Origin of the sequence: Natronospira bacteriovora, assembly GCF_030848495.1 — a bacterium.
GTDB classification, from domain to species: Bacteria; Pseudomonadota; Gammaproteobacteria; order Natronospirales; family Natronospiraceae; genus Natronospira; species Natronospira bacteriovora.
This window is the reverse complement of sequence record NZ_JAVDDT010000008.1, coordinates 1-57,671: the sequence shown is the minus strand read 5'-3', so window position 1 is coordinate 57,671 and position 57,671 is coordinate 1. Positions and strand designations below refer to the sequence as shown.

The following is a 57,671-nucleotide window of genomic DNA, read 5'->3' as shown; positions in this document are numbered from 1 at the left end:
CGAAGTACTGTGAGCGAACGGAGAGTTTGACGATGAAGCGTATCAAGAAAGGCGACGATGTGATCGTCATTGCGGGCAAGGACAAGGGCCGTCAGGGCACCGTTCTGCGCGTCGTTGATGACGAACGCCTCGTGGTCGAAGGCGTGAATGTCGCGAAAAAGCACCAGAAGGCGGATCCGAACCGCGGTCAGGGTGGTGGCATCATTGACAAGGAAATGCCGATTCATATTTCCAACGTCATGGTGTTCAACCCGGTGACCAAGAAGGGTGACCGGATCGGCATCAAGACCCTGGAAGACGGGCGCAAGGTGCGGATTTTCAAGTCCACCAACGAAGTGGTCGATGTCTGAGCAGGTGAACCCGATGGCGAGATTGAAACAGCTTTACAACGAGAAGCTCCGGGAACAGATCCAGAAGGATCTGGGCCTCGAGAACCCAATGCAGGTTCCCCGGGTCACCAAGATCACCATCAACATGGGTCTGGGTGAAGCCGTTGGCGACCGCAAGGTGCTGGAGCACGCCGTTGACGACCTGGCCAAGATTACCGGTCAGAAGGCGATTATCACCAAGTCCCGAAAGTCGGTCGCCGGGTTCAAGATCCGTGATGGCTGGCCGATCGGCGCCAAGGTGACGCTGCGTCGCGAGCGCATGTACGAATTCCTGGACCGTCTCATCAATGTGGCGATTCCGCGTATTCGTGACTTCCGTGGTCTGAATGCCAAGGCCTTTGATGGTCGCGGCAACTACAGCCTCGGCGTGCGCGAACAGATTATTTTCCCGGAAGTCGAGTACGACAAGGTCGACGCCGTGCGTGGTATGGACATCACCATTACCACCACTGCCGAGAACGACGAACAGGGCCGCGCCCTGCTGTCTGCCTTCAACTTCCCGTTCAAGAACTGAGTAGGGGCTGAGAGATGGCCAAGAAGTCCATGATCGAACGCGAACGCCGCCGCGCCAAGCTGGTGGAGCAGTACGCCGCCAAACGCGCCGAACTGAAGCGGATCATTCGTGATCAGAATGCCAGCGAGGAAGAGCGGGAAGCCGCTGTTGAGAAGCTGGCCAAACTGCCGCGTAACAGCAGCCCGGTGCGAATTCGCAATCGCTGCCGTGTCACCGGCCGCCCCAATGGCTACTACCGCAAGTTCGGTCTTGGTCGCAACAAGCTCCGTGAAGCCGCCATGCGCGGTGATATTCCGGGCCTGGTCAAGTCCAGCTGGTAAGCGCTTGGAACGAGGAAGAACGCAATGAGTATGACTGATCCTATCGCTGACATGCTGACCCGGATCCGGAACGCCCAGCGTGCCGGCAAGGCCACCGTCAGCATGCCGTCGTCCAAGCAGAAGAGCGCGGTTGCTCAGGTGCTCAAGGATGAAGGCTATATCGCTGGCTTTGCCGTCAGTGAAGAGGCCGGCAACAAGAAGACCATGGAAGTGACCCTCAAGTATTACGAGGGAGAGCCGGTGATTTCCCGCATTGAGCGGGTATCCCGCCCCGGTCTTCGAGTTTTCCGTGGTCGCGACGAACTGCCCCGAGTGGACGGCGGTCTGGGCGTGGCCATTGTTTCCACCTCCAAGGGGGTGGTAAGCGACCGTGTCGCCCGCGAGGCCGGCAACGGTGGTGAAGTAATCTGTTTCGTCTCGTAACTGACGCAGGGTTTTAGCGATGTCCAGGATTGCAAATGCACCGGTCACCCTGCCCGCTGGCGTGGAGTTCAAGCTGGATGGCGGAAATCTCGCCATCAAGGGCCCCAAGGGTGAACTGAAGACTCCGCTCCATCCGGATGTGACTGTGGAGCAAGAGGACAAGAGCCTGAAAGTGGCTGTCCGCACGGCGGGCGACCGCAAGCAGGTGGCGATGGCGGGTACGACCCGTGCGCTTTTGAACAACATGGTGGTGGGTGTGTCCCAGGGTTTCGAGCGCAAGCTCGAACTGATCGGGGTGGGCTACCGCGCTCAGAGCAAGGGCAAGTCCCTGAACCTGACGCTGGGTCTGTCCCATCCGGTGGACTACCCGGTGCCGGAAGGCATCACCATTGAAACGCCCAGCAACACCGAAGTGGTGATCAAGGGCGTTGACAAGCAGAAGGTGGGCCAGGTTGCGGCTGAAATCCGCGCCTTCCGTCCGCCGGAGCCCTATAAGGGCAAGGGTATCCGATATTCGGATGAACGCGTGGTCCGTAAAGAGGCCAAGAAGAAATAACGGTAGGTGAGCAATGGATAAGAAGACGGCTCGCATGCGTCGTGCGCGGAAAGCCCGCGCCAGGATCCGGCACATCGGTGCTCATCGCCTGAGCATCCATCGGACCCCGCGGCACATATATGCACAGGTTATTGCACCTGAGGGCGATCGTGTGGTGGCTGCGGCTTCCACGGTGGAACCGGATCTGCGCAAGTCGCTGAAAGGCACCGGCAATATCTCGGCGGCGGAAGCCGTGGGCAAGGCCATTGCCGAAAAGGCAAAGGCTGCCGGTATCAGTGAAGTGGCTTTTGATCGTTCCGGTTTCCGCTATCACGGTCGCGTGAAGGCGCTGGCCGATGCAGCGCGCGAAAGCGGTTTGGAATTCTGAACAGGTATCTATCATGGCAACAACCGCACAGAATCAGACGGACGACCTCCAGGAAAAGCTGGTTGCGATCAACCGTGTGGCCAAGGTGGTCAAGGGTGGCCGCAAGTTCGGCTTCACCGCCCTGGCTGTGGTGGGCGACGGCAACGGCAAGGTGGGCTTTGGTTACGGCAAGGCTCGCGAAGTGCCCCTGGCCATCCAGAAGGCCATGGAAAAGGCCCGCAAGGACATGAAGTCCGTCCACCTGAAGGACGGCACCCTGCAGTACCCGCTGCGCGCCAATCACGGCGCCACCCGGGTGCTCATGCAGCCGGCATCTGATGGTACCGGCGTCATTGCCGGTGGTGCCATGCGTGCGGTCTGTGAGGTTGCCGGTGTGAAGAACGTGCTGGCCAAGAGCTATGGTTCGCGCAACCCCATCAACGTGGTGCGTGCAACCATGAATGCGCTGACGCAGGCCCGCTCCCCTGAGGAAGTGGCGGCCAAGCGCGGCAAGTCCGTAGAAGAGATCACGGGTTGAGACCGATGGCTGACAACGACAAGAATCAGATCAAGGTGACGCTGGTCCGCAGCGTTCATGGGCGGCTGAAGAACCATCAGGCCTGTGTGCGTGGGCTGGGTCTTCGTCGTATGCACCACACTGTCACCGTGCAGGATACGCCCGAGAATCGCGGCATGATCAATCGCGTGGCGTATCTGCTGCAGGTAGAGGAAGCCTGATTATGCGACTCAATGAACTCAAGCCGGCGGAGGGCAGCCGCCCCGAGGGCAAACGCCTCGGCCGTGGCGCCGGTTCCGGGCTCGGCAAGACTTCCGGTAAAGGCCACAAGGGCCAGCTGGCTCGTTCCGGCGGCACCGTGCAGGTTGGTTTCGAAGGCGGTCAGATGCCGCTGCAGCGTCGCCTGCCGAAGGTGGGCTTCCGCTCCCGCAAGGCGGCTTTTGCCGATGAAGTTCGGCTGGATCAGCTGGCCAACGTGGATGCCGACGTGATCGATCTGGACGTGCTCAAGAAGGCCGGGCTGGTACACAGTCGCGCCGAGCGCGTGAAAGTGATCGCCAGCGGTGACCTGGGCGGTAAATCCCTCACCCTCAAGGGTGTGGTGCCGACCAAGGGCGCCCGCAAGGCGATCGAAGAAGCTGGCGGAAAGGTCGAGGAGTAATCCATGGCGGCTGGTGGCGGCGCAGTCCCGAGCAATCTGGGCAGTCTCGGCAAGGCAACCGAGATCAAGCAGCGGCTGCTGTTTGTCCTCGGTGCCATGGTCGTGTTCCGGATTGGCGCGCATATTCCGGTGCCGGGCATCGACCCGGTGGAAATGGCGCGCGTATTCGAGGCCCAGCGCGGCACCATTCTGGAAATGTTCAACATGTTCTCCGGCGGGGCGCTGGAACGCTTCAGTCTCTTTGCCCTCGGGATCATGCCCTACATTTCCGCGGCCATTATCATGCAGCTGATGACGGCCGTGATTCCTAAGCTCTCCGAGCTGAAGAAGGAAGGCGAAGCCGGTCGGCGCAAGATCACCCAGTACACCCGCTACGGTACGGTCGTGCTGGCGACATTCCAGTCCATCGGGGCGTCCATTGCCCTGGCAAATCAGGGGGTGTCGATCATCCCGCCGGCCCAGTTCACTTTCGTTTGTGCGGTGACCCTGGTAACCGGCACGATGTTCCTGATGTGGCTGGGTGAGCAGATCACCGAGCGTGGCATCGGTAACGGTATTTCGCTGATCATTTTCGGCGGGATCGTTGCCGGCCTGCCTTCCGCCCTGGGCGGCACGCTTGAGCTGGTGCGCACGGGTGAGTTGGCGACCATGTTTGCCATCATCCTGTTCTTCCTGGCCCTGGGTGTGACGGCGTTCGTGGTCTTTATCGAGCGCGGCCAGCGCCGGATTACGGTGAACTACGCCAAGCGGCAGCAAGGCCGGCGCATGTACGGTGGTCAGACCAGCCACCTGCCGCTGAAGCTGAACATGGCGGGTGTGATTCCGCCGATCTTCGCGTCCTCGATCATCCTGTTCCCGTCGACGCTGATCGGCTGGACCCAGGACCAGGGACCGCTGTGGATCCAGACCCTGGTGCAGTCGCTGCAGCCCGGGCAGCCGGTATACACGCTGTTCTATGCCGGCATGATCATGTTCTTCTGCTTTTTCTACACGGCGCTGGTGTTCAACAGCCGTGACACGGCGGACAACCTGAAGCGCTCCGGTGCCTTCATTCCGGGTATCCGTCCTGGCCGTCAGACGGCCGATTATGTGGATTCCGTGCTTTCACGGCTGACCCTGTGGGGCGCGATCTACATCACGGCAGTCTGTCTGATGCCGGAGTTTCTGATCATGAACTGGAACGTGCCGTTTTATTTCGGCGGTACGTCCCTGCTGATTATCGTGATCGTCTCCATGGACTTCATGTCCCAGTTGCAGGCCCACATGATGTCCCATCAGTACGACGGTCTGCTGAAGAAAGCGAATCTGAAGGGCTACGGCCGCGCTGGCCGTCCCCGCTAATAGTCAATAACGGTTTGAGCCGCCTCCGGGCGACGCAGGAGACTGAACCATGAAAGTTCGAGCTTCGGTCAAGAAGATTTGCCGGAACTGCAAGATCATCCGCCGGAACGGTACCGTTCGGGTGATCTGCACCACCGACCCCCGTCATAAACAGCGGCAGGGCTGATCGGTCTGGTTTCATTGATCGCTGAGGCGATCTGAGGTATATTGTCGCGTTTCGCGCGCGAATGCTGAATCTGGAGTTTAGCTGCATGGCCCGTATAGCAGGAATCAACATTCCGCCGCAGAAGCATGTGGTGATCGCCCTGACCTCGATCTTCGGGATTGGTCGGACGCGGTCTCAGCAGATCTGTGAGGCGGCGAACATTCGCCCAGACACCAAGGTCCGTGACCTGACGGAAGGCGAAGTGGAGACCATTCGTGGTCTGGTCGGCAAATTCGTGGTCGAAGGTGATCTTCGCCGTGAAACTGCCATGAACATCAAGCGTCTGATGGACCTGGGTTGTAACCGGGGCATTCGCCATCGCCGGGGCCTGCCCGTGCGTGGTCAGCAGACGCAGACGAATGCACGCACCCGCAAGGGCAAGCGTCGTCCGATTACGCGTTAAGCGCACCGCAATAGACAAGGGTAGATCGAGATGGCCAAAGCTGGCACCCGTACTCGCAAGAAGGTCAAGAAGACAGTCGTTGACGGTATCGCCCATATTCAGGCGTCCTTCAACAACACCATCGTGATGATCACGGATCGTCAGGGTAACGCCCTGTCCTGGGCCACCGCTGGTGGTTCCGGTTTCCGTGGTTCGCGCAAGAGCACCCCCTTTGCTGCCCAGGTGGCGGCAGAGCGCGCCGGGCAGGCTGCCCAGGATTACGGTGTGAAGAACCTGGAAGTTCGGGTCAAGGGCCCGGGTCCCGGCCGCGAGTCCGCCGTGCGTTCCCTGAACAATGCCGGTTTTCGCATCACCAATATCACGGACGTGACGCCCATCCCGCACAACGGATGTCGTCCGCCCAAGAAGCGCCGCGTTTAAAGGCCTTGCTGAGCCACCGCCGATCAGGCCGGTCGGCGGAAGCAGACAGCCTCGGAGAGTAAGAGCAAATGGCAAGATACATCGGACCAACCTGTAAACTGGCCCGTCGTGAAGGAACCGATCTGTTCCTCAAGAGCGGTGTGCGTCCCCTGGAGTCCAAGTGCAAGATCGACTCCGTTCCGGGTCAGCACGGCAACCGTCGCGGCCGCCTGTCGGATTTCGGCCTGCAGCTGCGCGAGAAGCAGAAGCTGCGCCGCATGTACGGCGTACTGGAACGCCAGTTCCGCCGCTATTACAAAGAGGCCGCGCGCCGCAAGGGTTCCACGGGTGAAAACCTGCTGACCCTGCTGGAATGCCGCCTTGATAACGTCGTTTACCGCATGGGCTTTGCGTCCACTCGCGCTGAAGCCCGTCAGCTGGTGTCCCACAAGGGCATCATGGTGAATGGTGAGCTGGTTAACGTGCCTTCCTACCAGGTCAAGGCTGATGACGAGGTTTCCGTCCGTGAAAAGGCCAGAAAGCAGCTGCGGATCCAGTCCGCTCTGGACCTGGCCAAGGAATCCGGTTTCCCGTCCTGGATCGAAGTTGATGAGAAGAAGATGGCCGGCGTGTTCAAGTCGGCTCCGGATCGGACAGACATCCATCCGGACATCAACGAGAACCTGGTGGTCGAGCTTTACTCCAAGTAATTGCGGGGTCTGAACTGATGTCATCTGTCGGTGAGTTTCTCAAGCCGCGTCATATTGACGTTAAAGAAATCAGTGCGACCCGTGCGCGTGTGACGCTGGAGCCGCTCGAGCGCGGTTTCGGCCACACCCTGGGTAACGCCCTGCGTCGTGTACTGCTGTCTTCCATGCCTGGCGCTTCCATCGTCGAGGCCGAGATTGACGGCGTCGTGCACGAGTACAGCACCGTTGAGGGTGTGCAGGAAGACGTGCTGGAAATCCTGCTGAACCTCAAGCAGGTCGCCATGCGCATGCACTCCCGGGAAGAAGCCGTTCTGACGGTCAGTCAGAAGGGCAAGGGTGTGGTCACTGCCGGTGATCTCCAGACCGATCATGAGCTGGAAATCATGAACCCGGATTTGGTGCTGGCCCATGTGAACGAAAGCGGCGAGCTGAACATGAAGATCAAGGCCCGCCGTGGCCGAGGCTACGAGCCGGCTTCCCAGCGCGCCGAAGCCGACGACGAAAGTCGTCCGGTGGGTCGCCTGCTGGTGGATGCCACCTACAGCCCGGTTCGTCGCGTCAGCTACAGCGTGGAAGCCGCCCGTGTGGATCAGCGCACCGACCTGGACAAGCTGATCATTGATCTCGAGACCAATGGCGGCATTGACCCGGAAGAGGCCATCCGTCGCGCGGCCACCATCCTCAACGACCAGTTGTCCGTGTTCGTGGACCTGGAAGATAGCGAGGATGCCGGCAAGGAAGACGACAGCCAGATCGATCCGATCCTGCTGCGTCCGGTGGATGAGCTGGAACTGACGGTTCGCTCGGCCAACTGCCTGAAGGCCGAAAGCATCCATTACATCGGTGACCTGGTTCAGCGCACCGAAGTGGAACTGCTGAAGACGCCGAACCTGGGCAAGAAATCGCTCACCGAGATCAAGGACGTGCTGGCTCAGCACGGACTGTCGCTCGGCATGAAGCTCGAGGGTTGGCCGCCGGCCAGCCTGCAGGAAAAAAAGCAGGCATCGGCCTGATCGGCCGGTTCCGATAACCTAGTCAGGATAGAGTCATGCGTCATCGCAAGGCAGGAAGAAAGCTCAATCGTAACAGCAGCCACCGCAAGGCCATGTTCCGTAACATGGCGGCCTCGCTGCTGCGTCACGAACAGATCAAGACCACCGTGCCCAAGGCGAAGGAACTTCGCAAGGTCGTGGAGCCGCTCATCACGCTGGCCAAGAATGACAGCGTGGCCGGCCGCCGCCGTGCCTTCGACAAGCTGCGCGATCGCGAGCTGGTCACCAAGCTCTTCAATGAGCTGGGCCCGGAATACAAGGAGCGCCCGGGTGGCTACACCCGCATCCTGAAGTGCGGTTTCCGTGACGGCGACAACGCCCCCATGGCCATCGTGCAGCTGGTGGGCCGCGCCGAACCGCAGGAAGAAGAAGCCGCCGCCGAATAATCGGTCGCTTCAGGCAAGACCAGAAAGCCGGGCCCAGTGCCCGGCTTTTTTGTGCCTGAATGAAAGTTGGGACCACGAAATGGACACGAAATGCACACGAGATGAAAGGCAAAAAGATAATTGGCCACAGATGGACACGGATGAACGCAGATACTTGGGCCGTGCTTGAGGAGCCGCCGTGCTGATTCGGAGGGGCCGTGCCAAAAGATGGCGCGGCAATTCGACTGGCGCCGTGGGAGCGGATTTATCCGCGATGACAATCTCGAGGTTGGCAGGTTGCCCTCTAACTCTTTGTGGGAGCGGCTTTCAGCCGCGATTGCGATTACTCGGTTGGCACGCCGGGTGTTTCCTGAGAAATCGGTGCCGAGGCTTGGCCGGGGTGATTGGACACAGAGAACACGGAGCGGGATGTTTGTGAAGGCTCCGATGGATTCCGCGTGTCACTGAGGGCGGGTTGGCCTTAGATGACTTGATCGCGGCTGAAAGCCGCTCCCACAGGGGGCCGTCAGTACCCGATATAGCAAGCCTTATTTCGTGTCCATTTCGTGGTCCCAATCTCCTTCAAGACCCGGTCTCCCGCAGCCCCCGTTTAGCCGGGTCGTAAGCCAGGTTGGGTGCCAGCCAGCGTTCGGCTTCTTCCAGCGTCCAGCCCTTGCGTCGGGCGTAGTCTTCCACCTGGTCACGGCCGATCTGTCCGAGGCCGAAGTAGCGGGCGTCGGGGTGGGCGAAGTAGAAGCCGGACACGGCGGCGCCCGGGCTCATGGCGAAGTTCTCGGTAAGCTGAATGCCGGTGCGGCGCTCCACTTCGAGCCAGTCCCACAGGCTGGCCTTCTCGCTGTGTTCCGGGCAGGCCGGGTAGCCGGGGGCCGGGCGGATGCCCTGGTAGGCTTCCCGGATCAGTTCGCCGTTGTCGAGGGCTTCGTCACTGGCGTAGCCCCACAGCTCCCGCCGCACCTTTTCATGCAGGTACTCGGCGAAGGCCTCGGCCAGGCGATCGCCCAGGGCCTCGACCATGATGGCGTTGTAGTCGTCGCCGGCGGCCTTGAAGGCCTCGCTGCGCTGGCTGACTTCCGCGCCGGCGGTCACGGCAAAGCCGCCGATCCAGTCGCCCGCTTCGCCATCGGCAATGAAGTCGGCCAGACAGAGATAGGGTTTGCCGCTGGGTCGTTCGCTTTGCTGGCGCAGGAAATGCAGATGGCAGAGCGTCTGTTGGCGGTCTTCCACTGACAACACACGCACCGAGTCACCTTCCCGGCGTGCCGGGTAGAGGCCGGCCACACCGCGTGGCTGCAGCCAGTCCTCGGCCTGCATGCGATTCAGCATGGCCTGGGCCTCGTCGAATAGCTTGCTCGCCGCCTCGCCCATGGCCGCGTCCTTCAGAATGCGCGGGTAGCTGGCTTTCAGCTGCCAGGCATGAAAGAAGGGCGTCCAGTCGATATAGGGGCGAAGGGTCGCAATATCCGCGGTGACGGTTTCCACCCCCGGCTGATTCGGTGTCATCGGTGACCAGTCCTGTTCCGGCTGAAAGCGTCGCTTTCGGGCGTCGGCCAGGGAAACGATGCGTCGGCGCTTTTCCCGTTGGGCGCGCTTGTGGCGCAGGCGCTCCTGCTCGGCGGCCACTTCATCGGCAAAGGCTGTGCGTTGTTCGCGATTGACCAGACGGGCCACCACGCCCACCGCACGGGACGCGTCCTTTACATGCACCACCGGCGCACCGTACTCCGGCGCTACGCGCAGGGCCGTGTGGGTGGGGGAGGTGGTGGCCCCCCCGATCAGCAGGGGCAGACGAAACTGCTGACGTTCCATCTCGGCGGCCACCCGCGTCATCTCATCCAGGGAAGGGGTGATCAGGCCGGACAGGCCGATGATGTCCACCTGATGGGCGCGCGCCTCTTCCAGGATGCGCTCCGCCGGCACCATCACGCCCAGATCCACCACCTCGTAGTTGTTGCACTGGAGAATCACCGAGACGATGTTCTTGCCGATGTCATGCACATCGCCCTTGACGGTGGCCATCAGCACCTTGCCCTTGGCGCCCTGACGGTCATCCTTCTCCGCCTCGATATGGGGGATCAGCCAGGCCACGGCCTTCTTCATCACCCGTGCGGACTTCACCACCTGGGGCAGGAACATGCGGCCGGAGCCAAACAGCTCACCCACCACATTCATGCCGTCCATCAGGGGCCCCTCGATCACGTCCAGGGGGTGGTCGGCCGCCAGGCGGGCTTCTTCCACGTCGGTCTCGATATGCTCGACGATGCCGTGTACCAGAGCGTGTTCCAGGCGCTTCTCCACCACCTCATCCCGCCAGGCCTGATTGACCACCTGGCGCTCGCCCTGGTCCCGGTAATCATCGGCAATGGTCAGCAGGCGCTCGGTGGCATCCGGGCGGCGATTGAGAATGACGTCTTCCACCCGTTCCCGCAGATCGTCGGGAATGTCTGCATAGACCGTCAGCTGCCCCGCATTGACGATGGCCATGTCCAGGCCGGCGGCGATGGCGTGATAGAGAAACACCGAGTGCATGGCCTCGCGCACCGGGTTGTTGCCGCGAAAGGAGAAGGAGACATTGGACAGGCCGCCGCTGGTGAACACCCCAGGCAGTTCCTGCTTGATGCGCCGCACCGCCTCGATGAAGGCCACCCCGTAGGCATTGTGCTCCTCGATGCCCGTGGCCACGGCAAAGATGTTGGGATCAATGATGATGTCATTGGGGGCAAAGCCCGCCTCCTCGGTCAGCAGGCGAACCGCGCGTTTGGCAATCGCCACCTTGTGGTCCACGGTCTCCGCCTGGCCGTTCTCGTCGAAGGCCATGACCACCACGGCGGCACCATAGCGGCGCACCAGCCGCGCCTGCTCCAGGAAGGCCGCTTCCCCTTCCTTGAGGCTGATGGAGTTGACCACGGCGCGTCCCTGCACGCACTGAAGGCCGGCCTCGATGACCTCCCATTTGGAGGAATCGATCATCACCGGCACCCGGGCGATGTCCGGTTCGGTGGCAATCAGGTCCAGGAAGCGGCGCATGCAGTCAGCGCCATCCAGCAGGCCGTCATCCATGTTCACATCGATGATCTGGGCGCCACCTTCCACTTGCTGACGGGCCACTTCCAAAGCCGCCTCATAGTCCTCCGCTTCGATCAGCTTGCGGAAGCGGGCCGAGCCGGTGACGTTGGTGCGCTCGCCGATGTTCACGAAGCCGGTCTCCGGGCCCACGTTCAAGGGTTCCAGGCCGGACAGTCTCAGGCGCGGTGCGGGCTCTCTGCTCATGAGGCGAGTCGCTCCTGTACGGCGGACAATGGGCGTGGGCGCCGGCCGTCAACGGCCCGGGCGATGGCGGCGATATGTTCCGGGGTGGTGCCACAGCAGCCACCGATGATGTTGAGCAGGCCAGCTTCCGCCCATTCCTGAATCAGGCCCGCCATCTCCTCCGGCCCCTGATCGTATTCGCCCAGATCATTGGGCAGGCCGGCATTGGGATGGGCACTGATGGCCACATTGGCCACCCGGCCCAGTTCCGCCACATAGGGTCGCAGCTGCTCGGCCCCCAGGGCGCAGTTCAGGCCCACGCTGAAGGGGCGGGCATGCATCACTGAATGCCAGAAGGCCTCCACCGTCTGGCCGGAGAGGGTGCGCCCGCTGGCATCGGTGATGGTGGCCGAGATCATCAATGGCCAGCGCTGGCCACGGGCCTCGAACAGTTCATCCAGGGCGAACAGGGCCGCCTTGGCATTGAGGGTGTCGAAGATGGTTTCCACCATCAGCAGATCCGAGCCACCGTCCAGCAGGGCTTCACCGGCTTCCCGGTAGACCGCCACCAGATCCGCAAAGCGTACGTTGCGCTTGCCCGGATCATTCACGTCCGGCGACATGGAGGTGGTCTGGTTGGTGGGTCCCAGCACACCAATCACCCAGCGTGGTCGGCCACTTTCCTCGGCCACCGCATCCGCCGCTTCACGGGCCAGGCGGGCGCCGGCCAGATTGATGGCGCGGGTCTCTTCCTCCAGCCCGTAGTCGGCCTGGGAAATGCGGTTGGCGTTGAAGGTATTGGTCTCGATCAGATCCGCACCGGCTTCCAGGTAATCCCGGTGCAGCCGGCGGATGCGGTCCGGCTGGCTGAGATTGAGCAGGTCATTGTTGCCGGCCAGGTCCTGGGGATGATCGGCAAAGGCCTCACCCCGGAACTGGGCCTCATTCAGGGACAGGTTCTGAATCATGGTGCCCATGCCCCCGTCCAGAACCAGGATGCGTTCCGCCAGTGCCTGATGCAGTGCCTCATTCATGTTCAGACGGACTCCTGCAGGGCGGCCGGCCGGGCCGGTGCCTGGCGTACGCGCTCTTGCCGGTCGGGGCAGACGCCCAGCATGCGGCAGATGGCCTTGACCAGTTCGGCCCGGTTCAGGGTGTAGAAATGAAATTCATCGATGCCTTCGCCCTGCAGGGCCAGGCACTGTTCCGAGGCCACCGTCGCGGCCACCAGCTGCCGGGTGGCCGGGTCATCATCCAGGCCCTCGAACAGGCGCTCCAGCCAGAGGGGGATGCGCGCCCCGCAGGCGGCACTGAAACGGGCCACGGTGTCGAAGTTGCTGACCGGGAGAATGCCCGGCACCAGCGGCGTGGTGATGCCCGCATCACTCACCCGGTCGCGAAAGCGCAGGAAATCGGCCACGTCAAAGAAGTATTGGGTGATCAGGCGATTGGCCCCGGCGTCCACCTTGCGCCGCAGATTGTCCAGATCGGCCTCGGGGGAGACGGCTTCCGGATGCACCTCGGGATAGGCCGCCACGCTGATGTCGAAATCGGCAATGGCCTTCAAGCCGGCCACCAGCTCGGCGGCATTGGCATAGCCTTCCGGGTGGGGCTGAAAGCCCTGGCCAACCCCTTCCGGCGGATCACCGCGCAGGGCCACCAGGTGGCGCACCCCGGCGGCCCAGTAATCCCGTGCCACGGCATCCACCTCATCGCGGCTGGCGCCCACGCAGGTCAGATGGGCGGCCGGGGTGACGTTGGTTTCATGCAGGATGCGACGCACGGTGTTGTGGGTGCGTTCCCGGGTGGAGCCACCGGCCCCGTAGGTCACGGACATGAAACGCGGGCCCAGGGGTGCCAGAGTGGTCACGGCCTCCCACAGGCGTTTTTCCATGGCTTCAGTGCGGGGAGGGAAGAATTCAAAGGACACCTTCAGACGGGCATCGTCGTCTTTCTTCCAGCGGCTACAGGGGACTTCTTGCATGCTCGGCGCTCCTGTCCTGATGACGGCGCCGTTCTGATCACTTGCGGTACTGCAGCGGGGGTTCTGAAAAGGCGGGAACCTCTTTAGCTGCATTTATTGAGCGCCCGCAAGCTGGTATCAAATCGGCGCTTTCTGATCTTCAGGTTGGGCCAGTCGCGGTGGATTGTCAAGCCGTCACACCCAGGCCTCTCACGATTGGAACGTCACTTTTCCCCCCGATTGTCGGCGGTGGCTCCGGCCTCCTCGGACTTTGAAGGCTGGCGGGCCGCCACTTCCTTGCGACAGCGGCGCAGGGCCGTCGCCATTTCCGCCCCGCTCGCGAAGCGCTCGTCCGGCTTCTTGGCCAGGGCGCGCTTGATGAAACGGTCGAGGCAGGGCGGCAGGTCACTGCGGCCGCGCCGCACATTGGGGGTCTTGTCGTTGGCGATCTTGTACAGCAGGGTTGCCAGTGGCTCACCTTCAAAGGGCAGCTCGCCGCGCAGCATCTGGTACAGGGTTACGCCCAGGCTGAACAGATCCGAGCGGCCGTCCACTTTCCGTCCCAATACCTGCTCGGGTGACATGTAGGAGGGCGTGCCGAGGATGGTACCGGTCTTGGTCCGGCGGGAATCGGTCAGGCAGGCGACACCGAAATCGGTCAGCACCACGCGCCGGGATTCCGGCAGGTAGATCATGTTGGCCGGCTTGATGTCGCGGTGAACCACATTGCGGCCGTGGGCATAGTCCAGGGCCTCGGCCACCTGGATGACGATGTCGCAGGCGGTGATGGGTGGCAGCAGGCGACCCGGGTCGGTGTAGTGCTGCAGGCCCTTGCCATCCAGATAGTCCATGGCGATATAGGCCAGGTCCGCTTCCTCGCCCACGTCGTAGATGGTGACGATGCCGGGGTGCTGCAGCCGCCCGGCGGTTTCCGCTTCGCGGAAGAAGCGCTCGGTCACCTGTTCAAGATCCGAGCCTTCGAATTCCTGTGACAGGGCCATGGTCTTGATGGCCACGGTCCGGCCGATGCGCGGATCATGGCCGAGATAGACCACACCCATGGCCCCCCGGCCCAGCTCACGCTCGATTTCGTAGCGGCCGAGCATGGGTTTCTGCATGTCCTCGTCCGGCATCACCAGTGTGCCGCCGCCCGCACTGCGGTTGCCCAGGGCCGTTCGCGTCTCCAGCTCGGCCAGTTTACGGATGCGATCACGGCTGTCCCGGAAACCCGGCGACAGGGACTCGATGTGCCGGTGCACGCCCTGGGCGCGGGCGAACTCCCGCCGGCGCTCCAGATCCAGGCCCAGTTCATACAGGCTTTCCAGCACTGGCCCGGTGGCCGGGCAGCGCTTCAGGCGCTCGAAGGCGGCGTCCGTCTGGCCCTGTCGGCGCAGGGATTCGGCCAACTGGCGATTGGCTTCGCTCAGGGCGCCGTACAGGCCCTCCTGGCGGATATCCAGCACCCGCTTGATCAGCAGACCGGCCTGGCCCCCGACCAGAGCCACCAGCGGCATGGCCAGCTCCAGGTGCATCAGGCGGATGGTCGGCAGCAGAAACTGCAGGCCGAACAGCCCCACGGCCAACAACAGGCCCAGATAGAGGCCGCTGGTGACATTCAGTCGTGGCAGCACCAGGGTCAACCACAGCAGCACGGCGACCAGCGCCGCCCACGGCAGTGCCGGGCCCCAGGCAGGCTGGGCATAGACATGCCCGGCGTGGATGGCGCTGGCATGGCTTGCCGTCAACGCCGCCAGGTGGTGCCGCTCGTCATGGGTCGGGGCGATGATGATCAACTGCCCGGCGAGATCCGCTGTGGCGACTTCACCCGCTTGCAGGCGCTGGAAGTCCAGTCGCGGGAAAGCCTCATCCTGCCCGCGGTAGGGGAAGGGGCGATAGTGGAAGCGATTGTCCACGGCCAGAGACCGGCCCGCCACACGCAGACCATCAGCATCCAGTTGGATGGCGTCCGCGGTCTGGCCTTCAAGCAGGGCCGCCAGCTGCAGTGACAGGGCCGGCAGTCCCGCCGCGGCTTCACCGACCCGCGCCAGGGCCAGGCTGCTGCCATGGCCGGGTTCCGGCAGCAGGCCGGCGGCCTGCACCCCGTGAAGCGTCGGCAGGCTGGCCAGATAACGACGCGGTGGCTGGCCCCTCAGCAGGCCACTCTGGCGCCCGAGGCTCACCATCAGGCTTTCTTCATGGCGCGGCAGCGGCAGGGTGCTGGCAAGCAGATAGTCGGGCAGTGGCGCCTGGCGGCGCGGCGAGAAGGGGTGCTGGCCGACACGGTCCCCGGCCAGACCGAGCAGCAGCGGCGTCCGCAGCGCCTCGTCGTCGCCCAGGGCCGGCAGCGGCCAGCCCGGTGGCAACAGCAGCGCCAGCGCGGTCGGGCGGGCCTGATCCGCCGCCAGCAGGGCTTCGCCCAGGGCCGTGGCGAGAGCCGCGTCATCCGCCACGCCAGGCAGCCGCCCCGGGTCAACTTCCACCAGGCTGATGTCCGCGCTCAGCGGTCGATCTGAAGACAGTTGCATGCCCCAGCTGCTGATGCGGTCGTTCAGGGGCTGCCAGCCTCCGGTGAGGCCGGCCATGGCCACCAAAAGGCCGATCAGCAGTCCAACGAGTCCGTCCCGACGGCGTGCGCGATCCAGCACAGTCTGTCCCCGCAGTGTATGGCGTGTCTGTGCCGTGGCCGGATTATGTCCGGTCGCGGCGGGCGAATGCCTCCAAGAATAGAGGAGCCGGGCGGCCAATGACAGCCCGGCGGTATTCGCCTCTGCTATCTTGGGGGACTCAGCCCCCTGTTGACGGAGTGTGTCCATGTTCCGCACTGCATTTGCCGCCCTGATGACGAGTCTGCTCGTGGCGGTCGCCACCACCGCCCTGGCCTGGGATCGGGTGGAGACCGACGAGAAGCTCAGCCGCTCCGATGTGCTCGCCACCGGCGCCATGGCTGCCACCAGCCAGCCCCTGGCCACCCAGATGGCCCTGGAAGTCATGCGCAACGGCGGCAACGCCATTGATGCCGCCATCGCCGCCAATGCCATGCTGGGCCTGACCGAGCCCACTGGCAACGGCATCGGCGGCGATCTCTTCGCCATTGTCTGGGATGCCGAAAGCGAGCAACTGTACGGCCTCAATGCCAGCGGCCGGGCTCCCATGAGCATGACCCGCGAATGGTTCAGCGAGAACGATTACGACCGCATTCCCCAGCGTGGCCCCCTGCCGGTCTCGGTACCCGGCGCCGTGGACGGCTGGTTCGAGCTGCATGAGCGCTTCGGCCGCGTCAGCATGGAGGACATCCTGGCGCCGGCCATCCACTACGCCGAGAACGGCTTTCCCGTCACCGAGGTGATTGCCTATTTCTGGGCGCGCAATGCCGAGGTGCTTGAAGAGTACGAAAACTTCCCCGAGACCTTCATGCCCGAGGGCCGCGCCCCGAAAAAGGGCGAGATCTTTCGCAACCCGGACCTGGGCCACACCTACCGCCTGCTGGCGGAGAAAGGGCGGGATGTCTTCTACCGCGGCGAGATCGCCGAGACCATTGGCGACTACATGGAACGTCAGGGCGGTTTCCTCACCGCCGATGACATGGCCGCCCACGAATCCACCTGGATCGATCCGGTCGCCAGCAACTATCGCGGCTTCGATGTCTGGCAGCTGCCACCCAACACCCAGGGCATCGCCGCCCTGCAGATTCTCAATATCCTCGAGCACTGGGACCTGTCGGAGATGAGCCTGGATGATCCGGAATACATTCACCTCTTCGTGGAGGCCAAGAAACTGGCCTTCGAGGATCGGGCCCGCTTCTATGCCGACCCGGAGTTTGCCGACGTTCCCGTTTCGCAACTTGTTTCAAAGGAATACGCGGAGGAACGCCGCAAGCGGATCGACCGCCGACGCGCCGCCCGGGAGTTCCCGGCCGGCGACCCGCGCCTGGACAACGCCGACACCATCTACCTGACCACGGCGGATGAGGACGGCAACATGGTGTCCCTGATTCAGAGCAACTACCGGGGCATGGGGTCGGGCATGACGCCGGATGGCCTCGGCTTCGTTCTTCAGAACCGCGCCGAGATGTTCAACCTGGACCCGGATCACCCCAACAGCCTTGAGCCGGGCAAGCGCCCCTTCCACACCATCATTCCGGCCTTTGTCACCCGTAATGGCGAACCCTTCATGAGCTTTGGCGTCATGGGCGGTGCCATGCAGCCCCAGGCCCATGCCCAGATCATCATCAACATGGTGGATTTCGGCATGAGCCTGCAGGGCGCCGGTGACGCCCCGCGCATCTCCCACATCGGCAGCTCCCAGCCCGAAGGCGACGTCATGCGCGACGGCGGCACCGTCCACCTGGAGAGCGGCTTCTCCGAATCCACGCTGCGCGCCCTGAGACGAAAGGGCCACAAAGTGGAAATCGGCGGCGCCGGCTTCGGCGGCTACCAGGCCATCATGCGCGACCCGGAAACCGGCGTCTGGTACGGCGCCTCGGAGCCGAGAAAGGATGGTTATGCCGCGGGGTATTAGCCCCCAGCTACCCCGGCCATCGTTGTCGTTGTCGTTGTCGTAATCGTTGTCGGGTTTTTCCTTTATCTCGATAAAATCCGACAACGACAACGACAACGACAACGACAACGACAACGACAACGACAACGACAACGACAACGACTACGATTGTGAACAATCCTTTATGGCACAATGCCAGCAGACCTTCTGGTGACAATAAGAAAGGAAACCGGCAATGAGCGCTCGCTATCCCCGTGATTCCTGGGCCACCCGGTCCGAAGTCTTTTCCTGCAACGGCATGGCCGCCACCTCCCAGCCACTCGCCACCGAGGCCGCGGTATCGGTCCTTCGCGAGGGTGGTTCGGCGGTGGATGCCGCGATTGCCGCCAATGCCGTGCTGTGTGTGGTGGAGCCCACCGGCGCCGGGCTGGGCGGTGATCTCTTCGCCATGGTCTGGGATCCCGCAGAGAAGAAGCTCAAGGGCATGAATGCCAGCGGCGGAGCGCCGGGGGCGGCCGGCCGCAGCTGGTTCGAGGGCAAGGGTTACAAGGCCATCCCTGACAAGGGGGCCCTGTCGGTGAGTGTGCCCGGCGCCGTGGGCGGCTGGTACGAGCTGCACCGTCAGTACGGGCGTCTGCCCATGTCCCGCCTGCTCGAGCCCGCGGTGGCCTACGCCCGCGACGGCTTCCCGGTCAGCGAGATCATCGCCACGGAATGGGCCGCCAATGCCCAGCGCCTGGCCGATGAGCCGGGTTTCGCCACCACCTTCCTGCCCGCCGGCCGCGCTCCGCGAAAGGGTGAGCGCTTCCGCAACCCCGGCCTGGCCCGCCTGCTGGCCGGCATGGCCCAGGATGGCGAGCAGGTCTTCTATCAGGGGCCGGCCGCCCGCAGCATGTCGGAGACCGTGCAGCAAGCCGGCGGCCTGCTTTCGGAGCAGGATCTGGCCGCCTACAAGCCGGAATGGGTCGAGCCCCTGTCGGTGGATTTCCACGGCAAGACCGTGTGGCAGCTGCCGCCCAATGGCCAGGGCATTGCCGCCCTGCAGATGCTGCGCCTGCTGGAGCCCTGGGATCTCAAGAAGGCCGGCTTCGGCAGCCCCGAGCACGTGCATCTGCTGGTGGAGGCCAAGAAACTGGCCTTCGCCGATCGCGCCCGCTATTACGCCGACCCGTCCTTCGCCAAGGTACCGGCCGAAGAGCTCATCTCCAAGGCTTACAATGACGAGCGCCGGCGCCTGCTGGACGCGAACAAGGCCGTTCGTGACATTCCCGCCGGCGAGCCGAAACTGGATGGGGGTGACACCGTCTACCTCACCACGGCGGATTCCGAGGGCATGATGGTCTCGCTCATCCAGAGCAATTACATGGGCATGGGTTCGGGCGTGGTCCCCGTCGGCCTGGGCTTCAGCCTGCAGAACCGGGGCTGCCTGTTCAGCCTGGAAGCCGGCCACCCCAATGTCATTGCCCCCGGCAAGCGCCCCTTCCACACCATCATGCCCGGCTTTGTCACCCGCGACGGCGAACCCTGGCTGAGCTTTGGCGTCATGGGCGGTGCCATGCAGCCCCAGGGCCAGGTCCAGGTGCTGATCAATCTGCTGGCCTTCGGCATGAACCTGCAGGCGGCCGGTGATGCCCCCCGCATTCGCCACGACGGCAGCCCCGGCCCCACCGGTAAGTCCGCCGACGAGAACGGCGGCGTGGTTCACCTGGAGCCAGGCTTCCCGGAGGGAACCGCCGAGGCCCTCAATGACCGCGGCCACACCGTGCAGATCGGCCACGGCCATTACGGCGGCTTCCAGGCCATCGCCTGGAACCCGGTGGACCGCATCTGGCGCGGCGCCTCCGAATACCGCAAGGACGGCCAGGCCAGCGGTTATTGAGCGAATGGGCTCGGACGAAAGATTCGCTGTCTTCTTGGACTTCGATTGGCCGTTGGACCTTTCGGCTTGGCGCTGAGGGAGCATTCCGGTTTGGGTGTTGCATGCGCTGCTCAGGGACGCCGTGAGTCCATCCTTGGAGGCTCTGGCCGCGACATCCTTGTCGCTCACAGCCCTGATCAGCGCATGCAATACCCAAACCTACCTTGTGGGGGTGGCGCCTGTTTCCTGCCATCGGATGGATAGGTTCAGTCAATGGTGGGCAGGTGTTAGAAGGTAATGGGCCGGGACGCCCCCCAAGCGCCGAGCCGAAGGGTCCGGCGCTAAGCGAAGTCGAAACACCCTCCGGCCCAACCTCGGCAGCGATTCCTCAGGAAGCAGACCGCGCCTACAGGGGCACAAGACCGGCCCCTGGTATTCAGCTGGCCTCGAGCCAGCCAAGGGCGTTAAAATGGCCTGTTCATCCGCGCAAACAGGTCCTGTTGCCCCATGGCGTCCATTCGAGTGCAGGGTGCCCGCACCCACAATCTCCAGAACATTGATGTCGAGCTGCCGCGCGATCAGCTGATCGTGATCACCGGCCTGTCCGGTTCCGGCAAGTCCTCGCTCGCCTTCGATACCATCTATGCCGAGGGTCAGCGACGCTATGTGGAATCCCTGTCCACCTACGCGCGCCAGTTCCTGTCCATGATGGAAAAGCCGGACATTGACGACATCGAGGGTCTGTCGCCGGCCATTTCCATCGAGCAGAAGTCCACCTCCCACAACCCCCGTTCCACCGTGGGCACGGTGACCGAGATCTACGATTACCTGCGCCTGCTCTACGCCCGCGCCGGCCAGCCCCGCTGTCCCGATCACGACATCACCCTGGATGCCCAGACCATCAGTCAGATGGTGGATCAGGTGCTGGCCCTGCCCGAGGGGACCAAGTGCATGCTGCTGGCGCCGGTGGTGGACAATCGCAAGGGCGAGCACGTGCAGCTCATCCAGGAGCTGCGCGCCCAGGGCTTCATCCGTGCCCGTATCAACGGCGAAGTCTGGGAGCTGGACGACCCGCCCAAGCTGGACCTGCGCAAGAAGCACACCATCGAAGTGGTGGTGGATCGCTTCAAGGTGCGCGATGACCTGGCCCTGCGCCTGTCGGAATCCTTCGAGACGGCCCTGCGCCTGGCCGAGGGCAGCGCCCGGGTGGCCTTCATGGACGAGCCCGAGCGGGAAGCGCTGGTGTTCTCCGAGAAGTTCGCCTGCCCGGAATGCGGATACAGCCTCTCCGAGCTGGAGCCGCGCCTGTTCTCCTTCAACAACCCCAATGGGGCCTGCCCCAGCTGTGACGGCCTGGGCGTGAACCAGTTCTTTGACCCGGAGCGCGTGGTGCGCGACCCGGAGCTCAGCCTGGCCGGTGGTGCCGTGCGCGGCTGGGATCGCCGCAACCCCTACTACTGGCGCCTGATCAAGACCCTGGCCGCCCATTACGGCTTCGACCCGGACACACCCTTCAACGAGCTGCCCGAGGCCACCCGGGACGCGCTGCTCTGGGGCAGTGGCGAGGAAGAGATCGGATTCGAGTACCCCAGCGCCTCCGGTGGCACCGTCACCCGGCATCATCCCTTCGAGGGCGTGCTGCCGAACATGCAGCGGCGATACCGTGAGACCGAGTCGAGCATGGTGCGTGAGGAACTGGCGCGCTATGTCAGCAGCCGTTCCTGCCCCGACTGCAACGGCAGCCGCCTGAATCGCTCGGCCCGCCATGTCTTCGTGGCCGAACGCACCCTGCCGGAGATCTCTCGCCTGTCGGTGGCCGAAGCCAATGCCTTCTTCCGCGGCATGAATCTGCCCGGCAAGCGCGGCAAGATCGCCGAGAAGATCCTCAAGGAGATCATCGAACGCCTTGGCTTCCTGGTGGATGTGGGCCTGGAGTACCTCACCCTGGAACGCAGCGCCGAAACCCTGTCCGGCGGCGAGGCCCAGCGCATTCGCCTGGCCAGCCAGATCGGTTCCGGCCTGGTGGGGGTGATGTACATCCTGGATGAACCCTCCATCGGCCTGCATCAGCGGGATAACCGCCGCCTGCTCAACACCCTGTTCCGCCTGCGCGACCTGGGCAATACCGTGATCGTGGTGGAGCATGATGAAGACGCCATCCGCAGCGCCGATCATGTCCTGGACATGGGCCCCGGCGCGGGTGTGCACGGCGGCCAGGTCGTGGCCCAGGGCAAGCCGGCGGACGTGGAAGGCAACAGCGCCTCCCTCACCGGCCAGTATCTCTCCGGCCGCCGCCGCATCGATGTACCGGAAAAGCGCAAGCCGGTGGAAAAGGGCCGGGAACTGGTGGTGCGCGGCGCCCGCGGCAATAATCTGCGCAACGTGGACGTGACACTGCCCCTGGGCGTGATGACCTGCGTCACCGGCGTGTCCGGCTCCGGCAAGTCCACCCTGATCAACGAGACCCTCTACAAGTACCTGGCGCGGGAGATCAATCGCGCCACCACCACACCGGCCCCCTGTGAGGCGGTGGATGGCCTGGAACACATCGACAAGGTCATCGATATCGACCAGAGCCCCATCGGCCGTACGCCGCGTTCCAACCCGGCCACCTACACGGGCCTGTTCACACCCATTCGCGAGCTGTTTGCCGGTACCCAGGAATCCCGTTCACGCGGTTACAAGCCCGGCCGTTTCAGCTTCAACGTCAAGGGTGGCCGCTGCGAGGCCTGCCAGGGCGACGGTGTGATCAAGGTGGAGATGCACTTCCTGCCGGATGTCTACGTACCCTGCGATGTCTGTCATGGTGCCCGCTACAACCGCGAGACCCTGGATATCCGTTACAAGGGCCTGACCATCTCCGAAGTGCTGGATCTCACCATCGAGGATGCCCTGGACTTCTTCGATGCCGTGCCGGTCCTCAAACGCAAGCTGCAGACCCTCATGGACGTGGGCCTGAGCTATGTGCGTCTGGGCCAGAACGCCACCACCCTCTCCGGCGGCGAGGCCCAGCGCGTGAAGCTCGCCCGGGAACTGTCCAAGCGCGACACCGGCAAGACCCTCTACATTCTCGACGAGCCCACCACCGGCCTGCATTTCCACGACATCAACCAGCTGCTGGGTGTGCTGCGCCGTCTGCGCGAGAACGGCAACACCGTGCTGGTGATCGAGCACAACCTGGACGTGATCAAGACCGCCGACTGGATCATCGACATGGGCCCCGAAGGCGGCAGTGGCGGCGGTAGCGTCGTCTGCACCGGTACCCCGGAAGACGTGGCCCGACACCCCACCTCCCACACCGGCCGCTTCCTCGCCGACATCCTGGAACAGACCCAACGCCAGGCGGCTGATGCCAAGGGGTGAAAGGCGAAAACATTTAGCCGCGAAATGCACGCTAAATGGACGCTGGATTGGGGCCGTGCGTGAAGTGGTGCCGTGCTGATTCGGAGGGGCCCTGCCTGCGGATGGCAGGGAAGCTGGATCACGAAATGAACACGAAATGGACACAAGATAAAAGACAAAAGAATATTGGCCACAGATGAACACGGATGGACGCAGATGTGGGCCGTGCCATGGGTGATGACGTGCGGCTTCGGAAGGGCCGTGCCGGATGTTGGCAGTGGGTTGGCTATAGGCAGCGTGGGAGCGGATTTATCCGCGATGACAATTTATCGGTTGGCACGCCACTAAACCGACGCCCCCTGTAGGCGCGGATTCATCCGCGCAATGGCTTGAATTCGCCGTTTGATTCTCTAAAGGGATCGTTGCAATCCGTGATGCACCTCAATGAATGGCGGGACGTCGGATTCCGGCCATTGCGCGGATAAATCCGCGCCTACAGCGAGGCCATAGAGGGTGGCATGCAAGATCAGGGATTGTCATCGCGGATAAATCCGCTCCCACGCTGCCTATAGCCAACCCACCGCCATCCCCAAGCACGGCCCCTCCGAAGCAGCACGGCACCACTTCACGCACGGCCCAACATCTAGCGTCCATTTCGCGTCCATCTCGCGGCTAATCTTTTCGCCTCATTCAAGATACTGCACCGAGAACCACTCCCGGTTATCCGTCCATACCTGCTTGACCGTCCATCCCGCCTTGCCGGCCAGTTCTTCGAAGGCACGGAAGGTGAACTTGTAGCTGCATTCGCTGAGGATGTATTCGCCCTTGTCGAAGTGAAAAGTGTCTCCGCCGATGGTGACATCCTGTTCGATCTCGCTCACCAGGTGCATTTCGATGCGGCTCTCCTCGTCGTTCCACTCGGCCCGGTGACTGAAGTTGCTCACATCGAAGTTCCCGCCCAGTTCCCGGTTGATGCGGTGCAGCAGATTGAGGTTGAACAGGGCAGTGATCCCGTCCCGATCGTTGTAGGCCTTCTCCAGGGTCACCCGATCCTTGCGCAGATCCACGCCAATGATCAGGCCACCCTCGCGTCCCACTTTCTTTTTCATGATCTTTAACAGGTCGACTGCATCTGCCGGATCAAAATTGCCGATGGTGGAGCCGGGGAAGTAGACCACACGTCGTTTCTCCGCTGTTTCCGGCTCGGGAATATCGAATTCGCTGGTGAAGTCAGCGCAGACGGGCAAGATGGGGAGAGCGGGAAAGTCCTGCCGCAGGCCCTGGACAGCATCCAGCAAATGCTCCCTGGAGATTTCCACTGGCACATAGGCGGCCGGTTCCCTGAGGGCGGCCAGCAGCCGTCGGGTTTTCAGGCTGGAGCCACTGCCCGGTTCGATGACCATGGCCTGCGGCCCGGTGACCGCCGCGATATCGTCCATGTGTTCATTGAGGATCTGCAGCTCGGTGCGCGTGGGGTAGTACTCGGTCAGCTCACAGATGCGATCGAACAGCATGGAGCCTTCCGCGTCGTAGAAGTACATGGAAGAGATCCACTTCTGCTTCGCCGACAGGCCGTCCTTTACGTCGGCCATGAAGTCCTTCTTCGTCGGCTGCTGATCCTGCAGCTCCTGTTCGTCGCTGACTGACATCCTTATTGATCCTTGTTGTTATAAATCCTTCGCCAGCCGAATACCCGTGAACTGCCATCGGCTGGGCGGATAGAAGAAGTTTCGATAGGTGACGCGGATATGATCGGCGGGGGTGACGCAGGAGCCACCGCGCAGCACCATCTGGTTGCACATGAACTTGCCGTTGTATTCCCCCACGGCCCCCGCGGCTGCCCTGAAGCCGGGGTAGGGGGCATAGGGACTGGCGGTCCACTCCCACACATCGCCAAACAGCTGATAGAAGCGGCGCTGTTGCTGCCCGGTGCCACCGGGATGATAGAAACCGCTATCGACGAAGTGTCCCTCCGTGGGCTGTTCCCGGGCGGTGACTTCCCATTCCGCTTCCGTGGGCAGGCGGTGCCCGGCCCAGCGGGCAAAGGCATCGGCCTCGTAGAAGCTCACGTGACTGACGGGAGCATAGGGGTCGAGGGCACGCTGGCCGGCGAGCGTGAATTCGCTTTCCAGCTCCTCGTCCCAGTAGAAGGGGCGATCCCAGCCCGCCTGCTGGACGGTGGCCCAGCCATCCGACAGCCACAGGGCCGGATCCCGGTAGCCGCCATCGCGAATGAAATCCCGGTACTCGGCATTTGTGATCAGGCGGTTGGCAATGGCATGGGGCTGGAGCAGGGTTCGGTGGCGCGGGCCTTCATTGTCGAAGGCGAAGCCGCCGCCATCGAAGCCGAGCTCATGAATGCCTTCTGAACCCGCAATGAATTCGATGGGCCCCGGCATGGCGGCGCGACCGGGCGTGCGTTCATGGTAGGCCGGTCGCAAGGGATTGGCCGACAGCACATGCTTGATGTCGGTGAGGATCAGTTCCTGATGCTGCTGTTCGTGATGGGTGCCCAGCAGGATCAGCGGGCCCAGCTTCTCGTCCTCGCCCCCCTGTTCGATCAGTGCCTCCATGGCCGTGTCCACATGCCGGCGCCAGGCCATGATCTCCTCGACGCCGGGCCGGCTGATCAGCCCCCGATCCGGGCGCTGATACATCTGTCCGAGGGTGAAATAGTAGGAGTTGAACAGGTAGTCGAAGCCGGGGTGAAAGACGCGGTAGCCGGGCAGCTGTTCCTGCAGCAGGAAGCGTTCGAAGAACCAGGTGGTATGGGCCAGATGCCATTTGGTGGGGCTCACGTCCGGCATGGTCTGGACGGTCATGTCCTCCGCGCTGAGAGGAGCCGCCAGGGCCTCGCTCTGCTTCCGAACCGCGCGGTAGCGCGCCATCAGGGCCGCGGAAGACGTGACAGCGGCCTGCCCGGTTTCGCGGGTGATACCCATCTCAACCTCCAGGCGCCAGGCGCTAATGGTCGGGCAACCAGATTAGAACGTCAGTGGCTAAAGATCAAAGAGCGGCCGGCGGCCTCAGCAGGGGCATTGTCCAGGCTTGTCCGTGGTGAAGCCGGCCGTTTTCGTCCACCTGCAGCACGGCAGTTTCCTTCAGTACGCCCATCCGCAGGCCCTTGAGGTGTCCGTCGCCGGCGTGACGCAGAATCGCCCGCAGGCCCGGGTCGGCGGGTGACCAGTCCAGCGAGCGCCACTGGCCGTTGGCGTCCAGGCGGATCCGGACACTGGTGGTCTGAGCGGCCGAATGCAGTTGCACATCCGCCAGCCAGCCGTCCTCACCCGTCAGGCGCGGGCGCACGCCCAGCAGTTCCATGCCCTCGATGCCATCCGTCATACGTGCACCTGCCTGTTCCCGCAAGCGCACCATGACGGCGGCCTCCCGGTGGTCGGCCGGGGAGGGTCGGTGGCGGCTGTCACCCAGCAGCCCGCGCACCCGGTCCATCACGGACCGACCATGCACCGAGGCCGCTTCGGCGTCCTGGCCCAGCAAAGGCAGGCTGGCCGCCAGCCCGCTGGCGACGATCTCCAGCCGTTGATCGATGCGCGAGATCTGCCAATGGCCTCCCTCCGGGTGGGAAATCCGAACGGGCCCTGACGGCAAGGCCTGAAGTACCGTGGGCAGGGCTTCACCGGGGGCTGCGGGAATCGGCCTGTCCCTGGCCAGGAGGCTGACCACGGTCTGGCGCAGCTCCCAGGCCCGAAAATGTTCACTGTTGCTGGCCAGCAGCAACCATTCATCGTCGCCGGGCCACCAGGCCAGTTCCGTGGAAAAGGGGCCAAAGCCACCATCGTGGCCGATGCGCCGCCCGCGTTCGTCGCGGCTGACCGCAAGACCCAGGCCATAGGCCTCTTCCGGGCTGAGCCGGAGCTGAGGTTCTCGCCAGCGCCGGGCGAGGCCCTCATCCATGGGTGCCGCCCCGCGCAGCAGGGGGACGATCCCGGCCATGTCGCGCATGTTCCCCATGAGCGCCCCGGCCCCCATCAGGTTCCAGCCCGGTATGCCCCGGGGCCAGGCCCGTTCCGAGAAACGGCCCCAGCGCAGGCCACCGTCATAGCCCACCGCTTCATCCGGTGCGAGCCCGCCAACCGAAGCGCCCCGCAGGTCGGCCGGGATCAAGAGTTCTTCGCGCATCAGCGTCTCGAAGGCCGTTTCCGCCGCGACCGAGAGCAGGGCGGCGGCCAGATTGAAACCCAGGTTGGAATAGACAAAGCCCTGGCCGGGTTCATGCAGCGGGCGGCTGCGCAGGGCGCGGTCAATGAGCGTGTCCCGGTCGATTGGCTCGAACTCCGGCGGGCCGTCGAAGCCCGGATGGGCAAGCTGGGCGGCCAAACCTGATTGATGGCTGAGCAGATGTCTGATCTGAATGTCGTGCTTATTGCCGGGCACATCGTCCAGCAAGCGCTGCAGGGGCGCATCCAGGCGAATGATGCCGTCGGCTTCCAGGCGCAGGGCCAGCGCGGCAGTCAGTGGCTTGCTGACGGACAGCCAGGGGAAGGCGGTGTCCGCGGTGAAGGCAAGGTCTGCGGACCGATCCGCCTGTCCAAAACCGCGCAGCAGACCTGCCTCCGTTCCGGTACCGGCGGCCACGGCACCCGAGAAGCCCCAGGCCTCCAGACGCTCGAAGGCTTCGACCAGGGGGTTGGCGTCGGCCGGCAGACTGAGCAGCAGGGCGAGCAGCAGGCCGAGTGTGGGGGGCTGGCGTTTCATGGCTACTAGAATAGCCGCCGTGAGCGGGAAAAACCCCGTGTTTTCGCCGCCATTTCCGCCCCATCCCTTGACGCAAGCCGCCCGGACCGGTTTAATACGCGTCTTCCCGTCAATGCGGTTCCGCATCCTCCGGCGGGAACAGTCAGACCATCCGGCGGCCAGGTAGCTCAGTCGGTAGAGCAGGGGATTGAAAATCCCCGTGTCGGCGGTTCGATTCCGTCCCTGGCCACCATTTTCTCCCCATCCGGTTATCGTTGCTTCCACTGGCCATTGTTGCTGCGTCAGAGGAATCGAACCCATTTTCTATTGTGTCGGCGGTTCAGCCGTTCGCGGCGTGGATCGTGTTGCGACCGTGAGAGCCGTCCTGCCGGAACCCGTCCCTGGCGCCCAGGCCAGGCCGCACTTCCCTGTGCGGCCGCGAACTGAGCTGCGAAATGCCACCGGCATTTCGGTCTCAGTTCGCCCATCCCTGGCCACCATTTTTCCTCGTTTGTTGATCGTTGCCGCCAGGCTCCTTTCGGTGCCAGCTTTATTGGAATCGAACCCCTCATTATTGTGTCGGCGGTTCAGCCGTTGACGGCATGGGTCGTGTTGCGACCGTGAGATGGACCATGCGGGGTACCCGTCCCTGGCGCGCCGGCCAACCCGCCGAATCACCGCTCTGGAAAGGGTCTTGGTGGCCCTGACCAGAACCGTGGGAAACAGGGATGTTTCCCTCGAGCCTACAGGGATGTATTCACGGCGTGTTCTGGGCAGGGCCACCAAGACCCGATTTGGCCACCACGCCCGAATTTCCTCCCCGCTTTTCCGCGAAGAACCTTACTTGTTGTGTCGGCGGTCCTACCCATCGCGGCCTGGATGGTGTCGCGACCCTTTCCTTATCTCGGTAGCGTAAGCTGGGGCCATTCCGGGACGTCCATGTTGGGGATGGTGATGAAGCGTCTGACGAAACTGTTCTTTCTTGGCCTGGCCACGCTCTTGCCAGCGGTATTCCTTCTCTATCTGATGCTGGGGCTCCTGTTCTGGGCCGAGCATCTGCTGGGGCAGTGGCTGGCTGTGTGGTTGCCGGCGGGGTGGTATCTACCGGGCATGGGTCTTATTGCGGGGGTGCTGCTGGTTCTGTTGACGGGGGTGCTGGCGCGCAGCTGGATCGGGCCGCCGGTGGGGCGCTGCTTATCGCGGCGTATTGGCCGCATTCCCCTGATCGGGCGCCTGTATCTCACCGTGCGGGATGTGGCCCGTCGTTTTTCCGGGGAGCGGCCCACCGGCTTTTCCGCCGTGGTGTTCGTGCCGGAGTCCGACGATCCGGCGGCGGGCGGTCGTCTCGGCCTGGTGGCCGAGCGTCAGCCGGTGGCCTGCGGGGTGGCCGGGCGGGCACTGGTGGCGGTGTATTTCCCGGCCCCCTTCCAGCCGGGCGGCGAGCTGCTGTTCTATCCGTCGGATCGCCTGGTGGACTGCGACATGAGCGTCGACGAGGCCATGAGCCTGATTCTCAGTGGTGGTCTGGCGGCGGCGCCCGAAGTGCCCGCTGCCGGTCAGGGCGATAATGGATAAAAAGATGACTGTTGCCGAACCGTTTCCACGGATTCTCATCTAATCTTCTGAAAACGATCCGGTAGCCACAGCATGGGGTTGCGGGCCGGGTCGGCCACGGTCGCCCTGACGGCGGTTGGGGTTTCTGTCCTTGCGCTCGATCTTGCGTCGCCTGGCGGTTCGCCAGCTCCGAAACCTGGGCCTCTTCCTGGTTCTGTTCTTCCTTCTCGCCCTGTTGTTCCTCGATGGCTCGCTCCATCTGCATGCTGCTTCGGGCCTTGAGCCGCCCCTCATGCTGGGCATGCTGGCCGTGATGACCGGCGGCCTGGCCGCGCTCGCCTTGCTGTATCGTCGCTGGCGGCCCTCGCCACCGCTGCGGCTGGATGAGCTGCAGGCCATGATCGATCTCTTGCCGGCGCAAGTCTGTGTGCTGGATGGCGAGGGGTGTATCGTTCTCGTGAACCGCGAGTGGCAGCATTTTGCGGAGGCGGCCGGCGTGCCGTTGGCGTCAGTGGGGGTGGGGGTGGATTACCTGGCGGTCTGCGAGCTGGGCCGGCGTCAGGGGGCCGACGGTGCCGAGCCGGTGGCGCAAGGCATTCGCGCCGTGATGGCCGGATCCCCGGCACCTCCGACACTGATCAATGCCTGCCACTGGGGAGCGCGTCGGCGTTGGTTTCAGGTGGGGATATCGGGCCTGCCCGGGTGGCCGGGTGCGCTGGTGGTGCACACGGAGGTCACCGACGCTCTGCTGGGTGTGGAGGCGCAGCGTCTGAGCGAGGCTGCCTTTGCCAATGCCGGTGAGGGCATGGCCGTGTGTGACAGCGAGTTGCGGGTGCTTCGGGTCAATGAGGCGCTGGCCCGGTTGCTGGGTCGGGAGGATCTGCCCGGCAACCCCTTGCCGCTTGGCGATCTTGACGGAGAAGAGCCCATCCTGGATGACCAGGGCCGCTGGCGCAGCGATTGCGCCTTGACCGGAGCCGGGGGCGTGCCGGTTCGGGCCCATGTCAGCCTGGCCCGGGTGCGCAATGCGGACGAGGTGGACAGTCTCGTGGTGGCCACGGTGACGGATCTCTCCCGGTTCGAGGCCTATCAGGCGCGCATTGATTACCTTGCCTACCACGACGAGATCACGGGTCTCCCCAATCGGCGCCACCTCGAAGAAGTCCTGACCGAGGCCATGAACCCGCTGATGAAGGATCGACGGGGGGCGCTGGTTCTGATCGGCATGGATCGCCTGCAACCCATCAATGAATCGCTGGGGCACGCCATCGGTGACCAGGTACTGCGCATGGCCGCGGAGCGCTTGCGGGCCTTCGCCGAAGCCCGCTGGTCGCTGGCACGGCTGGCCGGAGACGAATTCGCCCTGTGGCTGGAGGGGCGCGGCGCCGGTCAGGTACGCCTGCCGGTGCAGTCCCTGTTGCGGCTGTTGTCGGAACCGCTGGAAATTGCCGGTCATCAGCTCTACATGACAGCCAGTGCCGGGGTGGCCTGCTTTCCCGATGACGGCGACGAACCGGAAACCATCCTGCGCGCGGCGGACATTGCCCTGGCCGTGGCCAAGCAGAAGGGCCGCAACCGCATCCAGTTCACCCAGGCGGACATGAACGAACGGGTGGAGGAGGAACTGTTCCTCAGCCAGGAACTGGTCAATGCACTGGCGATGAATCAGTTGCGTGTGGCCTATCAACCGATCATCTGCCTGGGAACACTCGGAGTTGCTGGCGTGGAGGCACTGTTGCGCTGGCAGCATCCGGACCTGGGGGAGGTGGCACCGGATCGCTTCATTCCCCTGGCCGAGGACACGGGCCTGATCATTCCCATCGGCGAGTGGGTGTTGCGCGAGGCCTGTCGCCAACTGCTGGCCTGGGAGGAGGCCGGGCAGTGTTGTCCGAGGGTGTCGGTGAACCTGTCCGTGGCGCAGTTCCGCGACAGCAACCTGGTCAGTCGCATCGTGGGTATCCTGGCGGAAACCGGTATCCCGCCCGGGCGACTGTGTCTGGAAGTGACCGAGAGCACTCTGGCCTCGGATCCGGAGCTGGCGCAGGAAGTGCTGGGTTCGCTCCGGCGAGTCGGCATTTCCATCGCCGTGGATGATTTCGGCACTGGATACAGTTCACTGGCCTATCTTCGGCAATTCCCGCTGGATGTGCTCAAGGTGGATCGACGTTTCGTTGCCCGCATTGAGGAGGACGGAGATGATGCCGCCATAACCCGGGCAGTGATCACCCTGGCTCGGGAGCTGGGCCTCAAGGTTGTGGCCGAGGGTGTCGAAAAGAACGGTCAGCTCAGGCTGCTTCGGCAATGGGCCTGCAGTGAAGCGCAGGGCTTCTTGCTTGCCCGGCCCCTGTGGGGCAAGGATATCGACCTGTCGCGGTTATTGAGCGGCTTGCGAAAACGGCTGGAAAATCACGCCTGAACTGCTTTAATTTGATGCATAACATTACAGTTCACCCGTCTGTCGCTCCTTTAACGCCTTCGATCCTCCTTCTGCCCCGGCGGGGCATCCATGTTCCTTTAAGCTGTGCGGCGACGATCAGTGAACAGGGAGCCTGCACCCGGGCGCCATGCCTTGCGGTGTCACCAAAGACGGTGGGCAGGGATGTGATCACATGAGAAGGTGTCCCCGAATCGGGGCAAAAGGCTTTCTTCCTTCGCTGCCGCTTCCGGTGGCGACCCTCCCCTTCGGGCTGCTGTTCCCATCGTCACCTGAGCGATCCTGTCGCCACTGGTTGTCCGTGTGCTTCGCCCTTCTTTTCCTCCTCCTCCCCGCTGCCGTTGCGGCCGACGAGGATCAGCGCCCGTTGCGGCTCAGTGGTGTCATCTACCTGGGTGATCTGCCGACCCTGATTGCGCATGAGAAGGGCTTTTTTCGTGCCCAGGGTCTCGAACTCGATGTGGAATTCGGTGTTTCCGGGAAGGACAATCTGGCTCGCCTGCGGGCGGGGGAACTGGACTTCGCGTTGATGGCGCTGACCCCGCTGGTGCTTGATGTGCTCAATCAGTCCCCCACGGATGACGCCAACGCACCATTGATTCTGGCCAATGTCTCTCATTCCCTGGGGCTCAATTACGTGGTTGCCCGCCCGGACAGTGGCATCGAATCACCGGCCGATCTCCCCGGGCGGCCCTTTGGCGTGATGCCGGGCACCAATGCCGAGTTTCTGCTGTCCCGGTTTGCCCGATACCACGGAATCCGGATTGACGAGAAAGACATTCGGCCCATGCCCACGCCCGAAGTGCATGATGCGCTGCTTGAGGGGTCGCTGGAGGCCGGCGTGTTGTGGGAACCCTGGGCCTCCCAGCTGGAAAGCAGGCTGGGTGAGGCCCTGGTGCGTTTCCCCGTCCGCCAGGTCTATACCGCCCGCTGGGTGCTGGTGGCGCGAAGGGGCGTGATGGACGCCGATCCGGAAGCGGCGGAAGGTCTGTTGCGGGCCTATCTGAATACCGTGAATTTCATCGAGCGCAACCAGGACGAGGCCATTGCCATCTATGCGCGGCATGCCGAGTTAAGCCCGGATCTGGTGCGTCGGCAGTGGGACGGGCTCATCTATGGCCTGACCCTCAACTGGGCGCTGGTGACCGGCATCCGGCAGCAGGCGGAATGGGCACGAGCCAATGGCCTGGCTTCTGTCGATTCCCGCCTTGATGTCTTTTCCCTGATTGAACGTCGCCCCTTGCAGCGCATGGCGCCCACGCTGGTACTGCTTCCCGGAAATCCGCCGGTTGCGGGGAGGGCGGAGTAATGCGCCTGCGCTACCTCTCACAGAGCATCACGATCCTGTGCCTGGCCGGCCTGATTCTGATTGCGGGTTTTGGCTATGTGGTAATCAATGATCTCCGCCAGGCGCGGGTGGATACCGATCGCCTCCTGTCTCTGCAGCAGCGCGTTGACATGCTGTCGATGGTGAGTGAAAGCATGTTGCTGTTCGAGCCGGACGCGGCATTGCTTGACGCGCTCAAGTCAGAAGGTCAGGCATTACAGGCCGCGTTCAGGGAGCTGGAACAGAATCACCCGGGCGCAATGCGAATGGGGCGTTACATCGATCTGACGCTGGAACTGGTGGAGGTGGAACAGGCCCGGGCCCTTGCGGGGCAATCGGGGCCGGGGGAGGGAATGCTCGGCCTGGATCAGCGAAGCCGCGACATCCTGAGTCAGCTGGCCGGGCACAACATGGCGCTGCACAGTGCCCTGGCCGGCATGATCCGGGAGCGCCAGGCCGTGGCGGCGGAGCAGGGTAATGTCGCGGTCTCCGCCCTGGCCGTTTCCGCGTCCTTCTTCGCGCTGCTCTGTGTGATGGCCTTCATGACACTGCACCGTCGCCTGGGGCAGCCGGTCAATCACCTCACGGATGTCATTCGGCGCCTGGAAGGTGGCGAGCGCACCGCAAGAGCCAGGCTGCCCGGCCGTGACGAAATGGCGAAGCTTGCCGATGCCTTCAATCATCTTCTGGATCGGCAGCAGGCCACCGAGCAGGAGTTGCGGGATTACGAGGAGAGCCTGGAGCAAAGTCACCGCTGGCTTGCCGAATCGCAGCAGATTGCCCATGTGGGCAGCTTGCGCCTGCATATTCCTACCGAACACCTGGCCTGGTCGGAAGAAAGTTTCCGAATCTTTGGTCTTGATCCGTCCACCTGGTCGGGTGCGCCGCAGGATTTCATCCGCCTGATCCATGGTGATGATTATGCGGATTTTGTTCGAAAACGGTCGAAAGCACTGGCCGGTGAGGGCGACCTGGATGTGGAGTACCGCATCACCCGGCCCGATGGCGCACAGCGCCATATTCGTCAGCGGGCTATCGTGCGACGGGATGCCAATGGCGAGCCCGAGTACCTGGTGGGCACCTTGCAGGACATCACTGATCAACGAGTCACGGCGCATGCCCTGGCCGAACAGCAGCGGCTGCTCGAGATGGCCGGTCGCCTCGCCCGCTTCGGCAGCTGGTCGGTGGACGTGGCGGAGGCGCGGGTCTACTGGTCGGAGGTGGTCTGCGAAATCTTCGAAGTGCCCCATGGCACCCGCTTTTCCGTGGATGAAGGCATTGCTTACTACGCCCCCGAGTACCAGGACATCATCGCCCGGCGCTACGAGAACTGTGTCTTTGGTGGCGAACCCTTTGACGAAGAGCTTGAGGTGATCACCGCCAAGGGGCGCCGCATCTGGGTGCGGGCAACCGGTGAGGCGGTGTATGACCGTTCCGGGGTGGTGGTGACGGTCCAGGGGGCTTTGCAGGACATTTCCGATTTCAAGCGAGCCCAGAAGCGGGCGGCCCAGCTGGGGCATCGTTTCCAGTCCGTGCTTGAAAACCTGAACGAGGCCTTCTTCACGCTGGATGAGAACTGGCGTTTTTCCTATCTCAATACCGAGGCGATCCGCTTGCTGCAGAAACCGGCGTCCAGTCTGCTTGGATGCCGGATCTGGGATGTCTATCCGGATCTGGAAAAGGGCCCGGTGGGTGACATCTATCGTTACTGCATGGCTCATCAGGTTCCGCGTCGCGTCAATGACTTCTTCTATGAGCCGCTGGACGCCTGGTTCGATATCCGGGCGTATGCCTTCGAAGGCGGCTTGTCCGTCTTCTTCGAGGATGTGAGTGAGCGACATCGCCTGATCAGCCGCCTCCAGGCACAGGAACAGGATCTGCGTGCATCCCGGGATGAGCTGGCGGAAGGCCTGGCGCTGCGCAAGGTGCTCATTAACTCCCTGCCGGCCCATATCGCTCTGCTTGACGGCAAGGGCTTCATCCGTGATGTAAACGACTACTGGCGTCGATTCGCCGAAGACAATGGTCTTGATGCACAACGCCACGGCCTGGGGATCAATTACCTGGAAGCCTGTGAACGGGCGGAAGGCGAGGGCGCGGACGATGCGCGCCGAATTGCCGCCGCCCTGCGGGAAGTGCTGGACGGCGCCAGACCTTCCTTCTTCATGGAGTACCCCTGCCATTCCCCCTCGGAGGAGCGCTGGTTCCGGGTCATGGTCAACCGTCTGGCGTCGGAGGCCGATGGCGTCACGGGCACGGGGGCAGTGGTCATGCACCTGGATATCACGGAGCGCAAGCAGGCCGAACGGGAACTGAACCGCCTGGCCTTCGAGGACCCCCTGGCGCCGGTACTCTCCCGCACCGGCTTTACACGCGCCCTGGACGAAACCATGGTGGCCCGGGGCTGGGACGAGCAGGGCATGGTGGTGATGCTCGACATTCTCAGCCTGCGGCATGTGAATGATGCGCACGGCTATGCGGTGGGGGATGAGCTGATTCGCCTGCTGGGTGAAAGGCTGATGCGACTGACGGGCGAAACCGGTTTTGCGGGGCGGGCCGGGGGTGATGAGTTCATGGTCTATCTCGCCTCCCGCAAGGGTGAGTCCAAGCAGCAGCGTCGGCGTGCCCTGGAGCGCATCGTCCAGGAGCCGTTCGCCGTTCACGGATTCACCATCGAGGTGCAGGCGCGCTACGGCTACACCCAGTTCCGCAAGGTATCGCGTTCGGCTGAAGCACTGCTGAGGGAGGCCGAGCTGGCCCTGTTTCAGGGCGCCGGTCGCGAGCATGGACAGCACTGGTCGGCCTACACCGAAGCACTCGATCGGGAAACCCGCAGCCGGGTGGGCATGGCGAAGGATCTCCGCCGCGCCCTGGAGCGGGATGAGTTCACCCTCAATTTCCAGCCCAAGGTGGACATGAGAACCGGCCAGGTGGTGGCCGCCGAGGCCCTGCTCCGCTGGCAGCATCCGGAACAGGGGCCGGTCTCGCCGGCCGAGTTCATCCCCGTGGCCGAGCAGAGCCAGCTGATTCGGCCCATCGGCGAGTGGGTGCTCGCGGAAGCCTGCCGAACCGCGGCCCAATGGCAGGCATCGGGCCTGGAGGATGTCCGTATCGCGGTCAACGTGTCCCTGCAACAGTTCAGTGATCAGCGCTTTTCCAGGAAGGTGAGCACCTTTCTGCGAACCCACGGCATCCGGCCGGATGCCCTGTCACTCGAGATTACCGAGTCCGTGTTCGAAAGCGAGGGGCATTTGCTGGGCGAGCAGATGGCCGAGCTGACCGATATGGGTATCCGCCTGTCCCTGGATGATTTCGGCACCGGTTATTCCTCCTTGCTCTACATCCAGAAATACCCCTTTGACGAGATCAAGATTGATCGCGGATTCGTCAGCCATATGCTCAGGGAGCACTACAGCCATGAAATCGTGCGTACGGTGATCGGCGTGGCCGGACTCATTGGTGCCGACGTGGTGGCGGAAGGGGTGGAAACGGCCGAAGAGCGCGACGCCCTGCTGGCCATGGGCTGTCACATCGCCCAGGGTTACTTCTACAGCCGGCCTCTCCCGGCCCGGGATTTCCAGTCCCTGCTCGAATCCGCGAGTGCCCCCTTCGCCACGCTCTGATGGTCCATTGCTGCCCGGGGGTGCAGATTTCTGCCGGGCAGATTAGACTAGGGTCTGAATGCTCACCTGTCGTCAGGGATCAGGGATGATCGGCTCACAGGGCGATTCTCAGGATTCGACAGGAAAGGGGTCTGTGCATGGAATCCATTCTCGTCATCGAGGACAACCCGGATACCCGGGAATGGCTCTACAGTCTTGCCGAGGAAGCCTTTCCCGGCGCGGCGGTGGATCAGGAGGCGACGCTGCAGGGCGGGCGGGGTCGCCTGCCCTCGGGTTACAACCTGGCCCTGGTGGATCTGAGTCTGCCGGATGGCAGCGGCGTTGACCTGCTGATAGACATCCAGAGCGATTACCCGGATACCTTCGCGGTGGTGACCACCATCTACGATGACGACCGCCATCTCTTCGATTCCATTCGTGCCGGCGCCAAGGGCTATCTGCTCAAGGATCAGCCCCGGGAGCGGCTGGTGGCCCAGCTCAAGGGTATCGCCCGCGGCGACCCGCCCCTGTCCCCCGGGGTGTCACGCCGCATCCTGCGTTATCTGGCGGGCGGCGCCCGACGTACCGAACCGGATGCCCCCCGCCTGACGGACCGGGAAATGGAAGTGCTGAGCCTGCTCTCTCGTGGCTTCAACCGCCACGAGATCGGCAAGGCGCTGGACATTACCGCCAACACGGCGGCCGGCTACGTGAAATCCATCTACCGCAAGCTGCACGTCTCGGGGCGTGCCGAGGCCATTCGCGAGGCCATCGGCTACGGTCTGGTCAGTGCCGGTGGCAACGACGACGGATAAGCCGCCCATGGCCTCATCAGCCAGGGCGGCCGAGCCAGCGCGCCAGCTGCCCATCGCACCACTTCACCTGCTTTCCCTGGTACTGCTGATTGGCCTGGCCGGGGTTGTGCTCACCACCGTGCTGGCCATGCGCGGCCCCTGGCTGGGGCTCACCCTGACCAGCGAGGCGGGCGGCCGCCTGATGGTGGAGCGGGTCTATCCCCGCGGGCCGGCCGCCGGCCAGCTGCAGCCCGGTCAGGAGCTGATCGCGCTCAGAACCATGGACGGCTACGTCTATTCCCTGCGCGATCACGATCCGGCACTGGAACCCCATACCCTGCCCACCTTTGCGGCTTACAACCGCTTTCTCGGCGAGCAGGGACGTCTGCACCAGGCCTTGCAGGCGGAATTGGTGGTGTTCCAGACCGATCAGGGCAGCGTTTCGGTCCGCCCGGCCGCCCAGCGGCCGCTGCACAAGCTGCCGATGGAATTCTGGCTTTTCCACCTCTTTGGCCTGATCGCGCTCACCATCAGCGTGGCGGTCTGGGTGTTTCGACGGGGCGAGTGGCCACCCCGCTTCCTGGCGATGTCCGGGATTGGCTTCTACATCGCCACCGCCGCCCATTCGGTGTGGATCGGTCGCGAGCTGGCCCTTCCCGCCGGTTTCTTCGACGCCCTGCTGCGAATCAATCATCTGGGCCTGACGCTGCTGCTGGGCACCATCATTGCCCTGCTGGCCCACTATCCGCGCCCCCTGCCCAGCCTGCGCGGGCTCACCTGGGTGCTGGTGGCACTGCTGCTGTATCAGATCAACGAGAACCTCCAGCTCTTCGATCTGCCCTGGCACACCTTCTATCTGCCCATACTGCTGGCCTACGCCAGCGCCGCCATCCTGGCGATGAATCAGTGGCGCCTGTCCCGTCATGATCCGGTCAACCGGGCCAGCCTGAAATGGATCTTCCTGTCGGTGTTCCTGAGCATGGGTGTGGGGGTGGTGGTGTATTTCCTGCCCACACTGCTGGGCTACGACAGCGACCTGTCGCAGATCTTCCTGGCCGGATTCGGCTGCACCCTGTATGTGGGCTTTGCCCTGGGGGTTCTGCGTTACCGTCTCTTCGACCTGGATCACTGGTGGTTCCTGGCCTGGCTCTGGTTCTTCGGGGGCATTGCGGTCATCGCTCTGGATCTCGCTCTGGTGGCCTTCCTGGGGCTTGGGCATGTGGAAGCCGTGGGCCTGGCGGTTCTGATCGTGGCCTGGGGCTATCTGCCCCTGCGTAACTGGATCTGGCGCCAACTCACCGGCCGCAGTCGCAGCGCGGTGGACGAGGCCCTGCCGGCGCTGGCAGAAGATATCGTGCGGGCCCGGGGCAGCGTCAGCGCCGATGCGGCCTGGGAGCAGACCCTGCGGGCCCTGTTCCACCCGCTCAGCGTCGAGCGCGTGGAGGTGCCGGCCGAGCGCCCCGCCATCCTCGCCAGTGGCGCCGAGATGCGGGTGCCGGGCCTGGGCGGAAATTCATCCCTGTGCCTGCATCACGCCGATGGCGGCAGCCGCCTCTTCAGCACCCGAGACCGCAAGACCGTCGCGTCACTGCTGAACATCGCCCGGCGCCTGTTCCACATCCGCGAGGCCGAGGCCCAGGGCGCGCGCGGTGAACGGGCAAGAATCATCCGCGACCTGCATGACGATGTAGGCGGCCGCGTGCTGGCCCTGATCCACTCGGCCCAGACCGAGCGTCAGGCCGATCTGGCCCGCAAGGCCCTCGGTGCCCTCAGGGATACCATGGAAGCCCTGGATGACAAGCAGGAAATCTGCCTGGAAGACGCCCTGCTGGAATGGCATGAGGAGGCGGAACAGCGGGCCGAAGCCGCCGGCGTCCAGCTGGTGTGGGAAAACGCCAGTCGGGATCTCTCGGGCTGGTTCATGACCCCCCGCCGTCGCATCAACCTGCGCCGGGTCATGGACGAGGCCCTCACCAATGCCCTGCGACACGCCCGTCCGACCTCGGTCTGTGTCCGCGTCGAGGATGGTGACGGTATCCTGCGTTGCCGCATCACCAACGATGGTCTGCCCGAAACCCTCACCGCCGCCGAGCAACTGCGCCCCGGCCGCGGCCTGCATCACATGAAGACCCGGGTTGGTGAACTGGGCGGGCGCTTCGAAACCCGCATCGTGGGAATCCCGCCCCATCACTGCATGGAAGTGCTGTTTCAGCTGCCCATTGAGGGCTGAAAAACATTTAGCCGCGAAATGCACGCGAAATGGACACGAGATAAAAGACGAAAAGAATATTGGCCACAGATGAACACGGATGGACGCAGATTTTTGGGCCGTGGTTGGGGTGATGCCGTGCTGGTTCGGAGGGGCCGTGCCGAATGTCGGCGGTGGGCTGGCTATCGGCACCGTGGGAGCGGATTTATCCGCGATGACAATCTCTCGGTTGGCACGCCGCTGAACCGGCACCCCCTGTAGGCGCGGATTCATCCGCGCAATGGCCGGAATCCGACGTCCCACCATTCATTGAGGTGCACCACGGATTGCAATGATCCCATTAGAGAATCAAACGTCAGATTCTAACCATTGCGCGGATAATGGAGGGTTTCACCAGACGGGCGTGCCAACCAATGATTTGAAATCGCGGCTGAAAGCCGCTCCCACAGCGGGCGGTCAGCACCCGTGCTTCCAAGCCCTATCTTGTGTCCATTTCGTGTTCATTTCGTGGTCAATCCCTTTTACGCCATCTCCAGGCACGGCCCATCCCTCAGCACGGCCCGCATCTGCGTCCATCTGTGTTCATCTGTGGCCAATCCGGTTCTGGCACGGAGCCCCCCATTTGGGGGATGGTGAAAATTTCCCCTTCAGCTAGCCTGATACATGACGGAAGAGGCGAAGCCGCAAGTGGCCTCGACCGTCATTGCGAACGAGCATGCATTGCGCGAAAAGCGTCAGAAACAGAAAAGCGGAGGGGAGTAAGGGTAGCCCCGGGGCGCTGGATGGCGTCGCCGACCCTTGTGAAGGCCCCGCGAGAGGGCCGGGTCCGGGAAGGGCTCATGATGGGCGGAAAACGCCCCGGCGGTCGCCGGGGCGTTTTTTTTGTTTCTTTCTTTCCGTCAGTACTTTGGCCAGCGCCCGGAGAGCTCCGCTGGCGGCAGTTGAATCAGCTCGCTGATCTGCTCGTCGCTGAGAGGGCGGCTGAAGAAATAGCCTTGCACCAGATGGCAATCCTGGGACAGCAGCCAGCGCAGCTGGTCTGCCGTTTCCACCCCTTCGGCTACTACCTTGAGACCGATGTCGGCTGCCATGGTGATGGTGGCCCGGGCGATGGCGGCGTCCTCGCTGTTGTGGGCCAGATTACTGAGGAACTGGCGGTCCAGCTTGAGGATGTCGATGGGCAGGTTACGCAGATAGCTCAGTGAGCTGTAGCCCGTGCCAAAGTCGTCCAGGGCCAGGCGGATGCCCAGGTTCCGGATCGTCTCCAGAATGTGGATGTGGTATTCCGGCTCGCTCATCACCAGGCTTTCGGTGATCTCCAGCACCAGTTGTTCCGGCCGAACCCCGGTGGCTTCCAGCGTGGCGTGGATATTGTCCACCAGCCCCTCATCCGCGAACTGCCCCACGGAGAGGTTGACCGAAATATAGAAATCGCTGTCCGTGCGGTCATGCCATCGCCGGGCCTGCTGGCAGGCCTCGGTCAGCACCCAGCTGCCCAGGGGAACGATCAGCCCGGTCTGCTCGGCGAGGGGGATGAAGTCCGCGGGCGAGACATCGCCGTAATCCGGATCCCGCCAGCGGGCGAGGGCTTCCAGACCGACGATCCGGCCGCTCAAGGCATCCACCTGCGGCTGATAGTGCAGGTGCAAGCCGTTATTCTGAATGGCCTTGCGCAGGGCCGTCTCCATGGCCAGGCGCTGCATGGCCTGATCATGCATCTCCTGCTGGAAGAACTGGTGCCCGTTGCCCCCCAGCTGCTTGGCCCGCGCCATGGCAATGTCGGCATGCTGGATCAGTGCCTCCGGCGAGTGGCCGTCGTCGGGGAACAGGGCCACCCCCGCACAGGCAGTGACACGCAATTCACTGTCCCCCACCTCGATGGTGTCATTGAGGCTCTCGATGATGTCCTGGAGGCGCTGGGAAAGCTTGTTGGTGCGGCCATTGAGGCGCAGGAAGAGCAGGAATTCGTCGCTGCTCTGGCGCGCCACCAGTTCCCTTTCGGTGACCTGTTGTGTCAACCGGGACGCCACTTCCTTGAGAATGTTGTCGCCCACCTCATGGCCGAGGGAATCGTTGATGGCCTTGAAACGGTCGATGTCCAGGAACACCACCGCCAGGCGCCGGCCACTGCGATCCATGATGCGCAACTCGCGGCTCAGGGCATCGCGGAACATGCTGCGATTGGCCAGGCCGGTCAGCGGGTCGTAATGGGCCAGTTCATCCAGGCGGGATTCGGTCTCCTGCTTGGCGAAAATTTCGTCCGCCAGATCCTGGGCCATGTTGGAATAGGAAAAGCGCAGCTCCAGCAATTCCTGCAGGCTGCGGCTGTTCACCAGGGCAATGCTGGCCAGCAGACCGCCAATGGCAAGGGTGAACGCCGCCATCAACAGGGACAGTTCCGTGGCCATGAACATCTGAGCCAGAGCCAGGGGGGTCAAAGCCAGTACGATGAAACCGGCGGCGAAACGAAAATGCGAGGATGCCGCCAGCGTGGTAATGCTGGTGACACCGATGACCAGCGCGGACAGGGCCAGCTGATGGCCGGTGCCTTCGGCCGGAAACAGGGCCCAGGCGCCAAAACCCCAGCCGGCGGCCGTGACGGCGCCGCCACCCAGGAACAGCCACTCCCAGCGCTGCAGTTGCAGTGACAGTCGGCTATCGCCGTGGTAACTGAAGGCAAGGTGGATGCCGATGCGACCGAGCTCGGCCAGCAACAGCCAGGCGATGAAGACGCCCATCAGCGCCGTGTCGCTGATATCCCTCAGGCTGAGGGCGATCAGTCCCATGGTCAGAAGGGAGGCCAGGTAGGCGGCGCGGTGGTTGCTGAACGCCGACCGTAACAGTTCCGCCCGGGAGCGGCGCTGGATATCCGGATTCACCGATCAGCCCTCCGGTGCCTGGCCTGCAGGCGTCTGGCGGGGCATTCCGGATTCTGGGCCGAGCTTGTCTGCTGTGTATAGAGTGTCATTGTCTGGGAGTGAATATCGTGATTATGTTATCTATTCGTCGAGCTCCACTCCCTGGGGCACGCCCTTCACACGTCATCTGATCATGGCCGCAAGGTCTGCAATGGTCAAGTCACGGTGTCGATATTGTTTTGTTCCGGGGTGGCCGTCGGGTATTGGCGCCTGCGACAACTGCCGGTAAGCTGAGCGGGCGACATCACAGTCGGAAGCCTCGCCAGCCAGGGCAGGTCCTTCGGGGGGAAGGGGAGGCGAGCGGTTTTCAAGAGGGGAGAAAGCACTTGCCTGGCACACCGTCATCCTTTGTTCGTTCGCAGCGCCCGCTGTTCGCCGCCCTGCTGGGCTGGCTGCCATTCATTGCCGTCATGCTGTGGCTGGGCACCGTGCCGCCGCCGCCTCTGCCGGCGCTGGATGTGCTGGCCCTCGCCGTTGCCCTGTCGGCCATCCTGGCGCTTACCCTGATCTTTCTCTGTCTGCGTCTGCTGCCCTGGGCACAGTCGCGGCGTGACCCGGGCCTGTGGTTCCCGCAGGCACTGGCCGGTGGCATACTGATCGTCCTGCTGGCGCTGACCCAGCCGGAACAGGCTCGGCTGCTCCTGCTGCTGTCGGCACTGCCCTGGCTCGCCGTTCACGCGCAGGCGCTGGGTCCTGGCCGCCTGGGGGTGGTCAGCCTCCTGTTGCTCGCCCTCTATCTCGCCTTGCCCCTCGGTGGGGCCGCCTCAATGGCGCCGCTGGCCGAGTCCGTCACGGTCTATCAGGCCGTGCTCTTCCTGTTACCCGTCCTGGCGCTGATGTTGGCGCTGCCGCGTGCTTCGACCTCGCCATCCAGGGTGCGTGGCGACGAAACGGAGAGCAAGCCCCCCGCGCAGTTGCTGGATCAGGGTGCCCTGCTGGCCGTGATGCAGCGGGAAGCGGTGCGGCATCGCCGCAGTCAGGTGCCCTTCAGTGTCTGCCTGCTTGCCCTCGACGGCCTGAGCCGGATTCACCTGGAACGCGGGGAAGCCATGTGCGAACGGCTCAATCTGGCCTTCGGCAAGTGTCTGCTGGCCCGCGCCCGGCAACTGGACGTGGTGGGGCGGCGCAGCGCCACGGACGAGGCGATCGGTGATTACAGCGGCCTGGAATTCATCGCCGTGTTGCCGGAGACACCATTGCCCGGTGGGGTGAGTTTCGCCAACCGCATCCGCCATGCCATGGAGCAGTTGCCCATCCGCGTCGAGGGCGACACCCTTCGTTGCACCGCATCCGTCGGCATTGCCGAATATCGTGACGGTGAATCCCTGGCCAGCCTCCTGCTGCGGGCCCAGGACGCGCTCCACCGGGCGCAGCGTCTGGGCAGTAATCGCGTGGAACGGGAAACGGCCGGCAATCGCTAGCCGGCCTGAGCGCCCCCACCGGCAGGTGGTTCGCCGGTTATAATGGGCGCTTTGCGTCAGTCGATTACAACGGCCACCGCCCCTCGGCGCGGTGGCTTCCCCGGAGAATCATCATGGCAGTACTGGGTATGCCCACGGCTCCCTGGCGGGATCGCCTTGGTCTATGGATCGAGAGTTCGATCCCGCGCAATTTCATCATTGCGCTGATCGTCATCAACGCCGCGCTGCTGGGTCTGCAGACCTCCGAAACGGTGGTGGCGGCCGTGGGTGACTGGATGCGCCTGGCCAATACCCTGATCGTGGCCGTCTTCGTGGTCGAGATCCTGATCAAGCTCATTGCCTGGGGTCCGCGTTTCTTCCGCAATGGCTGGAATGTCTTCGATTTCCTGATCGTGGCCGTCTCCCTGGTCCCCGATTCGGCCGGCCTGTCCGTCCTGCGTGCCCTGCGCATCCTGCGCGTGCTGCGCCTGCTGTCCACCGTGGGCCATCTGCGGGTGGTCACCGAATCCCTGCTCAAGGCCATCCCCGGCATCGGCTGGATCGGCCTGCTGCTGCTGATCGTCTTCTACGTCTTCGGCGTCATGGGCACCGAACTCTTCGGCGACGCCTTCCCGCGCCAGTTCGGCAACGTGGGCGCAAGCATGTACAGCCTGTTCCAGATCATGACCCTGGAAGGCTGGTCCGAAGACATCGCCCGCCCGGTAATGGATGTCTATCCCTACGCCTGGGTGTACTTCATCGTCTTCATCCTGATGTCGTCCTTCACGGTGCTGAACCTGTTCATCGGCATCATCGTGAATTCCATGCAGGAACTGCACTGGACGGAAGAAGAAGCCAAGCAATCGGAACGGGAAGAAAAGGCCCGCCTGGAACGCGAACGCATGCTGCGCCTGATCGAGGAACTGCATGCGAAGGTGGATCGCATGGAACGGCGATGAAACGGGAAGGCGCCATCATTGTCCGCTATTACAATCGTGCGGTTGGCACGACCCTACCTAATGCCCCCTGTAGGCGCGGATTTATCCGCGCAATGGCCGGAATCCGCCGTTCCACTGGTTTGAACGAGTGAATCGTGAAACGTGAATCGGAGGGGGGCGTTAGCGGATGCCGGGGTGCTCGTTGCTGAGCGGCCTAGAAAGTGAGGTGTGAGGCGTGAGGCGTGAGGTGAAAACCCGAAGCCTTCGGCTTCCGCGCTGCGCGCGAACCAGGCCGGCCGACGGCCGGCCGTTGGGCGCCAAAGGCGCCCCGCCTTTCCCCTCACACCTTACGCCTCACTCCTCACCCTCGAGGCCGCAACACTCCAAGTGCCCCGGCACCATCCAGCGCCCTCCGATTCACGATTTACTCGAAATGCCGATTACGACTACGACTACGACTACGATTACGACAACGAGGGCACTGCCCACTCAGCACTCAGCACTCAGCACTCAGCACTCAGCACTCAATCCTCATCCAACAACCGCTCCACCGTATCCCGGCCCAGGGGGTGATACCCCGCGCGGGCTTCGAGATAGATCGCTTCGGCCAGTTCCCGATCCGTTTCCACCAGGGCGGCATACAGCGGTCGCAGGAACTTCATGCGGCCCACTTCCAGCAGGAACTCGCGTACCCGTTCCATGGCCGGTTCATAGCGATTGCGAATGGCGATCTCCAGCCAGGCGGCGGCAACTTCGTAGTTGGCCGAATGGGTCAGGTCGAAGGCCTCGTCCAGGGCATCCAGGCGGGCGCGGGAGAGTTCATCCGGCAGATTGTTCAGGAAGTACACCCACTGCAGGGCATGCCAGTCATCCCGGCGGATGTCGCTGATGCCGATCTCGTCGGCCAGCCAGCGCTCGCTCATCTCATCCACCCGCTCGAAGGCGGTCGAGCGGGGCACGGGGTAGCCCTCGGGCATGCCGGGCTCGTAGATCCATTCATGCACCCGCTCCGGTGACATGATGTCCTCGTTGCCCTTGATCAGGTTCTCCAGCAGGAACTCCCTGAAGTGCTCGGTGGTAATGGCCTGGAAGGCAAAGCGTTCGAAATAACGGCGCAGGAAATCATCGGTTCGCTCGCGGCCGAAGCGTTCCTCGATCTCGGTAATGAACAGGCGCCCCTTCTGATAGGGGATCAGGGTAAAGACATCGTCGGCCGGTCGTCCGCTGAGATCCACGGCCAGGATCTGGCGCTCCGGCGGCAGGCTGTCCAGCGCCGCCAGCAGGCCCTGATAACCGATCACGGACTGCATGTCCGCCCGCTCACGGTCATAGACGTCTTCCATGTTGCGGTATTCCATGTACACGGTGACGCCTTCGTTCAGCCACAGGTCACGCCAGGCGGCGTTGTTGACCAGGTTGCCGGCCCAGGAATGCACCAGCTCATGGGAGATCAGGGACACCAGGCTTTCATCACCGGCAATGATGGTCGGCGTCACGAAAGACACCCGCGGGTTCTCCATGCCGCCATAGGGGAAGCTCGGCGGCAGCACCAGCAGGTCATAGCGGCCCCAGTCGTAGTCGCCGAAACGCGCCTCGGCCTTCTCCAGCATGCGCTGGGTCACGGCAAACTCTTCCACCGCGGCTTCCAGGTAACGCGGTTCGGCGTACACGCCCACCCGGTCGCTGATGGGCTCGAAGTAGAGATCCCCCACGGCCAGGGCGATCAGATAGGGCGGCACCGCCTCCGGCATGTTGAAGAGGAAGCGCCCGTCACGCTCGGCGTGGGGATCGTTCTCCGCGCTCATCACCGCAAACAGGCCCTGGGGCGGACGCAGGACGGCGCTGTAGGTGATGCGCACCTGCGGGGCATCCTGCAAGGGCACATAGCTGCGGGCATGGGTCGGCTGGCCCTGGCTGAACAGGAAGGGGTGCTCGCCACCGGCGGTCTGTTCGGGCGTCAGCCACTGCAGGCCCGAGGCATCGGGGCTGGTGGTGTAATGCACGCGCACCGTATCCGGCTGGCCGGTGAGTTCGATGGTCAGGGCCGAGCCCAGGTGTTGCTCGGCCTCGGCCAGGGTGAACTCCGTCTCCAGCCAGTCTTCACCGCTCTTGAACTCCACCCGGTGGATTTCCAGGTCCCGGGTATCCAGCACCAGGCGGCTTGCCCGGCGATCCACCCAGTTCAGATCAAGGCGGGCCCAGCCATCCAGTACCTGGCGATCAAAGTCCACGTCCAGATCCATGTGCACATGGCTAACCCGCACCTGTTCCGGGTTGGCATGGGAATGGGGATCCGGCACCGCCGGCGGATGGGGCGCCTCCCGTTCGCAGCCCGACAGGGCGAAGCCGGCAAGAAGAAGACAGGCAATGAGTTTGCGGACCATGATCATGATCTCCCTGGAAACGATTGGCGGATTCCCGGATTCTACATGTTGCGGGCGATTCAATGGACCGCATTCTTTTGGCCTTTCCATTCCCGTCGTGACGGGCGCAGAATAGGCCTGTCACGGAATGAGGAGATCGCCATGCGCATTGCCAGCACCATCGCCGCCGGCCTGGCCGGCCTGGCGGGCCTGCTTGTCTTGCTTGCACTGATCGGCCTGCTGCTGCCATCCGAGCGCACTGTCTCCCGGTCGCTGGCCATGCAGGCCCCGGCATCGGTGATCTACGACCACATCGCTGATTTGCGTGAGTTCCATGAATGGTCCCCCTGGGCCTACCGCGACCCCAACATGGAGGTGAGCTTCGAAGGAGAGGACAAGGGGGCCGGGGCCATCATGTACTGGGACAGCGAGAGCGAGGGTTCCGGCCGCCTGGAGATTCTGCAGGCCGAGCCCGGCGCCTTCATCATCTATGAGATTGACTTCGGCGCCGGCCAGCCGGCCCGTGGCCGCTTCGAAATCGAGCCCGAAGGCCACCGTCAGCGCGTCACCTGGTCCATGACCGCCCAGCTCGACGCCATCCACTGGCGCTACATTGGCCTCTTCCTCGACACCATGATCGGCCCGGATTTCCTCAACGGCCTCACCTACCTGAAGATGCGGGTGGAAGCGGCGGATTCACCGTTCGAACAATAGGGTAGATTGCGGCACCGTAGGAGCGGATTTTATCCGGGAATTCCTACCGCTGACACCGCCCACAAAAAAACGTCGACCTTTGCCCGATCACCTCGCGGCGGATGGTTCCCCCGCAGCCCTCGCAGGCTTCGCCCTCTCGCCCGTACACCCGCAATGACTGGCTGAAGTAACCGGGCATGCCGTCGCTGTCGCGGAAGTCGCGCAGGGTGGTGCCGCCCTGGGCGATGGCGGCGGCAAGAACCGCCTTCACGTTTTCCGCCAGGCGCTGGTAGCGGGGCAGGGCGATGCGCCCGGCGGGGCGGCGGGGGTGAATGCCGCTGAGATAAAGGGCCTCCGAGGCGTAGATGTTGCCCACGCCCACCACCACGGCCGAATCCATCAGGAAGCTCTTGACCGGGGCGCGTCGTCCCCGCGAGGCAAGATAAAGATGACTGCCGTCGAAATCCCCCGACAGGGGTTCGGGGCCAAGCCCGGCCAGCCGCGGGTGTTCACCCACGGGCAATTCCGTGAACAGCACAAAGCCGAAGCGGCGTGGATCGTTGAAGCGCAGGCAGTGACCATTGGCCAGCACCAGGTCCACATGATCATGCTTCCGGGGCGGGCGGCCGTCGGTGACGATGCGCAGGCTGCCGGACATGCCCAGGTGCCAGATCAGACAGCCGGCCCCGGTCTGGATCAGGAGGTACTTGGCGCGCCGGCTGACCTGCTCCACGGTGGCGCCACGCAGGCGGGCATCCAGGCCCGCCTCCACGGGCCAGCGCAGGCGCGATTCACGCACCACCAGGCCGGCAATGGCATTGCCCTCCAGAAACGGCGCCACGCCGCGCCGTGTGGTTTCCACCTCGGGCAGTTCAGGCATCGTCGTCCGGCAGCAGCAGGGCGGGGCGTTGCCCGGCCGGGAAGCGGTAGCGCAGGCCGGTCTCCGGGCTGGCCAGGGTCACGGCGGCGGCACTGTCCTCCACCACGTGAAAGACCCGGGTCCGGCCGTCGCGCTGATGCACGCGAATCAGGGGCACATCCACGGTCTCGCCCATCCAGCCCATGGCCTCGCGGCTCTGGGCCGTCTCCCAGTTGCGGGCCAGGCGGGCCAGGTCATCCTCGTCCAGCTGGGCCACAGCCTCGCCACCCGGTGTCAGGGTCCAGCGCCCGGCCTCGCCCCGGGCCAGGGTCTGGCCGGGGAACTCGATGGCCTCCACCGGCCCGCCACCGGGTAGCAGGCGATTGTCCACCAGCACGATGCCCGACCGGGCCAACTGGAGATACACCAGCTCATCCACCAGCAGGATCTCATCCCCACGCTGCACATAGCGCCGCCGCTGCACCGGCTCACTGTCGCCCACGGTCAGCGCCTGCCCATTCACTTCAATGCGCAGCACGGGTTGATCCAGGCCCACTCGGGCCGGATCCAGATCATCGACGGAATAACGCCCGTGCACTGGCGCCCGCAGCAACACCAGCATCTGCCGCACCCGTTCCGGATGGGCCGGCGCAGCCATCTCGCCCGTCAGGCGCCAGCCGGTTTCCGTGGGCACCAGGCGCCACAGCAGGCCACCGTCATCGCGCGCACTCACCTCCCGGATCTCCCCGACGGGAATATCCAGCAAGGGCTCATCCCCGGCCTCTTCATCCATGGCCAGCCAGAACAGCAGCCCGATCACCGCCAGCCCACCGAGCAGAAAAATGTTCATTCGAGTTCGCGTCTGCATACCACTCTCAATGATTGTATTGGCCACAGATGAACACAGATGGACACAGATGTTGGCCCTGGCGGGGACGAATGCCGTGCCGGACGAAATGCCGATTCATCTAATGGCACCGTAGGAGCGGATTTATCCGCGATAACAATCCGCCCCCTGGCACGCCGCTCAATATTTTCTGTAGGAGTGGCGTCCGCCGCGATCAACCTCTCCAGACCCCAACACCCTCAGCACCCGCACGGCCCACATCTGCGTTCATCCGTGTTCATCTGTGGCTAATCAATTCCAGGCTATACGGGCTCTGCTGATCCTCGCCGGAGGTCCCTCCGAAGCAGCACGTCCTCAACCCATGCACGGCCAAAATCTGCGTTTATCTGTGTTTATCTGTGGCTAAAAAGTTCTTCAGCCGAGCGTTCTACCGCCGGCGCCACCACCAGAAGAACACCCCGGTGGCGAGGAAGAGGCCCGGGAGGATGAGCAGGAAGAAGCTGCCGATGACCGTGTAGCCGGTGCGGCCGAGGTCCAGTTCCCGGTCCGGGGCACTGCGCACGGGCACGGCCAGGCTCAGGGGGTCGGCGGAGGCCCAGTTGAACAGGCGGGTGCCCAGTTCCAGGTTCACGCCGTTGCCGATGAAGGCATTGCTCAGAAAGGCGGTGCTGCCGATGACGGCAATGCGCTGTTCCTGCTCAATGCCTTCTCCCACTTCCAGCGTGCGGGTCATGAGCAGGCCAAGGTGGAAGGGGCCGCCGGCCAGGCGTTCGCGGTCATGGTCTTCCAGCCAGGCCTCACCCGAGGTGCGCAGGATGGGCTGGCGTGTCCAGTCGTCCATGCCGGCGGCGTCCACCATCGTCACATGGGGGAAGAGGGTGACGGCATCCAGCGGGCCGGTGACCGGGTTTTCCTCGTACTGGAAGATCAGCACCAGGCCCGGGTCGTCGATACCCAGCATCTGTCCGGTGGGATCTTTCACCGTGGCTTCCGGCAGGCCGAGGCCGAGATGATCGGCAAGCCCGCCCGGTGGCTGGCCGTGGGGGTCGATCAGCCAGATCAGATTGCCGCCGTCCTCGAGATACGCCTTCAGGCGGTCGATTTCCCCGGGCAGCCAGCCCGTGCGATTGCCGGCGATCACCACGGCGGCGGTGTTGTCGGGGATGCCCCGCTCGGCGATGTTGCTGCGTTGCAGGCGCAGGCCCCGTTCACGCAACTGCTCGCCCAGCTGGCCCAGGTCATGATTGGCCTGGCCCAGGGGGTCGGGCTCGCCATGGCCGCGGGTGAAGACCACGAAGCGGTCCTCGGCGCGGGCCGCCCGGGCCAGGGCATTGGTGATGCCGGCCTCGGTAAAGCGCTCCACCCGCTGGCGCTGCTCGCCGACGCGCACGAAAATCTCGCCCATCTGGGTCACCCCGAATTCGCGGCTGCGCTGGGGCTCCAGATCCGGGTTGATGAAGGTCAGCTGGATGGCCGGCTTGATGGCCTGGTAGCGGTCCACCGCCGTCCGCACCCGGCTGCGCAGTTCTTCCTGATCGCCCAGAAAGACGATGAATTCCAACGGTTCATCGATCTCCTGCAAGAGATGCCGGCTGGCCTCCGACAGGCTGCCGCGTGCCCCGTGGGTCCAGTCGAAGGTGGTGGCGAAACGCTGGCTGGCCACCGCCAGGGCGCCCACGATGGCCAGCAGCAGCATCACCGTCAGCCAGCGTTGCAGGCGGTTCTGCCATTGGGTACGGCGATCCATCTTCATGGTTTCAGTCTTTCACTGTCGAGACGGTGAATGCCCAGGCCGAGAAAGGTGGCCATGAACAGCAGGTAATAGGCAATGTCGCCGGTGAACACCTGGCCCCGGCTCAGGTTCTGGAAATGGCTGATGACCGACAGCCACTGCATGATGCCCGGCCCGTCGGCGGCGTCCGCCGTCCAGTCGATCATCCACAGCAGCAGCAGGAGCCCGAAGGTGGTGATGGCGGCCACCACCGGCTGGCGCGTCAGGGAAGACAGATAAAGGCCGGCGGCGGCGAAGGCCCCGGTGAGCAGCAGCAGGCCCATCAACCCCGCCGCCCACTTGCCCAGGTCCAGGGTGGTGCCCACGGAAAGACTCAGCGGCATCAGGCCCACCACCAGCACCATCGCTCCCAGCAGGGTCATCACGGCCAGGAATTTCCCCAGCACGATCTGGGCCGTGCCCACAGGCGAGGACTGCAGCAGGCGCAGGCTGCCGCTGCGACGCTCTTCGCTGATCAGGCGCATGGTCAGCAGCGGCACCACCAGCAGCAGGATCAGCGCGGCACTGCCGAACAGGGGCGTGGCCACCATGTCGGTAACACCGGGGGCTTCCGGCTGCCCGGCAAAGGCCGGCTGCAGCTGGTCGGTCCACATGTCCAGCTGCACCAGGAATATCCAGGCATGGATGAAGGTGGTTACCGCCAGAATGGCCCAGGCCAGCGGCGACAGGAAAAGACTGCGCAGTTCACGCCCGGCAATGGTAAGGGTCATGCCGCCGCTCCTTCCGCCGGGGCGTTGTCCTGACCGGTGAGGGCAACGAATATCTGCTCCAGGCTGGCCTGCTCGGGCTCCAGGCGCTTCAGGCCCCAGCCCTGTTTCACCGCCAGCTCGGCGGCCATGGGCGCGAGCTCTTCGCGCCCGGCGTGCTGAATGCGGAAATCCTGCTCGTCCAGTTTCTCCACGCTCTCCACCCCGGGCAGCTCCCACAGGGCACTGGGGTCGATGGGGTAGCTGAGGGTCAGGCGCAGCTGGCGGCTGTGGCCGCGGTTGATTGCCGCCATGTGATCTTCATAGACCAGGCGGCCGCGGAACATGATCTGCACCCGCGAACAGGTGGCGGTGACTTCCGGCAGGATGTGAGTGGAGAGGATCACGCCGTGATCCTGGCCCAGCTCGCGAATCAGCGCCCGGATCTCGCGCACCTGGATGGGATCGAGCCCCACGGTGGGTTCATCCAGAATCACCAGCGCCGGCTCATGGATGATGGCCTGGGCAATGCCCACCCGCTGCTGGTAACCCCGTGACAGATGTCCGATCAGTCGCTTGCCCTGCGCCTCCAGGCCGCAGCGCGCCCGTGCCCGCGCCACCGCCTGGCGCACCTTCTCCCGCCGAAGCCCGCGCAGGCGCGCGGTGAAGGCCAGGTACTCGTTCACCGTCAGCTCGGGATACAGGGGCGGATGTTCCGGCAGATAACCCACATGGGCCTTGGCCGACTTCGGCGACTCCAGCAGATCAATCCCCGCAATCCGCACCGACCCCCGGCTCGGCGCCAGGCAACCGGTCAGCATGTTCATGGTGCTCGACTTGCCCGCCCCATTGGGCCCGAGAAAGGCCAGCACCTCACCCCGGGACAGGGAAAAACTCACCTTGTCCACGGCCGTATGCTGCCCGTAATCCCGACCCAGATCGTGACATTCCACCAGGGTTTCCGACGCGCTCTGCATGCTTGTCCTTGGTGTGCAGGAAGTTGATCGGAGTGTATAGCACACCCGGAAAATGTGGCTAGTGCTGAGTGCTGAGTGCTGAGTGCTGAGTGCTGAGTGCTGAGTGCTGAGTGGGCAGTGCCCTCGTAATCGTAGTCGTAGTCGTAATCGGCCTTTCGAGTGAATCGTGAATCGTAAAACGTGAATCGGAAGGCGGCGTTGATCGGAGCCCTGCCTGTGGGAGCGGTATTCCTGCCGCGATCAACGCTTGGCCGGAGCCGTTAGCCGTGCCGCTACCACCGCACGTTCGCCGGCTTCGAGAGTGAGGTGTAAGGCGTGAGGCGTGAGGTGAAACCCCGAAGCCTTGTGGCTTCCGCGCTGCGCGCGAACCAGGCCGGCCGACGGCCGGCTGTTGGGCGCCAAAGGCGCCCCGCCTTCCACCTCACGCCTCACACCTCACTTTCGGAGCCGGTAGGCTCGCGGTGCCACGCCACCCGCTAACGACTCCAACCACCCCAATCGCGGCGGACGCCGCTCCCACAGAAGATGGCACGGCTTCGATCGAGGCCGCCTTCCGATTCACGATTCACGGGATGCCAACCGAACGCCCCGCCCCTCCGAGAACCGCCGCCCCCTCCGACCAGCACCCACTAAGCACTCAGCACTCATAACTCCAAATTTCCCGGTACCATGCACAACCATGATCCTGGGCATCGACACCGGCGGCACCTTCACCGACTTCGTCCTCCTCGACGAGGGGCGCCTGCGGGCGCACAAGGTGCTGTCCACGCCCGAGGCCCCGGAGCGGGCCATTCTGCAGGGGCTGGAGGAAATGGGCCTGGCGGGGCGGCGGCTGCGCATTGCCCATGGTTCCACCGTGGCCACCAATGCGGTGCTGGAAGGGCGGGGCGCGAAGACCGCCTACGTGGGCAATGCCGGGCTCGAGGATGTGCTGCTGCTGGGGCGGCAGAACCGGGCCCGCCTGTATGACCTTACCCCGCCGGTGGATCGCGGCCCGCTCACCGATCTGCCCCGCTTCGGGGTCTCGGCCCGGATGGATCACCAGGGGCGGGAGCTCAGCCCGGTGGACGGGGAGGAACTGGCCGGGCTGGCTCAAAAGCTCCGGGAGTCCGGGGTCGAGGTGGTGGCGGTGAACCTGCTCTTTTCCTTCCGCGACCCGGCGCATGAACAGGCCGTGCGCGCGGCCCTGCCGGACGATCTCTTCATTTCCCTGTCCTCCGATGTGCTGCCCGAGCACCGGGAATACGAGCGCGGCATGGCCACCTGGCTCAATGCCTACGTGGGCCCGAAGGTGGCCGATTACATCGGCCGCCTGGCCGAGGGCGTGGGCGAGAGCCGCCTGCAGATCATGCAGAGCAGCGGCGGCCTGATGGATGCCGCCGTGGCCCACCAGCGCGCCGTGCACCTGCTGCTGTCCGGCCCGGCCGGGGGCCTGCGCGGGGCGCTGGAAGCCGGGCGCCGGGCCGGCTGTGAGCGCCTGATGAGTTTCGACATGGGCGGCACCTCCACCGACGTCAGCATGCTGGATGGCGACATCCGCCTGAGCGATGCCGGCTACATCACCGCCGGCGAGGGCCGCCTGCCGGTGCCCGTGCCCATGGTGGACCTGCACACCATCGGCGCCGGCGGCGGCTCCATTGCTCGCCTGGACGAGGGCGGGGTGCTGCGGGTGGGCCCGCAGTCCGCCGGGGCCGATCCCGGCCCGGCCTGTTACGGGCGGGGCGGTACGGCCGCCACCGTCACCGACGCCAACCTCATCCTCGGGCGCATTCCCGAGGCCGGCTTCGGCGGCGGCCTGACCCTGGATGTGGACGCGGCCCGGCGCGCCATGCAGCCCCTGGCCGAGGCCATGAACCGCGACATCGAGGCCGCCGCCGAGGGCGTGCTGGCGGTGGTGGAGGAGGCCATGGCCGGGGCCCTGCGCCTGATCAGTGTCGAGCGCGGCCAGGACCCTCGTGAGTTCGTGCTGGTCTCATTCGGCGGTGCCGGCGGCCTGCATGTCTGCGCCCTGGCCGAAAAACTGGGCATGAACGAGGCCCTGGTGCCCATTCACGCCGGGGTACTTTCTGCCCTGGGCATGACCGTCACCGCCCCCGCCCGCGAACTCTCCCGTTCCATCCTGCAGCCCCTGGAAACCCTCTCGGCCGATGAGCTGACCACGGCTTTTGAAACCCTGGAAGGGCAGGCCCGGGAGGCCCTGGTGCAGGACGGCGTGGCCGCGGCCGACATTCGCTTCGAACATCATCTGGACCTGCGCTACCAGGGCCAGTCCCACGCCCTCAATCTGCCCTGGCAGGCATCCACCTCGGACGCGGCCTTTCACCAGGCCCACCGCCGCGCCTACGGCCATGCCCTGGACATGCCGGTGGAACTGGTCAATCTGCGCCTGTCCGCCCGCGGCCCGGCGCCCGCTTTGCCCGAGGCCCTCCCGGCGGCGGCTGAATCGGGGCAGGGCGCACGGGAACCCGCCGGGGGGGCGCCGGGTCTGAGTATCAGCAGGGAAGCATTGCCCACAACGGAGAGCCGACCGGGCCCGCTTCGCATAACCGATGCCGTCGGCACCACCTGGGTGGCGGCGGGCTGGCAGGCCCGGCGGGATGCCCTGGGCAATATCCGTCTTTCACGGTTGAATGGTGCTCATTGAGCCGACGGGAGGTGATGCCGCCCCCGGCTTTGTGCGTACAATGAGTTGCAAGCAAGATTCTTTTCACGGGGAGTAACTTTTTCCGATGTTGTCCGAATTCCTGAGTCAGGGCCTGCTGGGCCTGCCCGCCTGGGCCTATGTGCTGTATGCCGTTCTCGCCACCCACTTCACCGTCATGGCCGTCACGCTGTTCCTGCACCGCGACCAGACCCACCGGGGCGTGGACCTGCACCCGGCGGTGCGCCATGTCTTCCGTTTCTGGCTGTGGCTGACCACCGGCATGAAGACCAAGGAATGGGTGGCCGTGCATCGCAAGCACCACGCCCGCTGCGAAACCGAGGAAGACCCCCACAGCCCCCAGGTGCTGGGCCTGCGCAAGGTCTTCTTCCAGGGCGCCGAACTCTACAAGCAGGAAGCCGCCAAGCCGGAGACGGTCGAGAAGTATGGCCGCGGCACCGTGGATGACTGGGTCGAGCGCAATGTCTACAGCCGCTTCCCCATCCTCGGCGTTAGCCTGCTGCTGGTGCTCAATGTCGCCCTGCTGGGCGCCCTGGGCCTGACCATCTGGGCCATCCAGATGATCACCATTCCCCTGCTGGCCGCCGGTGTGGTCAACGGCATCGGCCATTTCTGGGGCTATCGCAACTTCGAATGCCGCGACGCCGCCACCAACGTCTCCCCCGTGGGCATCCTGCTGGGCGGTGAAGAGCTGCACAACAACCACCACGCCTTCCCCAGCTCGGCCAAGTTCAATCTGCGCCCCTGGGAGTTCGACATCGGCTGGGTGTGGCTCAAGGCCCTGAGCGCCGTGGGCCTGGCCAGGATCCGCCGCGTGGCGCCCAAGCCCATCCTGGCCAAGGAAGCCGCCGACCCCCAGCACCTGGACCTGGAGACCGTGCGCGCGGTGATCCAGAACCGCCTGCACGTGCTGCGCCACTACAGCCGCACCGTGACCGTGCCCATGCTGCGCGAGTCCCTGCAGGACCGTGGCCGCCGCGTCATGCGCCGCGCCCGCAAGCTCCTCATCCGCGAACCGGAACTGCTCGACACCGGCGAGCGCAAGCACCTGATCAACCTGCTCAAGCAGCACGACGAACTGCAGACCATCTACGACTACCGCGAGCGCCTGCGCGAGATCTGGGAAACCACCGCCCAGAACGACCAGCTGCTCAAGCGCTTCAAGGAATGGTGCTGGGAAGCCGAACAGTCCGGCATCCGCTACCTGCAGGACTTCGCCCGCAGCCTCCGCAGCTACCAGCTCCCTCAGGCCGCCTAGGCCGCCTGCGGCGGCAGGAGCAAGGAGCAAGGAGCAAGCAAGCTTCGGGCAGATTGTTGTGGGAGAGGCTTTAGCCTCGATTGCTGCCTTCGGATGGCAACCATCGAGGCTAAAGCCTCTCCCACATTCGTTTCTGGCCTCGTATTTTCCTGACGACACTCTGTGGGAGCGGCGTCCGCCGCGATTGACGAGTGAATCGTGAATCGGAAGGCGGCCTCGGTCGAAGCCTTGCCTGTGGGAGAGGCTTCAGCCTCGATCAGCGTTTTTCGGAGCCGTTAGCTGCGCCGATGCCACCGCACGTTCGCCGGCTCCGAATGTGAGGAGTGAGGCGTAAGGTGTGAGGTGAAAGGCGGGGCGCCTACGGCGCCCAACGGCCGGCCGCCGGCCGGCCTGGCACGCGCGAAGCGCGGAAGCCGAAGGCTTCGGCATTTCCCCTCACTCCTCACGCCTCACACCTCACTCTCGGAGCCGCAACACTCCCAGACGCCCCGGCACCCGCTACCGCCCCACTCAGCACTCAGCACTCAGCACTCAG

Annotated in this window: 43 protein-coding genes, 1 tRNA gene and 1 pseudogene (1 of these 45 running past the window's edge); 32 read left to right on the top strand and 13 right to left on the bottom strand. The window is 64.0% G+C overall.

Translation table 11 applies throughout. The features are described 5' to 3' along the window. From rplN to rplQ, 17 genes are all read left to right on the top strand, one after another. A protein-coding gene (gene rplN, locus RBH19_RS11635; RefSeq protein ID WP_306729029.1) for a 50S ribosomal protein L14 crosses the window boundary here: on the top strand, positions 1–13 show its 3' portion. It extends 356 nt beyond the left edge of the window; the window shows 13 of its 369 coding nt (coding positions 357–369); the start codon falls outside the window, past its left edge; its stop codon occupies positions 11–13. A 19-nt stretch (positions 14–32) separates the two neighbouring features. Then, positions 33–350: a 50S ribosomal protein L24 gene (gene rplX / locus RBH19_RS11630; RefSeq protein ID WP_306729028.1), complete on the top strand. Its 318-nt coding sequence runs from the start codon at positions 33–35 to the stop codon at positions 348–350. Between the two features lie 13 nt (positions 351–363). Beyond that, positions 364–903 carry a 50S ribosomal protein L5 gene (gene rplE / locus RBH19_RS11625; protein ID WP_306729027.1) on the top strand — a complete coding sequence of 180 codons (540 nt, stop codon included), beginning with the start codon at positions 364–366 and terminating at the stop codon, positions 901–903. A 14-nt stretch (positions 904–917) separates the two neighbouring features. Continuing rightward, the gene (gene rpsN, locus RBH19_RS11620) at positions 918–1,223 is read left to right on the top strand and encodes a 30S ribosomal protein S14 (RefSeq protein WP_306729026.1); all 306 of its coding nucleotides are present in this window, start codon (positions 918–920) and stop codon (positions 1,221–1,223) included. 24 nt (positions 1,224–1,247) lie between these two features. Next, positions 1,248–1,646, top strand: a complete 399-nt coding sequence (gene rpsH / locus RBH19_RS11615; protein ID WP_306729025.1) for a 30S ribosomal protein S8 — start codon at positions 1,248–1,250, stop codon at positions 1,644–1,646. Positions 1,647–1,665: 19 nt separating this feature from the next. Continuing rightward, positions 1,666–2,202, top strand: coding sequence for a 50S ribosomal protein L6 (rplF, locus tag RBH19_RS11610; protein WP_306729024.1), 537 nt, complete (start codon positions 1,666–1,668; stop codon positions 2,200–2,202). Positions 2,203–2,215: 13 nt separating this feature from the next. After that, complete coding sequence (gene rplR, locus RBH19_RS11605) at positions 2,216–2,569, top strand: 50S ribosomal protein L18 (protein ID WP_306729023.1); 354 nt, start codon at positions 2,216–2,218, stop codon at positions 2,567–2,569. Positions 2,570–2,582: 13 nt separating this feature from the next. Continuing rightward, a complete protein-coding gene (rpsE, locus tag RBH19_RS11600) occupies positions 2,583–3,086 on the top strand; it encodes a 30S ribosomal protein S5 (RefSeq protein ID WP_306729022.1) in 504 nt (167 codons plus the stop codon). A 5-nt stretch (positions 3,087–3,091) separates the two neighbouring features. Beyond that, positions 3,092–3,286: a 50S ribosomal protein L30 gene (gene rpmD / locus RBH19_RS11595; RefSeq protein WP_306729021.1), complete on the top strand. Its 195-nt coding sequence runs from the start codon at positions 3,092–3,094 to the stop codon at positions 3,284–3,286. A 2-nt stretch (positions 3,287–3,288) separates the two neighbouring features. After that, the gene (gene rplO, locus RBH19_RS11590; RefSeq protein WP_306729020.1) at positions 3,289–3,726 is read left to right on the top strand and encodes a 50S ribosomal protein L15; all 438 of its coding nucleotides are present in this window, start codon (positions 3,289–3,291) and stop codon (positions 3,724–3,726) included. Between the two features lie 3 nt (positions 3,727–3,729). Beyond that, on the top strand, positions 3,730–5,067 hold the full coding sequence (gene secY, locus RBH19_RS11585) for a preprotein translocase subunit SecY (RefSeq protein WP_306729019.1): 1,338 nt from the start codon (positions 3,730–3,732) through the stop codon (positions 5,065–5,067). A 49-nt stretch (positions 5,068–5,116) separates the two neighbouring features. Continuing rightward, positions 5,117–5,233, top strand: coding sequence for a 50S ribosomal protein L36 (gene rpmJ, locus RBH19_RS11580; RefSeq protein WP_306729018.1), 117 nt, complete (start codon positions 5,117–5,119; stop codon positions 5,231–5,233). 85 nt (positions 5,234–5,318) lie between these two features. Continuing rightward, positions 5,319–5,675: a 30S ribosomal protein S13 gene (gene rpsM, locus RBH19_RS11575; protein ID WP_306729017.1), complete on the top strand. Its 357-nt coding sequence runs from the start codon at positions 5,319–5,321 to the stop codon at positions 5,673–5,675. A gap of 30 nt (positions 5,676–5,705) precedes the next feature. Continuing rightward, the gene (gene rpsK / locus RBH19_RS11570) at positions 5,706–6,095 is read left to right on the top strand and encodes a 30S ribosomal protein S11 (RefSeq protein WP_306729016.1); all 390 of its coding nucleotides are present in this window, start codon (positions 5,706–5,708) and stop codon (positions 6,093–6,095) included. 68 nt (positions 6,096–6,163) lie between these two features. After that, on the top strand, positions 6,164–6,784 hold the full coding sequence (rpsD, locus tag RBH19_RS11565; protein ID WP_306729015.1) for a 30S ribosomal protein S4: 621 nt from the start codon (positions 6,164–6,166) through the stop codon (positions 6,782–6,784). Between the two features lie 14 nt (positions 6,785–6,798). Continuing rightward, positions 6,799–7,797 carry a DNA-directed RNA polymerase subunit alpha gene (locus tag RBH19_RS11560; RefSeq protein ID WP_306729150.1) on the top strand — a complete coding sequence of 333 codons (999 nt, stop codon included), beginning with the start codon at positions 6,799–6,801 and terminating at the stop codon, positions 7,795–7,797. 35 nt (positions 7,798–7,832) lie between these two features. Beyond that, positions 7,833–8,222 (top strand): 50S ribosomal protein L17, encoded by a 390-nt coding sequence (gene rplQ / locus RBH19_RS11555; RefSeq protein WP_306729014.1) that lies wholly within the window; start codon positions 7,833–7,835, stop codon positions 8,220–8,222. Between the two features lie 561 nt (positions 8,223–8,783). On the opposite strand, the pseudogene metH reads toward rplQ, so the two are convergent. From metH to RBH19_RS11540, 3 genes and pseudogenes are all read right to left on the bottom strand, one after another. Continuing rightward, positions 8,784–12,502: pseudogene (gene metH / locus RBH19_RS11550) on the bottom strand (methionine synthase). 2 nt (positions 12,503–12,504) lie between these two features. Beyond that, positions 12,505–13,452 (bottom strand): methylenetetrahydrofolate reductase [NAD(P)H], encoded by a 948-nt coding sequence (gene metF, locus RBH19_RS11545; RefSeq protein WP_306729013.1) that lies wholly within the window; start codon positions 13,450–13,452, stop codon positions 12,505–12,507. Between the two features lie 203 nt (positions 13,453–13,655). After that, positions 13,656–16,076: a serine/threonine-protein kinase gene (locus tag RBH19_RS11540; protein ID WP_306729012.1), complete on the bottom strand. Its 2,421-nt coding sequence runs from the start codon at positions 16,074–16,076 to the stop codon at positions 13,656–13,658. A 166-nt stretch (positions 16,077–16,242) separates the two neighbouring features. On the opposite strand from RBH19_RS11540, the gene ggt (RBH19_RS11535) reads away from it, so the two are divergent. The 3 genes from ggt (RBH19_RS11535) (at position 16,243) to uvrA (ending at position 23,149) form a co-directional block, all read left to right on the top strand. Next, on the top strand, positions 16,243–17,949 hold the full coding sequence (gene ggt / locus RBH19_RS11535) for a gamma-glutamyltransferase (protein WP_306729011.1): 1,707 nt from the start codon (positions 16,243–16,245) through the stop codon (positions 17,947–17,949). A 214-nt stretch (positions 17,950–18,163) separates the two neighbouring features. Continuing rightward, on the top strand, positions 18,164–19,807 hold the full coding sequence (gene ggt, locus RBH19_RS11530; protein ID WP_306729010.1) for a gamma-glutamyltransferase: 1,644 nt from the start codon (positions 18,164–18,166) through the stop codon (positions 19,805–19,807). Positions 19,808–20,293: 486 nt separating this feature from the next. Then, entirely contained in the window at positions 20,294–23,149 is a 2,856-nt protein-coding gene (uvrA, locus tag RBH19_RS11525) for an excinuclease ABC subunit UvrA (protein WP_306729009.1), read from the top strand. 665 nt (positions 23,150–23,814) lie between these two features. On the opposite strand, the gene egtD is transcribed toward uvrA, so the two are convergent. From egtD to RBH19_RS11510, 3 genes are all read right to left on the bottom strand, one after another. After that, positions 23,815–24,777, bottom strand: coding sequence for an L-histidine N(alpha)-methyltransferase (gene egtD / locus RBH19_RS11520; protein WP_306729008.1), 963 nt, complete (start codon positions 24,775–24,777; stop codon positions 23,815–23,817). Between the two features lie 18 nt (positions 24,778–24,795). Beyond that, positions 24,796–26,070, bottom strand: coding sequence for an ergothioneine biosynthesis protein EgtB (gene egtB, locus RBH19_RS11515; protein WP_306729007.1), 1,275 nt, complete (start codon positions 26,068–26,070; stop codon positions 24,796–24,798). Positions 26,071–26,134: 64 nt separating this feature from the next. Continuing rightward, positions 26,135–27,844 (bottom strand): serine hydrolase domain-containing protein, encoded by a 1,710-nt coding sequence (locus RBH19_RS11510; RefSeq protein ID WP_306729006.1) that lies wholly within the window; start codon positions 27,842–27,844, stop codon positions 26,135–26,137. A gap of 156 nt (positions 27,845–28,000) precedes the next feature. On the opposite strand from RBH19_RS11510, the gene RBH19_RS11505 reads away from it, so the two are divergent. The 7 genes from RBH19_RS11505 (at position 28,001) to RBH19_RS11475 (ending at position 39,764) form a co-directional block, all read left to right on the top strand. After that, positions 28,001–28,076: transfer RNA gene (locus RBH19_RS11505), tRNA-Phe, on the top strand. A 701-nt stretch (positions 28,077–28,777) separates the two neighbouring features. Then, entirely contained in the window at positions 28,778–29,398 is a 621-nt protein-coding gene (locus RBH19_RS11500) for a DUF502 domain-containing protein (protein ID WP_306729005.1), read from the top strand. A 130-nt stretch (positions 29,399–29,528) separates the two neighbouring features. Beyond that, positions 29,529–31,793: a putative bifunctional diguanylate cyclase/phosphodiesterase gene (locus RBH19_RS11495; protein WP_306729004.1), complete on the top strand. Its 2,265-nt coding sequence runs from the start codon at positions 29,529–29,531 to the stop codon at positions 31,791–31,793. Positions 31,794–32,178: 385 nt separating this feature from the next. Next, positions 32,179–33,120, top strand: coding sequence for an ABC transporter substrate-binding protein (locus RBH19_RS11490; RefSeq protein ID WP_306729003.1), 942 nt, complete (start codon positions 32,179–32,181; stop codon positions 33,118–33,120). Next, positions 33,120–36,761, top strand: coding sequence for an EAL domain-containing protein (locus RBH19_RS11485; protein WP_306729002.1), 3,642 nt, complete (start codon positions 33,120–33,122; stop codon positions 36,759–36,761). Before RBH19_RS11490 ends, RBH19_RS11485 begins: the two co-directional genes overlap by 1 nt. A 137-nt stretch (positions 36,762–36,898) precedes the next feature. After that, entirely contained in the window at positions 36,899–37,555 is a 657-nt protein-coding gene (locus RBH19_RS11480) for a response regulator (RefSeq protein WP_306729001.1), read from the top strand. Between the two features lie 7 nt (positions 37,556–37,562). Next, positions 37,563–39,764 (top strand): hypothetical protein, encoded by a 2,202-nt coding sequence (locus tag RBH19_RS11475; protein ID WP_306729000.1) that lies wholly within the window; start codon positions 37,563–37,565, stop codon positions 39,762–39,764. Between the two features lie 878 nt (positions 39,765–40,642). Here RBH19_RS11475 and RBH19_RS11470 read toward each other — a convergent pair. Further along, positions 40,643–42,622 carry a putative bifunctional diguanylate cyclase/phosphodiesterase gene (locus RBH19_RS11470; protein WP_306728999.1) on the bottom strand — a complete coding sequence of 660 codons (1,980 nt, stop codon included), beginning with the start codon at positions 42,620–42,622 and terminating at the stop codon, positions 40,643–40,645. Between the two features lie 365 nt (positions 42,623–42,987). On the opposite strand from RBH19_RS11470, the gene RBH19_RS11465 reads away from it, so the two are divergent. Both RBH19_RS11465 and RBH19_RS11460 read left to right on the top strand, forming a co-directional pair. Next, a complete protein-coding gene (locus RBH19_RS11465) occupies positions 42,988–44,082 on the top strand; it encodes a GGDEF domain-containing protein (RefSeq protein ID WP_306728998.1) in 1,095 nt (364 codons plus the stop codon). Positions 44,083–44,195: 113 nt separating this feature from the next. After that, positions 44,196–45,020 carry an ion transporter gene (locus RBH19_RS11460; protein WP_306728997.1) on the top strand — a complete coding sequence of 275 codons (825 nt, stop codon included), beginning with the start codon at positions 44,196–44,198 and terminating at the stop codon, positions 45,018–45,020. A gap of 503 nt (positions 45,021–45,523) precedes the next feature. On the opposite strand, the gene RBH19_RS11455 is transcribed toward RBH19_RS11460, so the two are convergent. Then, positions 45,524–47,383 carry a M1 family metallopeptidase gene (locus RBH19_RS11455; RefSeq protein ID WP_306728996.1) on the bottom strand — a complete coding sequence of 620 codons (1,860 nt, stop codon included), beginning with the start codon at positions 47,381–47,383 and terminating at the stop codon, positions 45,524–45,526. 141 nt (positions 47,384–47,524) lie between these two features. Between RBH19_RS11455 and RBH19_RS11450 the strand changes: the two genes are divergently transcribed. Continuing rightward, complete coding sequence (locus RBH19_RS11450) at positions 47,525–48,076, top strand: SRPBCC family protein (protein ID WP_306728995.1); 552 nt, start codon at positions 47,525–47,527, stop codon at positions 48,074–48,076. Between the two features lie 43 nt (positions 48,077–48,119). Here RBH19_RS11450 and mutM read toward each other — a convergent pair whose 3' ends face one another. The 5 genes from mutM to RBH19_RS11425 all read right to left on the bottom strand — a co-directional run bounded on the left by mutM (position 48,120) and on the right by RBH19_RS11425 (position 53,216). Continuing rightward, positions 48,120–48,935, bottom strand: a complete 816-nt coding sequence (gene mutM, locus RBH19_RS11445) for a bifunctional DNA-formamidopyrimidine glycosylase/DNA-(apurinic or apyrimidinic site) lyase (RefSeq protein WP_306728994.1) — start codon at positions 48,933–48,935, stop codon at positions 48,120–48,122. Continuing rightward, positions 48,928–49,764: a DUF4340 domain-containing protein gene (locus tag RBH19_RS11440; protein ID WP_306728993.1), complete on the bottom strand. Its 837-nt coding sequence runs from the start codon at positions 49,762–49,764 to the stop codon at positions 48,928–48,930. The genes mutM and RBH19_RS11440 overlap by 8 nt, the downstream gene beginning before the upstream one ends. Before the next feature lie 424 nt (positions 49,765–50,188). Further along, entirely contained in the window at positions 50,189–51,514 is a 1,326-nt protein-coding gene (locus tag RBH19_RS11435) for a GldG family protein (RefSeq protein WP_306728992.1), read from the bottom strand. Next, positions 51,511–52,263 (bottom strand): ABC transporter permease, encoded by a 753-nt coding sequence (locus RBH19_RS11430; protein ID WP_306728991.1) that lies wholly within the window; start codon positions 52,261–52,263, stop codon positions 51,511–51,513. Before RBH19_RS11430 ends, RBH19_RS11435 begins: the two co-directional genes overlap by 4 nt. Continuing rightward, positions 52,260–53,216, bottom strand: a complete 957-nt coding sequence (locus RBH19_RS11425) for an ATP-binding cassette domain-containing protein (RefSeq protein WP_306728990.1) — start codon at positions 53,214–53,216, stop codon at positions 52,260–52,262. Before RBH19_RS11425 ends, RBH19_RS11430 begins: the two co-directional genes overlap by 4 nt. Before the next feature lie 679 nt (positions 53,217–53,895). Here RBH19_RS11425 and RBH19_RS11420 point away from each other — a divergent pair. Further along, positions 53,896–55,860: a hydantoinase/oxoprolinase family protein gene (locus RBH19_RS11420; protein ID WP_306728989.1), complete on the top strand. Its 1,965-nt coding sequence runs from the start codon at positions 53,896–53,898 to the stop codon at positions 55,858–55,860. Between the two features lie 85 nt (positions 55,861–55,945). Further along, positions 55,946–57,136, top strand: coding sequence for a DesA family fatty acid desaturase (locus RBH19_RS11415; protein WP_306728988.1), 1,191 nt, complete (start codon positions 55,946–55,948; stop codon positions 57,134–57,136). The last annotated feature ends 535 nt before the right edge of the window (positions 57,137–57,671 follow it).

What these genes read in the sequence shown, in the direction of transcription:
- RBH19_RS11480 (WP_306729001.1), top strand. Translation starts at nt 36,899, where the DNA reads ATGGAATCCATTCTCGTCATCGAGGACAACCCGGATACCCGGGAATGG.
- uvrA (WP_306729009.1), top strand. Translation starts at nt 20,294, where the DNA reads ATGGCGTCCATTCGAGTGCAGGGTGCCCGCACCCACAATCTCCAGAAC.
- RBH19_RS11420 (WP_306728989.1), top strand. Translation starts at nt 53,896, where the DNA reads ATGATCCTGGGCATCGACACCGGCGGCACCTTCACCGACTTCGTCCTC.
- RBH19_RS11425 (WP_306728990.1), bottom strand. Translation starts at nt 53,216, where the DNA reads ATGCAGAGCGCGTCGGAAACCCTGGTGGAATGTCACGATCTGGGTCGG.
- ggt (WP_306729011.1), top strand. Translation starts at nt 16,243, where the DNA reads ATGTTCCGCACTGCATTTGCCGCCCTGATGACGAGTCTGCTCGTGGCG.
- RBH19_RS11430 (WP_306728991.1), bottom strand. Translation starts at nt 52,263, where the DNA reads ATGACCCTTACCATTGCCGGGCGTGAACTGCGCAGTCTTTTCCTGTCG.
- rpsN (WP_306729026.1), top strand. Translation starts at nt 918, where the DNA reads ATGGCCAAGAAGTCCATGATCGAACGCGAACGCCGCCGCGCCAAGCTG.
- rpsM (WP_306729017.1), top strand. Translation starts at nt 5,319, where the DNA reads ATGGCCCGTATAGCAGGAATCAACATTCCGCCGCAGAAGCATGTGGTG.
- RBH19_RS11415 (WP_306728988.1), top strand. Translation starts at nt 55,946, where the DNA reads ATGTTGTCCGAATTCCTGAGTCAGGGCCTGCTGGGCCTGCCCGCCTGG.
- rpsH (WP_306729025.1), top strand. Translation starts at nt 1,248, where the DNA reads ATGAGTATGACTGATCCTATCGCTGACATGCTGACCCGGATCCGGAAC.
- RBH19_RS11455 (WP_306728996.1), bottom strand. Translation starts at nt 47,383, where the DNA reads ATGGTCCGCAAACTCATTGCCTGTCTTCTTCTTGCCGGCTTCGCCCTG.
- RBH19_RS11475 (WP_306729000.1), top strand. Translation starts at nt 37,563, where the DNA reads ATGGCCTCATCAGCCAGGGCGGCCGAGCCAGCGCGCCAGCTGCCCATC.
- rpmD (WP_306729021.1), top strand. Translation starts at nt 3,092, where the DNA reads ATGGCTGACAACGACAAGAATCAGATCAAGGTGACGCTGGTCCGCAGC.
- RBH19_RS11510 (WP_306729006.1), bottom strand. Translation starts at nt 27,844, where the DNA reads ATGAAACGCCAGCCCCCCACACTCGGCCTGCTGCTCGCCCTGCTGCTC.
- RBH19_RS11500 (WP_306729005.1), top strand. Translation starts at nt 28,778, where the DNA reads ATGAAGCGTCTGACGAAACTGTTCTTTCTTGGCCTGGCCACGCTCTTG.
- rplR (WP_306729023.1), top strand. Translation starts at nt 2,216, where the DNA reads ATGGATAAGAAGACGGCTCGCATGCGTCGTGCGCGGAAAGCCCGCGCC.
- rpmJ (WP_306729018.1), top strand. Translation starts at nt 5,117, where the DNA reads ATGAAAGTTCGAGCTTCGGTCAAGAAGATTTGCCGGAACTGCAAGATC.
- ggt (WP_306729010.1), top strand. Translation starts at nt 18,164, where the DNA reads ATGAGCGCTCGCTATCCCCGTGATTCCTGGGCCACCCGGTCCGAAGTC.
- rplF (WP_306729024.1), top strand. Translation starts at nt 1,666, where the DNA reads ATGTCCAGGATTGCAAATGCACCGGTCACCCTGCCCGCTGGCGTGGAG.
- RBH19_RS11435 (WP_306728992.1), bottom strand. Translation starts at nt 51,514, where the DNA reads ATGAAGATGGATCGCCGTACCCAATGGCAGAACCGCCTGCAACGCTGG.
- mutM (WP_306728994.1), bottom strand. Translation starts at nt 48,935, where the DNA reads ATGCCTGAACTGCCCGAGGTGGAAACCACACGGCGCGGCGTGGCGCCG.
- RBH19_RS11485 (WP_306729002.1), top strand. Translation starts at nt 33,120, where the DNA reads ATGCGCCTGCGCTACCTCTCACAGAGCATCACGATCCTGTGCCTGGCC.
- egtB (WP_306729007.1), bottom strand. Translation starts at nt 26,070, where the DNA reads ATGGGTATCACCCGCGAAACCGGGCAGGCCGCTGTCACGTCTTCCGCG.
- egtD (WP_306729008.1), bottom strand. Translation starts at nt 24,777, where the DNA reads ATGTCAGTCAGCGACGAACAGGAGCTGCAGGATCAGCAGCCGACGAAG.
- RBH19_RS11440 (WP_306728993.1), bottom strand. Translation starts at nt 49,764, where the DNA reads ATGAACATTTTTCTGCTCGGTGGGCTGGCGGTGATCGGGCTGCTGTTC.
- rplQ (WP_306729014.1), top strand. Translation starts at nt 7,833, where the DNA reads ATGCGTCATCGCAAGGCAGGAAGAAAGCTCAATCGTAACAGCAGCCAC.
- rpsD (WP_306729015.1), top strand. Translation starts at nt 6,164, where the DNA reads ATGGCAAGATACATCGGACCAACCTGTAAACTGGCCCGTCGTGAAGGA.
- RBH19_RS11450 (WP_306728995.1), top strand. Translation starts at nt 47,525, where the DNA reads ATGCGCATTGCCAGCACCATCGCCGCCGGCCTGGCCGGCCTGGCGGGC.
- metF (WP_306729013.1), bottom strand. Translation starts at nt 13,452, where the DNA reads ATGCAAGAAGTCCCCTGTAGCCGCTGGAAGAAAGACGACGATGCCCGT.
- rplE (WP_306729027.1), top strand. Translation starts at nt 364, where the DNA reads ATGGCGAGATTGAAACAGCTTTACAACGAGAAGCTCCGGGAACAGATC.
- rplX (WP_306729028.1), top strand. Translation starts at nt 33, where the DNA reads ATGAAGCGTATCAAGAAAGGCGACGATGTGATCGTCATTGCGGGCAAG.
- rpsK (WP_306729016.1), top strand. Translation starts at nt 5,706, where the DNA reads ATGGCCAAAGCTGGCACCCGTACTCGCAAGAAGGTCAAGAAGACAGTC.
- RBH19_RS11460 (WP_306728997.1), top strand. Translation starts at nt 44,196, where the DNA reads ATGGCAGTACTGGGTATGCCCACGGCTCCCTGGCGGGATCGCCTTGGT.
- rplO (WP_306729020.1), top strand. Translation starts at nt 3,289, where the DNA reads ATGCGACTCAATGAACTCAAGCCGGCGGAGGGCAGCCGCCCCGAGGGC.
- rpsE (WP_306729022.1), top strand. Translation starts at nt 2,583, where the DNA reads ATGGCAACAACCGCACAGAATCAGACGGACGACCTCCAGGAAAAGCTG.
- secY (WP_306729019.1), top strand. Translation starts at nt 3,730, where the DNA reads ATGGCGGCTGGTGGCGGCGCAGTCCCGAGCAATCTGGGCAGTCTCGGC.